We start from the raw sequence: 57,286 nt of genomic DNA on the forward strand, positions 1-57,286 counted from the left end.
GCGCTACGGTGTAGCTGACCGACGATTGCGAACGGTGCAAGGCCTCGGCTGCCTGGGCAAACCCGCCGTGGTCGACCACTGCCTGCAGGGTTCGCCACTGATCAAGGGTTACGCGCGGCGCTTTCATCTTCGGCTCCTGTTGTCCTAAGCTGCGCTCTTTCAAGGAGAGCGCCCTGTGAAGAAATATTGTCTGGCTGTCTTGCTGTGCCTGCCATTGAGCGCAATGGCTTACCCGATCGATGTGAGCAAGGAGATCAGCGGGGTGAAGATCGACTACACCGCCTATGACACTGATCAGGACATCGGCAGCATTACCGTGAACAACTACGGCGAAGTGGCCGCGGCGTGCAAGGTCAGCTTTCGCAACGGCCCGGAAGCGCCTCGCGTGCGGCGCGTAGTGGTGCCGGCAAACAAAAGCGTGGACGTGACCGCCAAGTTCAACCGGCAGATCATCAAGCTGCGCATTGCGCTGAGCTGTCAGCCGCAATAAAACGGATAAATCGATAGGTTGACTCCACTTTTTACGCTTTTTTATCGATAGGTCAACCTCTAATCTCGCCTCCATTGAATCGCACCCCGTTTATGCCAATGGAGGCACCATGTCCCGCGTACTGATCATCGAAAGCAGCGCCCGCCAGCAAGATTCCGTGTCGCGCCAGCTGACCCGCGACTTCATCCAGCAGTGGCAAGCGGCGCACCCAGGCGACCAGATCAATGTGCGCGACGTTGCCGCCAACCCGCTGCCGCATTTGGACGCCGACTTGCTCGGCGGCTGGATGAAGCCTGCGGAGCAACGCTCCATGCCTGAGCAGGAAGCTTTCGAGCGCTCCAACCAGCTGACTGACGAGCTGCTCGCCGCCGACGTGCTGGTGCTGGCGGCGCCGATGTACAACTTCACCATCCCGAGCACCCTCAAGGCCTGGCTGGACCATGTGCTGCGCGCAGGTATCACCTTCAAGTACACCCCGACCGGACCGCAGGGCTTGCTGCAAGGCAAGCGCGCCATCGTCCTGACTGCCCGTGGCGGCATTCATGCCGGTGCCGGCAGCGATCATCAGGAACCGTACCTGCGCCAGGTCATGGCCTTCATCGGCATTCACGACGTGGCGTTCATCCACGCCGAAGGGCTGAACATGAGCGGTGATTTTCACGAAAAGGGGGTCAACCAGGCCAAGGCCAGGCTGGCCGCCCTGGCGTAAGCCACTCAGGCACGTTGATGCTCGCTGCAGATTGGTTGCCCAGGGTGGCGCAACCGGCTAAGGTCGCCGCCTTGATTTGCGAGAGAGCACCATGGGCTACCTGATTATCGTCGCGCTGATCCAGGCGTTTTCCTTCAGCCTGATCGGCGAGTACCTGGCTGGCAACGTCGACAGCTACTTCGCTGTGCTGGCGCGGGTGCTGTTGGCTGGGCTGGTGTTTCTGCCGCTGACGCGCTGGCGCCAGGTCGAACCGCGTTTCTTGCGCTCGATGCTGCTGATCGGTGCCCTGCAGTACGGCGTCACCTACGTCTGCCTCTACCTGAGTTTCCGCGTGCTGAGCGTGCCCGAGGTGCTGCTGTTCACCATCCTCACGCCGTTGCACGTGACCTTGATCGAAGACGCCCTGAACCGGCGCTTCAACCCCTGGGCGCTGGTGGCTGCACTGGTGGCAGTGGCCGGTGCGGCAGTGATCCGCATGGACAGCATCAGTGGCGAGTTCTTCATCGGCTTCCTGTTGCTGCAACTGGCCAACTTCACCTATGCCGCAGGCCAGGTGCTGTATCGCCATCTGATCGCCCGTAATCCCAGCGACTTGCCCCACTACAAACGCTTCGGCTACTTCTACCTCGGTGCGCTGCTGGTGGTGCTGCCGGCGTTTCTGCTGTTCGGCAATGCTCAGCGCCTGCCGAGTACCGATGTGCAATGGCTGGTGCTGTTGTTCCTGGGGTTGGTGCCGACGGCGCTGGGGCTGTACTGGTGGAACAAGGGCGCCTGCCTGGTTTCTGGGGCAACGCTCGCGGTGATGAACAACCTGCATGTGCCGGTGGGCTTGCTGCTCAACCTGCTGATCTGGAACCAGCACGAGCCGCTTGGGCGGCTGCTGATAGGTGGTTTGATCATTCTGGGTTCGGTCTGGCTCAGCCGGCTGGGCAGCAATCACGCTGCGCCAGCCGTAGGCGGGGTCAGGCGATAGTCTGAGCTTGATAGCGCTCGGCGACGACGGACTGGCGAATCTCAGCCAGCAAGCCTTGCCGAGCAAGCTGCAGCGCATCCCAGCGTGCAGCGTCCTGCAATGGCGGGATGGTCACCGGCTCGCGGCGGTCGAAGCCGACCAGGGCAGCGTCGACCAGGTCGCCCACGGCCATCACTTCAGTCAGGGTATTGATGTCGATACCGGCACGATCCCAGATTTCCGTGCGTGTTGCCGCAGGCAGAACGGCCTGGACATACACGCCCTTGGGCGCCAGCTCAAGGCTCAAGCCCTGCGACAGGAACAGCACGAACGCCTTGGTCGCGCCGTACACGCTCATGCCGAATTCCGGCGCTAGGCCCACCACAGAACCAATATTGATGATCGCGCCGCTGCCGGCCTGCGCCAGCCGTGGCGCGATGGCGCTGGCCAGTCGAACCAGGGCGGTGGTGTTCAACGCGACCAGGTTGGCCACGCTGTCTGTTGACTGCTCGATAAAGCTGCCGGAATGCGCGGCGCCGGCGTTGTTGACGAGCAGGGTGATGCTGCTGTCATCGCGCAAGCGGGCTTCGACGGTCGTCAGGTCGCTGCTTTGCGTCAGATCAGCCTGAATCACATCGATGGCCACCGCATATTGCTCGCGCAGCTGTGCGGCGAGTGCATCCAGGCGGGCCTTGTCACGGGCTACCAACACCAGATCATGGCCGCGCTGGGCGAAGCGCTCGGCGTAGGTTGCGCCGATGCCAGAAGAAGCGCCGGTGATCAGTACGGTTTCAGCATTGTTCATGGACGGGTACTCAAGGGTGAGTGGCTGTTGGGCAGTCTGTTGGGGAAGCGGTTTTATGATGTCGACCATAATCAAAACTGTCAACGGTTTTGATTATGGTCGACATCAGAGTATGCTGAGCCATCGTTACGAAGTCCCCGAGGTGCCCCATGAAAATCACCAAGACGCAATCACTGGCCAATCGCGCGCATATCGTCGAGACGGCTTCGCAGCTGTTTCGTGAGCGCGGCTATGACGGTGTGGGTGTGGCCGAGTTGATGGCCACTGCCGGGTTCACTCAAGGGGGGTTCTACAAGCACTTTGGCTCAAAGGCCGACCTGATGGCCGCAGCGGCTGCGCTCAGTTTGGAGAGGTCTGCTGCCGGTGTCTGCACTATTGGCCTGGAGGAGTTCGTCAATCGCTACGTCTCCCGCGCCCACCGAGATGGCAGAGACACAGGCTGCACAGTGGCAGCCTTGGGTGGCGATGCTGCTCGCCAGTCCGATGAGGTCAAGGCGACCTTCGCCAGCGGCATCGAAAAGACCCTGGCAGCCTTTGAAGAGAAATACCGGGCGGGGACGGGGGCGACGCCCGAGCAGGCGCGCGCGAAGGTCGTGAACCTGTTTACCCATGCCGTGGGCGCCGTCATGTTGTCGCGGGCGTGCCCGGATGACTCACCGCTGGCAGACGAAATACTGCAAGCGTGCCGGGCCGAGTTGCTGGCTGCGCTGGCTGGCGACTGAGCAAGGCTTGCGCTGCTGCGCAAACCTTGCGGTCACTTTCTCGGCGATCAGCTGGCGTGGTGCGGCAGCGGTGCCAAGCCACTGCTCTTGATCGCCGCATCTGCCTGAGGCGAAGCCAGGTATTCAAGCAGTGCCTTGGCCGCTGCCTGATGCTGGCTCTTGCTGACCATGGCGCCGGAGTACATGGTCATCTTCTGTGCCTCGGCCGGGATCAAGCCAACGATGTCGATGCCCGCTACCGGCTTGAGTTCGCTGAGCTGCTGAAAGCCGATCTGCGCCTGCCCGCGAGCCACCACCGCACCGACCGGTTCGGCCGGGATCATGTGGGCTTTGGCATCGAACGCCGACCCCAGCTGCATGCGTGGGAACAACGTCTTGGACAGATAAACACCGCTGGCGCTGTCCGAATAGGCGACCGATTTGCTCTCCACCAGCACTTTGCGCAGGTTTTGCATCGTGCTGATGTCCGGCTTCGGCTCGCCTTGGCGCACCGCCATGGCGATGAAGGACTTGCCCAGGTCGACGCGGCTGGCCTTGTCTGCCTGGCCGTCAGCGACCAGCGTGTCCAGCGCCGAGCCGACCATCAGGACCACGTCGGCATCCTCACCCTTTGCCAGCCTGTTGGGGATCGCCTGCGGGGTATCACCCATCGACGGCGCCGCCAGCACATTCAGTTTGACTCCGAATTTTTTCTGGTAAGCCGGCGCCACTTCGCGGATGGCGCCCATGATGCCGCCGGAGCTGAGCACGGTCAGGGTGTTAGCGTCGCCAGGTACGGCCTCAGCGGCCGAGCAAGCGAAGGTGGCCAGCAACAGTGCCGCGCAGGACATCGTTCGAAGCATGGGAGTGTTCTCCGGATCAAAAGAATCCAGATTACTCAGCCGCAGCCCCCGGTTCAGTTAACGGGCCGTGAAGGATGTTTCATGTTCTGAGCAAGCCGCGTGAACGACTATTGCCTATGTCGGTGCGGCAGGGCAGGCGCTGCCGGATGGCAGGGACTCGCGGAGGTGGTAAATCGCGGGCAAAAGAAAGCCCGCTGCTAGGCGGGCAAGTTCAATCACACGTAGGGATAGCTAGAGATTGCGCCCCTTGCCGTGAAAATTAAGTGAAAGTGAAGTCAACATGCCGTCAGATTTCACTCACCGAATCCGAGTCCGCCGATAGCGTTGCGATGGACGCAATTTGAGCCCCGCAACCGGGGTATGGTTATAGCGATTGATAACAATGACGCATCAATCCATGAAAATTAAACACTAACTGTTTCAAAATGTGTCCCGCATACTCTAGTTTAGAGCGTAACAAGCATTTTAAGAATATCGCTGGAGATCCGTCATGCATGCTTCATCCCCCGCTGCGGGCACTGCCCGTTCCCGCGCCGCAGCCGTGTTTCGCGTCACCTCGGGTAATTTTCTCGAGCAGTTCGACTTCTTCCTGTTCGGCTTCTACGCCACTCAGATTGCGACCGCATTCTTTCCTGCGGCGAGTGAATTCGCTTCCCTGATGATGACCTTTGCGGTGTTCGGCGCAGGCTTCCTCATGCGCCCGCTGGGCGCCATCGTGCTCGGTGCGTACATCGATGACGTGGGCCGTCGCAAAGGTCTGATCGTGACTCTGTCGATCATGGCCAGCGGTACGCTGTTGATCGTGCTGGTCCCCGGATACGCCAGCATTGGCCTGTGGGCACCGGCCCTGGTCCTGCTGGGGCGTTTGCTGCAGGGCTTCTCGGCGGGCGCCGAATTGGGCGGGGTGTCGGTCTACCTGTCGGAAATGGCCACGCCTGGACGCAAGGGCTTCTACACCAGCTGGCAGTCCGGCAGCCAGCAGGTGGCGATCATCGTTGCCGCAGCACTGGGCTACGGCTTGAACCAGTGGTTGGCGCCTGAGCAGATCAGCGAATGGGGCTGGCGCGTACCGTTTGCCGTAGGTTGCATGATCATCCCGTTCATCTTCCTGTTGCGGCGCAGCCTGCAGGAAACCGAAGAGTTCGCCAACCGCACCCATCGCCCGACCATGAAGCAGGTGGTAGCAACACTGGCCAGCAACTGGGGTGTGGTCATCGGCGGCATGCTGATGGTGGCGATGACCACCAGCGCCTTCTACCTGATCACCGTGTACGCACCGACCTTCGGCAAGACCGTACTCAACCTGACCACCACCGACGCCTTGCTCGTGACGCTGCTGGTCGGCGTATCGAACTTCTTCTGGTTGCCTATCGGCGGCATGCTCAGCGACCGCTTCGGGCGCAAGCCGATGATGATAGCGATGACCGTGCTGACGCTGTTCACCGCTTACCCGGCGCTGTCGTACCTGGCTCAGGCGGCAAGCTTCTCGCACATGCTTGAAGTGCTGCTGTGGTTCTCGTTCCTCTATGCGCTCTACAACGGCGCAATGATCCCGGCGCTGACCGAGATCATGCCGGTCGAGGTGAAAGTGGCCGGGTTCTCGCTGGCTTACAGCTTGGCTACGGCGCTGTTTGGTGGCTTTACCCCAGCCATGTCGACCTGGCTGATCCACCTCACCGGTGACAAGGCTGCACCGGCGTACTGGGTCACCTTCGCTGCCGGCTGCGCCTTGTGTGCCACGTTGGTGTTGTACCGCCGGGTCAAGACCGCTCAGCCACACGCGGCGGTCTGATCGGGTTGTGATGACGCCTGGCGGCCCTGCTGCCAGGCATTAGCCCGATGTTTCTTCCTGAAAGCCCAGTTGCTGGATAAATCGCGAGAACAGCTCTGGCTGCGAAGAGATGTTGAGCTTTGCATAGAGATGGCGACGGTGGGCCTTGATCGTTTCAGGCGATATACCCAGTCGCTGGGCCATCGCTTTGGACGAATAGCCACGCAAGATCAGCCTCGCGATTTCCAGTTCCCGGTCAGACAATAGTCCCTCACCAAACTTAGCCAGCGCGTCGCCCACCGGCGGCTTTAGCGGCACCGATACGCTGACTTGCCCCCAGCTCTGGGCGACCAACGCCAATACCCACTGGCTCACCAAGGTTAGCTTGCCCCGCTCTGTCGCATCGAACGCCCGGCGCATGCCCAGCGACAGCGAGACGACGCCATCAGGCACCTGCAGCAGAAACTGCACCTCATCTTCAAGTACGTGATCATGGAAATAGTTGAGGAAGTAATCCGTCTGCCGAAATTGGTCGGGAGCCACTTCTTCAAGGTGATAAAAGCCGCTGGCCAAGCCTTCGTGAGCCGCCTGGTAGAACGGATCCAGCAGGTACAAGCCGTCCAGGTACAAGGCGCTGGCCACTGGCGCAGGTGACGCGTCGTATTCATCCAGCACATGCGGCGCGCCCAGTGCCGGGAAGTGAATCGCCAGCGCGTTGTCGAACTGCACCCAATGGCGCAGCAACAAGGTCAGCTGGCGCCAGAAGCGCGGGCTGCCGGTTTGCTCGATGACACGGGCCAATGCGCTGTGGCTGGAGACTTCATGAAAGAGGATGTCCACGGCTGCGTTCCTGGGGCGGGTCGCTTATTGGCGCGTTTCTCTTCCCCGCTGTCAACAGGGGTACCCCTTCGGGGGAATTGTTCAGTTGCTCACGCCTGCATAGATTCTGTTCATGCCAAGCGCGCCGTCGAGTGCGCAGCGTCACACCTCAGTTCTGCCTCCCTAACTCATATAACAACGTGGAGATGAACCTATGCCGTCCAGCCATTCTGCAGAGCCCCAGCTCAAGCGCACCTTGAGCGTCCCGGATGTCGTTGCCATCACTGTATCGTCGGTCACCCCCGCCAGCTCGGTATTCGTCATCGCGCCATTTGCCATCGCCCAGGCCGGTACCGGCGTGATCTGGGCATTCCTGCTGGGCGGCGTGCTCGCCCTGATGTTTGCCCTGTGCTACGCCGAACTGGGCCGGGCGCACAGCGCTGCAGGCGGCGAATATGTGTTTGCCAAACGGGTATTTGGCGGCATGGCCGGCTACGCCACCTTCCTCACCGTGCTGGCGATGCTGGTGTTCATCCCGCCGGTCCTGGCCACCGGTGCGGCCACCTACCTGAACGCCGCGCTGGGCAGCCAGCTGGATGGTCAGGTGGTCGCCCTGGTCATCGTCACGCTGGGCTATCTGCTGGCCATCCTCAATATCAAGCTCAACGCCTGGGTCACCGGCGTTTGCCTGCTGCTGGAAGTCGCTGCGCTGATGGTCATAGTAGTGCTGGGCTTCAGCCATGCGCAGCAGCCTGTAAGCACTATCCTCACCCCGCTGGTGCTCGATAACGGCATCCTCCATGCAGCGCCATGGGCGTTGGTCATCGGTGCCATGGGCACGGCGTTGTTCTCTTACAACGGCTTTGGCGGCGCAGTGTTGCTGGCTGAAGACATGAAGTGCGGCGGGCGCGGCATTCACAAGGCGGTGTTGTGGTCGCTGCTGCTGGTGGTCGCCATCGAGGTGATTCCGCTGATCGCGCTGTTGATCGGTGCGCCCTCGCTGGAAGCGATGCTGGCCAGCCCTGACCCGATCGGTTACCTGCTCACGGCCCATGGCAACGAAACCCTGTCGCGGCTGGTCAGTGCCGGGATCTTCCTGTCGGTGTTCAACGCGATCATTGCGCTGGTCATCCAGAGCGGGCGAGTGATCTACAGCAGCGGGCGCGACGCGCTGTGGATGCCAAAGTTGAACAAGGCTTTTACCCGCATCCACGGGAAATGGGAGTCACCATGGCTGGCCACCTTGTTCCTGGCCGTGCCTTCGGCGGCGCTGACATTCAGCTCCAACCTGGCCGAGCTCACCTCGTTCACGGTGCTGCTGATCCTGTGTGTCTACCTGGTGGTCGCGCTGTGCGCACTGTTCAGCCGCGTGTTGCGGCGTGATCGTGAGCATCCCTATCGCATGCCGCTGTGGCCACTGCCAGCTCTGGCTGCCGTGGTCGGCGCCGGTTACCTGTTGCTGACCTCGCTGGGCACGGCGTCCAGCCGCGACCTGTTTATCATTCTTGGCATCCTGCTCAGTTCGGTAGTGTTGTATGGCACCTACGGAAAAATGAGCCCTGCCTTCCAGAAACTCTAAGTGAGCACCACGATGCGAGCACGTGACTTCGGTATCACCCTGGGCCTGGGCAAGCCCGGCCCCAACAATGCAATTACCGATGTGCCCGGGGTACGCGTAGGGCACGCTACTTTGAACCAGACCGCCAACGGCAAACCCGTGCGCACCGGTGTCAGCGTCATCGAACCTCGCGCAGGTGCAGCACGGTATCAGCCGTGTTTCGCAGGCTGCCACGTGTTGAATGGCAATGGCGATGCCACCGGCCTTGAATGGATACGCGAAGCCGGCTTGCTGACTACGCCCATCGCTACCACCAACACCCACAGCGTCGGTGTGGTGCGTGACGCGCTGATTGCCCATGAACGGGCAACTCTGCAGGACGATTCGACCTACTGGTGCATGCCGGTGGTGATGGAAACCTATGACGGTGTGCTGAATGACATTTGGGGGCAGCACGTCAATGCCGACCTGGTGCAGCAGGCGCTGGCAGCGGCGAACAGCGGGCCTGTAGTCGAAGGTTCGGTTGGCGGCGGCACGGGCATGATCTGCCACGAGTTCAAAGGTGGCATCGGCACCGCTTCCCGCCAGCTGCCGGCAGAGCAGGGCGCCTGGACGGTCGGTGCCTTTGTCCAGGCCAACCACGGTCAACGGCTTGACCTGCGGGTCGACGGCTACCCGGTCGGCCGTGTGCTGGGTGATCTGCCGTCGCCCTTTGCCGTGCAGGATACCCCGGGCATGGGCTCGATCGTGGTGGTGCTGGCGACCGACGCCCCGTTGCTGCCTCATCAGTGTCAGCGCCTGGCGCAGCGGGCTTCGCTAGGTATCGCCCGCACCGGGGGAGGTACCGATGACTCCAGCGGCGATATCTTCCTGGCCTTCTCGACTGGGAACACCGGCTTGGCGCCTGCGGACTACAACCGCCGCAACCTGGCCCGGACTGCCCAGGTGGATATGGTCAACAACGACCATATCTCACCGCTGTTCGCTGCGGCAGCCGAGGCGGTAGAGGAGGCGATCATTAACGCCTTGCTGGCAGGGCAGGACATGCAGAGTGCGGATGGGCGCACTGTTCCGGCGTTGACCGGTGATCGCTTGCGCGGGGCGCTGCAGGTTACCGGGTGGCGGCAAAGTGGCTTTGATACGCCGAACTGACGGCGCCTGGCCAGACGAAAATCGCAGGCAAAAGAAAGCCCGCTGCTAGGCGGGCTAAGGTCTATCACGTAGGGATGGGTATAGACTGCCAAGTCGCTCGTGAAAACTAAGTGAAAGGCAGGTCAACGGAGTGTCAGACCTGCGTCCCTTTTGCCTCGGATGCCTCTGGAGAATCGCCATGGCTGATGCAAGCAACGATGATCGTCCCGTGTACCAGGCCGCCTGCCATTGCGGGACCGTGCAGTTTTCAGTGCGCTTGACCGATGGCGTGCGTACCGCGCGCCGGTGCGATTGCTCGCTCTGCCGTATGCGCGGTGCCGTTGCGGTATCAGCAAACCTGGGTGATATCACCGTCACCCAAGGGCAAGAGGCGCTAACGCTCTATCAGTTCCATACGCGTGAAGCCAAGCACTACTTCTGCTCCAGGTGCGGGATCTATACCTTCCACCAGCGCCGTTCTGCGCCTGATCAGTACGGGGTCAATGTGGCCTGTATTGAAGGCATGAGCCCGTTTGATTTCCCTGAGGTGACTGTCAGTGATGGCCGCACTCACCCTAAAGATCGCGTAGATGGGGGCTCGCGAGTGGCAGGCTGGCTGCGTTACGAGAGCAATCCTGAGTGATTGAACAGCGTGGACGGGCTGCGTCCGCAGCTTCAAGCCTGCGCAGCGATACTGGCTTTGCTTTGGAACATGGCGGTGTCAGCCTTGAAAATCAAATCGTCGAGGTTTTCACCATCTTCCGGATACCAGGCCACGCCTAGGCTGGCGCTAACCTTGATTTGGCTGTTTCCCCATGGAATGGGCAAGGCGACGGCTTCGCAGATTTCACCGGTGACACGCTGGATATCGTTTCGGTGATGCGCGCCGTCGAGCAGCACGACGAATTCATCACCGCCCATGCGCGCCGCTATTTCAAACTCGCAAATATTGGATTTGATTGCCGAGGCTGCGTGGATCAGCATGGCATCGCCCGCCTGGTGGCCATAACGATCATTGATCTGCTTGAAGTGGTTCAAGTCGATATAGCACAAGGCCAGATGCTCTCCACGTTTCTTTGCGTCGAGCAGCCTCTGACTCGCGAAGGGAATAAAACTATTGCGATTTGGTAAGCCAGTCAGGCTGTCATAGAAAGCCAGCTTGTGTACTTCCTCTTGGGCGAGTTTGCGCAACTTGATCTCGGTGCGTAAATGGCGCTGGGCATTCAACAGAATCAGAGCGAATATCAGGACAAGCCCAGAGCCGATGCTGACCAGAACAATGGTCTTGCGCAGTCGCTCGACGAGTTGCGGCGGGTTGGGGTCGTAGATGAAGTTTTCCAACCCGGCAATACTGTCGACCATGCCTAGTTCGAGGAAAGTCTCAGCCATACGTTGCCAGCGCCCTGGGTTCATATGACCGATCTCGATCAGGTCCGATACCACCAGCGGGCGCATGGCCTCAGCTTCGAATTGCAGGTGCGCACGACTTTTCTCCACCGAATACTGATTGAGCAGCAGGTCTATGATTTGCTCTGGGTTATCCATCGCGTAGCGCCAGCCGCGCAGGGTGGCGCGGCGCAAGGCCTCGACGCGCTGTGGATGCTCGTCAATCTCAGCCTGGCTGGTGAACAGGATGTCGCTGTAGAAGTCGATCCCGTAAGTGACGGGCGAAATGATGTTGTATTCCACGCCCCGTTCTTGCAGGTAGAAGGGCTCGTTGGTCAGGTACGAGTTGAACGCCGCCACTTTACCGCTGGCCAGATCCCCAATTTGAAAACTGCTGGGTATCAGCTGTAGTTTTTCGAGGGCTATACCTTCGCTACGGAACATCGCCAGAAAATCGGCATCTGTCTCTGCATTCATCAGCATCAACGGTTTGCCGATCAGGTCGTGCACGGTGCGAACACCTTGGTCTGTACGAGCCACGAGCACGGAAGGTGAATGCTGAAAAATCACCGCCAGCGCTACCAAGGGCTTTCCATGCAGGCGTGCGTAGAGCAATTCACTATTGGCTTCGCCGTACTGGGCACGCCCAGAGAGCACTTCTTCGACCGGTGTGACATTGGGGCCACCTTCGTGCAAGCGCACGTCCAGCCCTTCTTCGCGATAATAGCCCTGGGCGATGGCGGCGTAGTAGCCCGCGAACTGGAACTGATGTTTCCAACGTAGCTGAACATCAATTACCTGCGCAGCACTATTATCTTGAGTGACAGGGCTCGCCCACACAGCCTGAGCCCAGAGCAGCACAAAACACAGCATTCGACGCAGCCGAACCAGCAGGATTCTCTCCGGCCGGTCGAGCGCGTTGGAACAGCTACGGAGGCTGGGCATCTTGAGGGTCCGTTAATCGCGCTCGTGGTTGAGCGTGCAAGGCGTGGCAGGGCATGGCCAGGCATTGTGACATCGCTCATGCAGGGCCAGCAATCGCCAGCCACTGCCTGCCGTAATCAGACGCAGGCTCATGAAAAGGAAGTCAGGCAAATGGATGTATCTCGCACCTCTCTGGACGAAGTCCGCCAAGGGATCGATGAAATTGACCGCAACCTTGTTTCGCTTCTCGCCAAACGGGGTCGACTCGTGACGCAAGCAGCGGCCTTCAAGAAAACCACCGATGATGTGCGTGCGCCTGCTCGGGTCGAGCAAGTGATAAGAAAGGTTCGTGAAATGGCTGAAGAAACTGGTGCCTCGGCTGAGGTCGTAGAACAGGTCTATCGTGCGATGATTTCGGCATTCATCACTGAAGAACTGGCCACCCATGCGAAGCTGGCTAACGAAACCTCTGCCAACTGATATATGGCTGGATTGAGGTAAGAGCGGGCAGACGATTTGCGATCAATTGATGCGGACTGCTTAGTCTCACGCAAGCAGCCCGCTCACTAATCAACTCACATCAGTCAGTCTTGTTCGATTGATCCGCCTCCTGTGTTCCCCATCAACTTGCCACATTGCTCGGCCGCAAGACGGCTGATGATGCGCATCGCCTGATGAATGCCTGCCATATTGCGCAAGGTCAGGTGCGGATTTTGCTCGCCTTCCAGCACGTCGTCGTGCTGGACGAGCGCCTCACCGAGAAGCTCGAGGGTCCAGGCGTAGCTTTGGATAGTCGAGAGACGATCTTGAGTAGTCATAGCGACACACTCCCTTTGGCAGAAGCCAAGCGGCTTTCGCGGTGGTTCGGGCCCGACACGACCGGCGTGGTTGACTGTTGGATGCAACGGCGGCGAGCGAATGCGGGGATTCTGCTCAGAATGCGGATAGGCATGCATGAGACTCCAAGTTCAGGGCTGGAGCTGCCACGATCCTTCCTACGGGATTGGGTGGCAGCTGTGTATGGGGTAGGAATACCGGGAACTTGGAACCCGGCCAGGCCGAAGCCTGCCCACACACAGCCGCCATGACACAACACAGCAGACGTAAAAAAAGCGCCAGCTGTGGTGATGGAGGCGCTTGTTGCGTGCGCCAAGTTTACCAGCGGGTTCCTACACCCGGTCACGAGATTTATCGTGACTTGGGGGAAGTTAGACCTGATGGGGATTGGATGCAAGGGGGTGGGGTGAGGGGTATTTCTCTGAATTGAGTAGGATTTATTACCAGCTCGCCATTTTGGGCGATTTAGTAATGTCCAAGATCACTCGCTCGTGTTCAGACCCCAGCCGAGTTGGTGATGCCAGGTCGTAATTGAACTCGTATTCGTCCCAGGGTACTCGGCATCCCTATCGAGCATGGATGGGGTCAAAAGCAGTCAATCGCGAGTGACTGCTATCGACCCAAAGCTGACATCTGATTTCCCTCGTTTATCGCTATGATGAGCCAAAGCTTCGCTACCGGGGTTAATGAGATTTGGGCAACCTACTGCAGGTGACCATGACCTGATAATTCACACGGCATGAGACCGGAACGGCAAGGTTTATGCTTTAGGTTGGCGACCAACAAATCAGCTCAAGGCTTGGTTGATCGTCTCGAAAAGCTTCGAAAATCGCTGAATCACGTCTTTACCGATCCTCTTAGGGGCTACCGCCACATAAGCAGCAGCCACTGCAAAATGGTTGTATCCAGGAGTTGGTCGAACGCTGATCTGATTACTTATCAGCTGCTTCTCAATCCTTTGTACTATCCGATCTGCTTGCGGCAGGTCCTCCAGTTTTAAGACTGTTCCAGCAAGAGCTTTGGAATAGACCTCGTTGAAATGTTCGAGGTACGCTTTGGGGTCTAGGAGATCCTCGAGGTCGGTGGCAACGGCATCCGCTCCATCCGCTCCTAGGTTTTTGAATTGTGAGAAATTAAAGACTTGTTTTTGATTTAACAATTTCTGCTGCACCATGGCGTCGAGCTTCTGATCACTCTTGCCGCTGTAGTCATGCAGAACAGCAAATGCTAGCCCATTACCTCCTAGGAGTGACACGAAGGTCGCTACATTGCTCAAGCCCCCAACGGGGACGATTGTAATTTGGGGATCAAGTCCTACTCCTCCAGTCTCTTCAACGACTCTAGACATCGCTTGGAGTACAGTGAGTTCTGAAATACCCTCGACCAGCAAGTTTCGCTCGGCGATGAATAGGTTTTGAGCAATATTCCAACCTAGGGCGGCCTGTAGTGGGAAAATTGTCTTGGAATCCGACCCGGAAAGGTTAGAAGAGATCACTGTCCCTTGGCGTGGCTTGTCTTCCACTACCCTCACTTGGTGCAGGCGATCTGAATTCACCATGAACGGTGAGTGAGTCGTGTAGATGACCTGGTGGGTCTCAGCAAGATCATCGATGTAACGCAAAAAATCAGACTGAGCGAGGGCGTGCAGAGCCAGTGCTGGCTCGTCCAGCAGCAGCACAAGATTGTTACTGGTTGTACTGCCGACCACGCTGAGTTGCTGCTGGACGCTGTCAAACCATACTAAAAAGCTAAAGAACCAGATGAAGCCCCGGCTGCGCTGATCGAATGGGGTGGTAACACCACGATGTCTTTTATTTTTGATTCGCAGGTAGAGGTTAGGCCCGTCGTTAAATGGGGCGGCATCTGACGCATCAGGCCGAATATCGATCTCGACTTCGAGATCTTCGTTCTGCTTCCAGAACTCCAGAATCTGATCAGTTAGGTTGATCGATACCGATTCGATCTGTGCCTTCAGTTCTTCATAGGAGGTACCATTCGAGAAGTCGTCCAGTTCAACTCCCGCCATGCGTAGTAGGGCGATCACTGCTTGATGCTTTGGCTCGATCTGCTTGTGGGCATTAGCCGGATCTTTGTTTGCGGCAGTTAAGCGATTCGCAAGATCTTTGAGATTGAGTTTTCCAGGCAGAAGGTCGTAGTCGCTGAAATAAAGAAAGCTAGGAATCTGCGGTGATAGCAACTGCCAAGCTTCGTAGGTACATACCGACGACCAGTCTGCACGTGCACCGCTCACACGAGTTTCGAACCCTTGGACGAATTCCGTGTCAGCCTCATTCGTCAGGCTGATGCCTTTCAGGCCTAATAGTGCTTCTCTCAGCGAAGTGGCTTTGCTGAGGACGGCAACTGCACCTTCGCTCAGCCCTACGGTAGTTGCCAGGTTTTTGAGTACTGGGGCTTCGGGAATACTCAACCCAATTGAACTGGAATTTTTGTAGTTACGTGACACTGTGAAACTGAATCCAGCCTTTATGTCACAACCGATTTTGGCGTTGATTTCAAATGCCTCAGCGTCGTCGATCACGTAGGTTAGGGAGACGGCATCTTCAGGCGACTCCTCGTGGCGTCGCTTATATGTCAGAAGGTCTTTGCGTGGATAGTCTTCGGTGATGTCGAATTTCTCTTTGTCCAGCGCATCCTTGGCTTTATGCAAAGCTCTGAGAAAAACCGTCTTTCCGGCTTCATTCATCCCCACCAAGACAGTGACCTGGGGATCGATCTCGGTTGTCTGCTGCTCATTGATTGAGCGGAAAGGGCCAACCTTTACAGATGTCAACAGCATGTCCATTTGTCCTTGTTGATCGAACGCTAATGGACACGAAGGTAAGCGAAAAGCCATCACGTCGTCTACGTAGACGTGGTTACTCTCGACGGCAGTTCGCTTTTGGCCGTTTCCGCCTCGGCGGCCGGCTGATGGGTCGGATAGCTCCGCCCCGTGGCCGGCTACATGCTTGTACTCCCTTACTGAGGAGAACAAGCCATCAAAGCGATAGCAGTCGTTAGCCGCGAGCCTTGGAACAAGGGAAAGCTCGTTGGTCAGAAAGCCCCGCTCCGGATTAGGGGTATCTGGGTTATACGCGTCAGACTCCAGCTTTCGGAGGAAACTAGGGACTTGGCTCTTTTTGACCTGGCAATCGATAGCAAGCTGCGCGCCTGCGACCTCACCAGGCTGCGAGTGCGGGACATAGCCCACGGGGAGCACGTCTCATCGAGAGCTATCGTGATGCAGCTAAAAACTCATCATCCGGTGCAATTTGAGATCACAGAGCAGACACGCTCAGCGGTGGAGGCTTGGATACGCCATGCCAAGCTTCGAAGCGAGAACTTCTTCTTCCCAAGTAGGCTTGCCCAATCCGAGCATATCTCCACCCGACAGTACGCACGGATCGTCAAAGCCTGGGTGACAGCAATTGGTTTGGATCCAGCCTTGTACGGAACCCATACCCTACGGCGAACCAAGGCGTCGCTGATCTACCGCAGGACAAAGAACCTCAGGGCCGCACAGCTCCTACTGGGCCATACGAAGCTGGAAAGCACTGTCAGGTATCTAGGCATCGAGGTAGACGACGCTCTGGAGATGGCCGAGCAGACAGAGGTTTAGCCGCATGACCTGGTGACGGCTGCGGGGCCATCGCTATCCGACCCAAAGCAGCCGTTACCGTAGGGTAGCTAGGGGCCAAAAGCGGTCTGTCAAAAGTGTTCAAAACTCCGATAAGAACTAATTACTGGAAATCGCGGTTAAGCGGTAGCCGGATCGAAACGCAGCTAACGCCTTGTCCTATCAAAACCTAGGTATTCTTAGTTTACTGAGAACTTATCCAGCAGTGCTGTTTCATTTTTTGGGAGAGGTGCTTGGTGGGCCGTAAGGCATACGCACATACGACTGCTTATTGATTATTTTGTCGAGATCATCGGGGGTTATCAAATTTTTATTGCTTGTCTCTCGCAATGCAAAGACAAGATCACGAAAGTGTATGGAAGGTGATTTGTATATATCCTCATGCACGAATGAATCATAGCCAAGAAAATATAGCGATTTATCAGTATAGGTATCACCTTTTGCCGCATAGTAAGATTCTACTATTACTGGAATCTGCGAGGACTGAATTTTGATCACTCCGTTGGCTCGTGGCACTTTCTTTAGAACATAGTCCTGAAGAGTAGAAATTATGACTGGCATACGCCACAGTTCTCCGCTTGAGCTGATAGGAATTGCTTCAGCATAAATCTCAGGCGGGAAGGTAACGACCCCTTTTAAGAGGGTGATTTCGGCGTTGGTTGGCTTTAAGGTAATGCCATCATTATTTTCTGAGAAGTTAGCCGTAAGAATTAGTGTTCGATCTTGAATATACTCATTGCTTGCCAAGGCAAGTGCGTCATCTGATACTTGACAGCTTCTAATTGAAATAAGTACTGCGAGCACGGCTGCCAGTGCTGATACAAACGAAAGAGAGGGATAAGGTCGGCCATTCATTTTTAAATAAAATCCTATTAACGTCGTCGGAGACGATGTAGAGCTTTTAAGCGTCCTTGAGTCAATCATAATCTAATCATAAATAGTGTCTAGTTGACCCAGCTTTGAAGCAAGTGATTTGGCAGTCACGGCGCATATTGGGAGGGCCGTTTTCCGACCGACGCGAAAGGCAGCTATGGGTCGAAAGCGGTCATCCTCGACCGTCTGCTCTAGACCCTTTACAGCCGGTCGTGTAAAGCTGAAATTACTTCTGCTCCATATGCGGAATCCATACCTTCCACCAGCGCCGTTCTGCGCCAGATTAGTACGGGGTCAATGCGGCTTGTCTCGAACGCCCTGACCCAGAATCGCAGGCAAAAGAAAGCCCGCTGCTAGGCGGGCCAAGGTCTATCACGTAGGGATGGCTATAGATTGCCAAGCCGCTCGTGAAAACTAAGTGAAAGGCAGGTCAACAGAGCGTCAGACCTGCCATTTAGCGCAAATCATCGCGCCTCACGCCTCACTCATCTCCTGCAACCGCCGCTGCGCCGGCTCATGCGCCGCACGCCCGGCCAAGCCAATCCGCATGTCATTACCACTCGGCTGCTGATAAACACTCAGGCCAAACTCCGGCAGCACCGCCAGCAGATAGTCGAACACATCGCCCTGAATCCGCTCGTATTCGGCCCACGCGGTGGTACGTGTAAAGCAATAGATTTCCAGCGGCACGCCTTCGGCGGTGGGCTGCATCTGGCGGACCATGCAGGTCATGTTCGGGTGCACGTCGGGGTGATTTTGCAGGTAGGCCAGGGCAAACGCGCGGAAGGTGCCGATGTTGGTCAGCTTGCGGCGGTTGGCCGAGAGGTCGGCGACCAGGCCCTGGGCTTCGTTCCAGTCCTGCAGCTCTTTGCGCTTGCTGGCCAGGTAGTCGCCGAGCAGGCGTACGCCGGTCAGGCGCTGCTCTTCTTCAAGGGTAAGGAAGCGCACGCCGGCGGCATCGATGAACACGCTGCGTTTGATTCGGCGCCCGCCGGATTGCTGCATGCCGCGGTAGTTGCGAAACGACTCGCTCATCAGGCGCCAGGTGGGGATGGAGACGATGGTCTTGTCGAAGTTCTGCACCTTGACCGTGTGCAGGGTGATGTCGACCACGTCGCCGTCGGCGCCAACCTGGGGCATTTCGATCCAGTCACCGACGTGCAGCATGTCGTTGCTGGTCAGCTGCACGCTGGCGACGAACGACAGCAGGGTGTCTTGACAATCCAAAGAGGGGATAGTGTGGACACCCCGGAACTTCCCGATTTCACTGAGCTTGCCCTGAATGTGTGACTGTCCATATGGACAGCAGGTTGATATGGACACCTCTACCTGCCTGCGCGCTCCCACCTTTCCCTTTGCGCCGACCAGCTATCGGACAAGGTAGCCATCGCCCGTGAGATTGCTGATTTACAGGGGAGCCTGGGCACACCCAAGCACCAGCCGATCCTCAGCCCAGCTCCTGGCTAAAAATGAGCGAGCCCGAACACCGCTTTCGAAACTGCCGTCTACCAGCGAGTACATCTGCCATCTCGGTGGATCGCTGGTCATGTGAAGGAAGGAGCGCCGAAGCGTTTCCTGCTCAGGCGCTCATTCCTATGCCCCAGACCAATCCCCAAAACACATGCCCAAGAGTCACTCAGGTTGAGGATGCCGACTCCAATTCCGCGATCCGCATTCTGAGTCGATGATTCTCAAACTGGATGGAAACCAGCTTCTGAAGCGTCTTCTGGTAGAGCTCACTCTTCCGAACCGCTGTGTCATCAGGGCGTCGGGTCTTAGGCTTAACGGCTGGCTTCTTGCTCTTCAGGATAGGCGCCGCTTGGGCGCTGCGTTGCTGAGCCGCCGTGTCATCTATTAACTTAACCAAGGCGGCTTGACTTGAGCGCCCCCTCTTTATCGAGCCTCTCTTTCTCCCGGCACCCAGCGCAACAGAGTCTAGGTTGATCTCTCTGCCTTCAAGCACAAGCCTGTCGAGCGCCTCAATATAGTGACTATTGCTAACCAACTTATGCCTCCAAGAGTTTGCCGTAGCCAGCTTTTGTGACTGCAGCGGTAATGCTCGAAATCTCCGATATGATTTGTTCACGGAAAGGGCTATTTTCTGGAAGGTGGTTTAATGCTTTTCTATGGGTCGTTATCGCTTTATTGATCTTGGGCATAGATTTCGCATTAAGTATTGAATGACTGCAGTCAACGCAAGGGGTCAGGTTTGTAAATTTGATGAGCGCACAGGGATAAGGGTTCGTGCAGCCGCCAGCAGGGCCTTCTTTGTAAACCATTTCGCCACGCTCAAATTTTTGCTTAGTGAAATTCCTGTCTGTGGTGATTATCAGTGGTTTACCTCGATCTTCAGCAACCTGGATTCGGTTTCCCTCCCCGCCCCACAGAGGGGATGACGAATTGATAACATCTGCTTCGTAAAGCTCGTACTGCCTGAGCTTCATTTGAGTGTCTATGTCATCAATGAGCAGCTTCTGCTCGGGGTCTATAACAAAATTGATAGCGAAGGCACTCCCGTGTCGATAGTAAGATGTCATGAATTCAGTTAGGTGTTTGTACTGAAGCGCCATGGAGCCTAATGAAACCATTCCCGATCTAGCTGCATAGACTGCAAGTGATCTCCTGCATTGATGGCTTTTCAGGGGCCAAGGTTTGCCTACCTCCAATCCCGGTATCCCTCGCCAATCCGTAAATCCATCGAACATTTCTAGCTCACGCATGTCGCTCTCCGTCACCAAGAACAGAGGGTTTTTGCTTAGCGGAACTGAGATTTTAAATGAGGCCCTGATTGGAACCTCAAAATGGAATGATTGAGTTACGCTCTTTGCATGAGTTAGCATGGGGAAAAGCGGATATTTACTATTATCCAACTGTTGATAGGAGTTTTTAATACGAGCGATATTGCCGATGGCGATCGCCGCATCGAATGCTTTCTTTACCGCTGGTGAGGTGATCCAGGTAGTCGGGGCGTAGTTTTCCGATGCTCCCTTGTAGGTGTTGCCCATAATGACCGGAATCTCCTGACCATTGATTCGGATGGTTTGGAGGGCATTACATGGAAGCTTGCTGACCTCGTCGTCACGCATACCCGAAAAAACATGGATCCAGAACTTGGCGATTGCAATGACTTCATTGAGGTAAGCGTTCAGCTTGGCAAGATTGGTTATGCCGAGGTTCATGAGGTCATCGCTCAAACCTAAGCAGTTCATCGCCGCTTCCCAGTGATGAATTTTCTTGCCAGTGGGTGGATTACTGAGCGGATAGCCATACTCTGGCTCATCTTGACGACGGCTGTAAAACTCTATGATCTTGGAGCTCATGGAGTTGAAGGTGTCTAGGTCAACGGCGAATTCGTTAATGATCGCTGCGTAAATGCGGGATGGGATTAACCAAGTCTGTTCGCGGCGATCCCTTTCAGGGAAAATCGACTGTAGAATGCCTTCAGCTCGCATGGACAGGCCTTCCAAAATCGAAAGCCCAGAGTGCTGCGATGTTTTGCTTATAATATTTATGTCACGAAGCAGTCTGACAAGAAGATCCGCTGTGGAATGCTTGGGAGTCGCGGCGATGGCTCTTAAGATTTTTGCCTCATGGCGCTGTTGCGTGATGAGTTCTTTTAAAGTCACACCATTGGACAGCGCCATGGCGGCGAGTGACCGCAGGGCATGTACGGTCACGCTCTGTACTTTTCTAGCTTTTGGGAATAAATAAAGTCTTGAAAACTGTATGGTTTTCATTTCGCGTTGAATGGCTTGGTACAGTGGTGACGTATCATCACTATGCCAGCCGATAAAAGAGTAGGTAATGTTATAGGTTGAATATGCCCCCATTCGCCACACGTCATGCTTATACAAGCTCAGCGGCTTTCCATCAGTGTCTCGCGATATGATGAAATCTGGCGGGGTCGTAAGTGCACCCTCTGATGAAACATAATTTTGAGGCGGGTAGTTTCTTTGTGTGGGGCTGAGACGCAAGCGTTCTTCAATATTCATGATACATAGCCCATATAAACGAGTGCGTCTAGATGAGTCGCCCAGAACGGGTCAAGGTCACCGCAACTCACTTCGTCTGAAACTTGAGTAACCAGTTGCTGGTCATTAATCTGTTCAGTCACAAGGCCAATGATCTCATTGATCCGGTATTGGAGAGGGTACATATTTTCCGTCCATCTGTCTGAATCGTAATGGGGTTGGCTGACTTCAATAATAAATTTAATGGAGAGAAGGCGCTTGAGGTCTGTAACGTCAGCATGAACGGCGTAGTGTTTACAGAAGACGCAATATTCCGGCTCACGGCATGACGGTATTGGCGAGAAACTCGTGAAGCCTGATGCCAATGTGGGTTCTCTTGCTACAGATAGGCAGGATCCGCCAGGAATCGTTAACGCGTCTGGCTCTGTTTCAATGATTTTTACCGGAATAACATCTTGATTCCGTCCTCGTGCCAAGGCAGAGCCCTGCATGGCGTCGAAGAACGCGGTGAACTCTTGCGCCAGATCTTCTAGGGAAGGACGACCGTAATGGCTTTCAACGGTGCGTACCGTATTGCCGAGCTTCTGGGCTGTTAGTAAAGTGTCGCCATTACTTAACTTTAAATATTGATAGCTGACATTCTTCCTGTAGTCCATCGGCGTTACCCAGCGCACTTCAGGCATCAGCTTATTGAGCAAAGACTTATAGGCCTGTAGGTGGGCGGCTAGGATGGTGGAGTATCTACCGTCTCGCTTAGGGAATGGAAATAGGAGAGGTGATTCATCAGCGCCCAGAAGCCAACGGCGCAATTCCAGAATTTTGTTATAGGTGCTGCTGTACCTGGCACCGAATTCGGGAGATACCGCCTTTCCGTTCGCTCGGCCTTTTATACCCAGCATACGCATGCCTTTTGAGGTTGGAAGCGGTTTGAAGTCTGTTGGCTCAATTTCTGCTACAACAGACGAGTTGCTGCCAGTTGCTGCAATTAAACTGGTGAAGCCCGCAACCATCGCCATGATCACAAGATTTCTTGATCGATATAAGTTGCGGTTCGCGGAGTTGGATTCGGCCACCTTAATTTCTAGAGCAGAATAGGCAAGCTCTTTGTCTCGGCCACTAAGTTGAGTGAGATCGGCGCTGGCTATGCTCAATACATCCAGCGTCGGAAGCGTCGGATACTTCCTAAGCTCTTTAAACATCAGGTGGATGATGGGAGTTTTGCGATAGCCGATTTCGTCATAAAGATAATATGGTTCCCCCAACGCTGGGGTCAGCATGAGGGGGTAGGGCTCATTATTCACAATGACCCGGTGAACTTCGTTCAAGAAGTTTATGTGTGCGGCGAAACAGATATCCTGCTCATCTGAGGAAGGTTTGTCAGGTTTTACTATGCCCGGCTTGCTTTTGTTTAATTTGGCGGCCCATGACTTTATTATGCGCAGTTCTTCGCCTGTTATAATTGAGATAAGTTTAGCCACAGCTTTCTGTTGGTTCGTCGCCACAGTTGCTGTGATGCGGTTGCCGCTCCTAGGCGTAGCCTGTGTTCTTTGTATTAAGTGACTTGTATAGCCTATGTATGCCCTCTTCAAGTCATTTATATCATCGAGGCTTAAGCTGTCATGGTTGGCATCAATCCAGGTAAAGAAAAGATTGAACCAGTGCCGATGTTTCTTTGCGGTGTCTAGATTTTGGCCTCGAATGAACTCGATGACTATCCGAGCGACTTTGAGTCGGTGGATATCCAGACTATTCGGATCGACCTTGTCGCCGATTTGACCGCTAGAGCCGTGCGCACGCTTTTTGTAGCAGAATGACGATACATCTAAGTTGTGTACAACAAAATTTGTCCTGTGTACATGTTGGAAAACTACCGAGTCAGGGATCAGGATGGTTGTAGTAACGTCCGAGAGATCGATGATCGTGACGTTCCTATGCCGTAAGGTTGAATCATCATTGGTGCTCATTCACTACGGCCCCGCACAACATGCGAAAAAAGCTTAGACTCGAATTGGTCTTGCACATGGTTTTTCCACTCGATCCTTGACCTATAGTTTAAGTATTGGAGTGTGATCTCTTTATTGCGATGTCCCATGCGTTGCTGGACGAGTTCCAGAATCGCGGTTATAGGTTTGCGGTCAGGCCTATCAAGCTCGTCTTCGAGTAAGTTCATGCCAAAAGTCGCTCGCAGGTCGTGGAACTTAAATCTTTCAAAGTCGGGAGATGTTTTTTGAATATCTCGGATCAGAGTTTGTAGAAACTGACGAACCGCCTCCCCCTCAGTGTGTGAATAGGGTTGGCCAAAATTGGTGCTGGTCGTATCTCCCGTGAGGCGTTCTTTCATTTCTTGTTTGCTTGTATAAAAGGGTGTTCCTTTACTGGTAAGGAATATGTAATTTGATTCGCTATCTCCATAGTAGGAAGACTCGCGCCTTCCTTGCGCAACGCTGCATTGAATATAGATCTTCAGTTCATCTACCAACCATCCAGGGATTATGATTGTCATGCGCGCTTTTTTCTTTGTATCGATGCCAGTCCCTGCGCCTACTGGAAGTCTGAGATTGCCTTCGTAGTCCAGTTGCCTGTTAAGATCGCAAATCCTGATAGTGCTTAGTGTCTGCAATCGTGCGCCAGTGAAAATCGCAAGATAGAAAAGTAACTGATAGGCCCGGTCGCATTTCTTGAGCGCCTCTAACAAAACCATCTGGTCTTGCATGGTTAGAGGCTTGGTCTTGCCGTCATCGTAAATGAAGTCAGGATCTGGTAATGCCTTAGATCCCTGTAGAGCCAAGTCTGACGATGAGACGGTGATAAACGTCTTCAAGCCAAAATCTGTGGTGGTTTCTATATATCTAATAACCTCTTCGTAAGGGGCCTCCACTATAAGATCAGGGTCGATTAGCTTGAACTTAAGAATATTTTTGTAGAAGCGGTGGATGCCGCTCATCCTTTTCTTTCCAGTGTCAAGGGTCATTCGGCCTGAGTCGATTTCGCCTTCGATATGCTTCTTGAATCGATAGGTTGATTTAAGTTGTTTTAGTTTCGGAAAATGCAGGTAGTCTATGTCTTCCGAATCTAAAAATCTTCGGTAATCCAAAAGATGGTCGGCGATGGATGCATAAGTTCGGTGGTTATAATTTAGCGTATGGTGATATCTATGAATAAGATAAAGGTTGGCAATGTCCCAAGGTTGTCCTTGGTTGTCTAGCAATATCGGGAAGTTGTAGAGTATTTCATTGCTCGTGGACTCTAGGTTTATGTCGGAACTAATCGAAGTTGCTGTCGATTGATGGGATCCATAATTTGGAGTCAGCACTTGAAATCTTTCGATTTTAGTAACTTGGGCTTCGGGGCTTTTTCCAGGGCGAGCGGATACGTTTCTGTCCAAGACCAGTCGGCTTTGCAGTGGGATTTGTTTGGAGGCTATCCGGATTTTTTAACGACGTCTAGATTTTTTTTGAAACGTCAATATATGTATAAAATGATGTTAGTGTGCCGCGAAAGTTTTGCGCTGTTTAAATGCTGTTTGTTGCTATATTGATTTTCTTAGATTTCTTCCTCGCACGCCGCACTGTACATGGCATGCGCCTGATTTTTCTGAGTCTTGCTCTGTTCGAGATTTCAGGTCGATTTACAATACAAGGCTAAAACGCTCTAATACTGGTTAGCTATGGGATGGCAGGCAAACGGTCAATGAGGGCGGCGAGGACTGCGCGGTGTGCTGTGTCCGTCGCCCGCTTCTGTAGGCCCATCAGAGGGTGCAGGATCGGCGCGCTGTTGCACATCATAGTGGGCATTCATGTACAAGAAATGGTAGTTGGGCGGATTCCTGCTGTTCTGACTAGGCAATACTACTGTTTGAGCGGTGATGGATGCATGCGTTCAGAGAAGGGCCTTAAAGATCAACTGCAGCTTGGCTATGCCCGCATACCGAACCCAGGTCGTCAGTGTAATCAACCATTGGGAATTGATATCAGGCAAAAGCTTAACTTGATGATCATGCCAAGGGTCTGGTTATGCTTAGGGCGAGGCCATGACGCGGTCACTTTAAATTCGCGTGTACAATCGCCCTTAAGGTTGGAGTATCGAACTATTCAAGATCGTTTCTATAGACGCTCTTCGCCAGATTTATGAGACTCATGGCGGGAATAGACTGGCGAAATGTTTACCGGGCAGCATAATAGCCATTGTTACGCTGCCGGCCAATTCTGAACAGCGGAAAATAGGTTTGGCGGAAATTAGCCCAGTATGCTCGGGCATCCCCTGGAAGTTCAGAAAACTCATCTCACTCGCGTCGGCGGTGGTTCGAGCTTGTGGAGGTGCGTCTGCAGGTCTCAGTACGTCAGTCGGTGACGAATGTGAATTGGCGCTACGGGTGAGAGGCTGATCTCAATAGTCCCACACGCTGCTTTCTACTCGTGCCAAGTGCCTTTGACGGATGTCTCGTTCAAGCACAGGCCGACACATCTCAAACAGAGACATGACCACTCACCTGGATCGTCATCCACCGACGTAACGACCCAGCGCTTTACGGCTTAACCGATCCTGTTTGGCCCGCTGTCAGCTTTGAGCAGGAGCTGACCGCTCCCACAAAAATCCCACAGTTGAGCGGCTCATGCCCAGCCGCCGCGCTGTCTCGGCCTTGCTCAACCCAGCGTCTTTGCATTCAAGTACCTTTCGCAGTTTGACGACATCAGCTGGTCGCGCTGGAGGTCGTTTCAGGATTGTCATGCCGGCGAGGTGAGCCTTGATGTCGTCAGCGCTGACCTTGAGCTCAAGAGCCTTCAGTTCTTCGGTCGCATGAGCGAGGACATCGGCAGTGGAGGTGTCGTCGCGTGTTGATACAACGAGCGCCATGAGCGACACAGGGGACAGGCCGAGTGCTTCGGCCAGCTCTGCGAATTTCTCGATCGTCGGGTTGCTGTCGGCGTTTTCAATCCTGCTCAGGTAAGTGCGGGAGGCTGCGTGAGCTAGGTTTTCCTGCGTGAAGCCCAGGCTCTCCCGAAGTGCTCGAACGACTGCGGCTAGCGCTTGCTTCAACAAGGCGATGTCCTCAAAAAGCGAGGATGTAGCCATGTTGTCGTGTACAGTTACACATCACATAATGTATAAAACTGTCAATGGCGCGGCGGCAGTGTCGATTGCGCTGCTTGGAGCACTTGCCGGCGAGGTTCCAAAGCGCTGCAGACGCACCCGGCGCAGCCCTCGTTTGGGGCGAGGGGAGGCGGCATGGTTCTGGCGGGAACTGCGTAAGTCCATTCAATAAATCGCTAAATCGCTAAATCGCTAAATCGCTAAATAGCTGTGTCCTGCGATCTTGATCGTAGAAAACGGCACGGCTGGCTCTCCACCCTCAGTGGTTGTTCAATTGTCGAGAACGAAGTAGATGTCTATTTGTGAGTGGACGCGCAGCGTCCAGGGGGCTAAAGGTCAACAGAGCGTCGGGCAAGGCTTACCCTGTGAGGTCGTCTTGGCCCAGAGCATCGATTGGTCGGTACACATCGACGCGTACCTATTTGGTGCCGCCAGGGTGGGTGAGAGATATGTCGCCCTCGTCTACGGCGACCAATCGGGGGTGTCCTCAAACGGTATGACTGTCGCTACGCCTCCATTGCGATGCGTTGCCGAGAGAGCGGGCTTCAAACTCATGCGCAGTGCCAGCGGAGATCATTACGTGATCACGAGCGAACATGGCTCGTGACAGAGTGTGGCCAGAGCATCACTCGTGGCGAGGCAAGATGGTACAGGGATCTGGCCTCGCCCCTTATCCAGATGTGAGCCGCCTGAGCCATTCCGCCAGGCTGCGTTGAGCTTCATGTGAATAGCTGCGCCTGCCGAAAACTAATGCCTTAAGGACGAAAAATGGCTGACCTCGAAAAGATAACAGTAACTATTAAAAATTATGACGTCCAAGCACTTGGCGATCTTGATGCGCTCTATAATCGCGTAAGACTTGAGGATGCACAAGGCAATACGTTTTACTTTAAAGAAGTGGTTGTTCCGAAGTATCTGAAAAATCACGGGGCTATGGCGACTGAAGTCCCACGAACGTGGTATTTCAAAAGAATTTCGAAAAAGACCATCGTTGTTTTGGCTTTTGAAAACAAGAATGGAAAAGTCGAATACGACCTAGATGATATTCGTCTGATCGCTAGATCAACGGTGTTAAAAGGTGTGGTGTTCTCGCTTGCTTCAGTTCCAGCAGCTATTATTGCCGCTACCGCCACGTTTGGCATAGGGTTAGTGCTACTCCCAATGGGGCTTTGGTACGGATACAGGAACATATTCAAGTTGCCCGCCATGCTGAGTCGTAAGACCCTTTTGAGCGATTTTGCGCAACACGGGATCGTAGTTCGCTGATCGCCACGCGACCTGGTGACTCAGGTGTTTCAGGTGCGGCCTTCAAAAGGGCCGCTGACCTTGGCTCTGGTGTGGATCTGTATCGGCTCGGGAACCTTGAGGGATGAGCAGAGCGAACATCCGATGGCTCACAGCACAGCTAATCAGGAGTGATCTGCGTCTCTTACTTTGGAACCCAAACCTGTCTGTCAATGCCTCTGCTGCCGTGTCTAGACAGCAAGCGGTGGTCATTAGTCGTCGTCAAGCGCCTCGCGGTGCTGCTCAACGTGTGCAAGATCACGCTCCCAGGCGTCGAGAAAGTCAGTCCAATCCTGCAGATAAAACCCATCCTCAACTCTCGTAGCGGGGCCAAGCGCGACAGTGAATCGAGACTTCCAGGGTTCTGGGATATCTTGATCGCGGACGATCCAGCAGCCGACTGGATGAGCCTCCTTGGGCAGCTCAGCCAGCTGCACAATGTCAACAGGGCATTCGCTCAGCGGTTCTTCACGATCAAGTCGCTCAAGCTCATCCAGTCGCTCCAGGATCGGGCGCGCATTGGGTTCGCCAGGAATCAGGTCAGCCAGTTGCAATAGCGCCTTTCTTCGTTCTTTTTCTCGCAGCCAGATTTCGTTCATGAGCATTTCCATGTGGAGTACAAGTGTACTCTGGTGGTAGAGGGATAGTGGTCAACGGCCAACCCTGCTTGAAACTGTGAACCAGGCTGCGTAACCCATAGAGCCAAGACGGCGGTAGGGGAAGATCCCACGACGCGCTTGGGAGTCCTCAGGAGTTTCAAAGCGATTGGTAAGCCACGTGAGGAAAGGGACTGCCTCCCTCACAGCGTCCCATCTGGGCCAGCAGATGCTCGTCAATTTCGCCTGTGGCCTCCATGCTTGTCGAGCAGGCTCATAGTATGTCCTTCTGGAGCCTGGGTATCCTTGAGCGTCTTAGCATTATGACTTGTTTCGGTGTCGTTGAAACGACCTGACGAATGGCTCACCCCTACTCAGCGCTCTGTTAGGTTGTTCAGTAGTCCTTAATGATATAGGCCATATGTAATTGAATGTGCTTGTCAGCGCACTCTAAATACAAGCTCGCTGGTGATCTGGTTCGCACGGAATCGGCCCCAAACGCGTCTATTACCTGGTTAGTTTTTCGCGAGCGATCTTTAATCCAGTTGTTGAACATGGCTTTATGCGCTTCGGAATATGTCAGCTCGTTTTGGGCGTTCTGAGTGAAGCAGGCGTTGATGATTGAATACTCGCCAGATGTAAACTTCTCAAAAAGACCTTCAGGCACATGAATGAACTCTGCGGAGTTTGTTATGAGGTCGAGATGGAATTTGTTTAGTGCTGAATTGAATTGGAGTGGGTTGTGCGTACGCTTTAAAAATATTGCAAAGTCGGAGGGTGAAAGGCCGAGGTCGATGTGCGCCCAGTAAGTCATCAATAGAGCGATTTTTTCGATTATGAGATGAAGCTCTTGGTAGGATGTGTCCTGCAAGTCAGGAGTAACGCCATGTGCAACTTTGTCTCTGATTCGTTTGATGAGGCGGAAGTCGTCGTCGGTCAAATTAATAACTTTAAGAATATCATCGTTTGTGTTGCTTCTTGCGAGTTCGTATTTCTCCAGGAATGTAAGGTCTCGCGATGTCACGAAAATCGAATCAATCAATGATCGCACTTCTTCAGCCTGATCGTCGTCTAACGGCTTTGATAGTCGCTGTATTTTTTCTTTTAGTTTTGTTACTTTAGCGGTCTCGGCCTTCGTTGATTTGAAATTAGCGATAGTTGCAGAAGTGCTTACGTACTCGTCCAATAGGCTCACATAGCCAAGGATTTTGAACTCCCAAAACCCCTCATAGCGTTGCATGCCTGCAAGGCGAACCCACGTCGTTTTGCGATAAGGGGAGGCGTAGAACCGCTCGAATATCGACTGCCAATGATCATCCAGAAGGGCTCGTAGCGCCAGGCAGCTTACCCAGTAAGCTCCGCTTGAAGAGCTGCTATCAATTTTTTTAAAGGATGGGAAGTAGATAGGCACGCAATACTTCGAGTCAAAACTGCCCCACACACTTTCGATGGATACGGGAGTCGCGGTCAGTATGGATAATAAAGTCGATAGCTCGAATGCTTTATCTCTTACTTCCTCGATTGCAAATGTGCCGCTAGGTCGCTCAAATATAAAGCGGATGTGCTCATGGATTATATGATTTTCACCGCGCCTTGTTAAGCTGCTGAATGTCTCGGTTTTAAGCGAGAAATCTTCTTCATCTGTTTCAATGCTTATTGATAGCTGGGGTGTTGGATTTTTCCAGGTTAGACTTTCACCGAGTTCGCCCTCTAGATATTGGTCATGCATGAACCAGTCGGAAATTTCTGCATATTTGACCTGGATGCTGCCTGCGTCAGAATCGATATCTCCGCATGCGATGTATTTTGCATATATTTGGTTGTGTGCTGTTTCACAATTAAATAAGGTGAAGTGCTGCCCATCTTTTGATTTCGCTTTCAAGATTGGAGGCACTGTATGTGCGGTCTTGTAATTATGGGCTCGCTCCAGTTGTATGCAGATTAGGCCGCCTCCTCCAAAAGTTAGGCGACCCTCACCGAAAATGCTGTGGTCAGTATGATAAACTTCGACATTGAATTCAAATTCGTCAGAGAAGTCTAGGTCTTTTATCATTGGCTAGTCCTTGTTCAAAAAAGCTCGATCAGTCAGCACGTCAGGGTAGTTTTTGTATTTGATTAGGGGAAGTGAAGATTTAAATGCCTCCTTTGATGCTGGAGAGTCAGAGGTAGAGAGTGGGAGACTTCGGCTCGTGGCAGATGATCAGTTCCAGTCCACTCCAGCGCCGAGAATGACAGCGTCCAGTGTCCATAGGCGAGTTGCAAGCGCCTGTGGCGGGGCGCCAATTTAGGTCGGAGTACATTTGTACTCTGTGCAAAGGCGCTGTGAGAGAGTCGGACGCAGCACTACCTGGGACTAGCTTTCTTAGGTTGTAGACGCCAGGAGTCGCCGCCTAATGAGTCCATCTCGCCGAACAAAAATAAGCTATGGTTTCGATTTTCTACCGATGCGCGACAATTTTTCAAAGAACTAAAGCATAATGTAGTTTTTAGGGGCATTGTCATGAGGGATCTGGTTCAGCTCCGCACCGCCGCAGAATTGGGCGCCGTAGTTCGGAAAGTACGAAAACAGCAGTCGATTATTCAAACAGACCTTGCGAGCATGCTAGGCAAGAGTCATGTGCTGCTGAGAGACATCGAGACCGGTAAAGGCACCGTAGCGCTCGCAAGCGTGCTGCAGGTGTTGAACGAGCTTGGCATCAGGATCTACGCAGATCTGCCAGAGTGACCAAGAATATTCGAACAGGCTGGTGCAACAGCGTCATCGGGCACTGATTTGGCTTGCGCGATTCGAATGCCCCGTGCCGATGAACGCCTAATCATGTCTAGCGGGATCGCACAGGCATTCTGCAAAATCGACCTCGTATCAACTGGGTAGAGTCAATAATGGATAAGCACATAATCGCTCTGGAGCGCCGGAACCTGGCTGAGCTTGAGGTCATTGAACGCCTGGTTGTGGAAACTGGTGCCGAAGCATTTGAGGCCGAGGTGCGACGTCTATCCAGTTTGCACACCGTGGATCCTGGCTCAGCCATCCAAGCTATCAGGCGCCTCATCCACCCCTCCATAATTGGGATGAGCGACCTACCCTTTCAAATCTTCCAGCGGTTAAGTGACGACGTGGTCATGCGAGCGCCTGCATTGCTGCAGCGCCCCAGTTACCGGTACCGGAATGGCGATAACACAGCCATCCCGCATGAGCTTTGGCTGGCCATCGTGCGGCATGCCCGTGAGTATTATGACCCAGCGGGATTGGATGCAGACTTCTTGGCCGCGAGACAGCGGGAGGGGCTTTCGAACAAAGAAGCCTTCGATGCCCTAATTGCCTCGAAACGCCGTAAATGATCGCTGTAAGCGATAGATACCGGTGGCTACCGCCTGGAGTCGTCCCGCTGCCCCTCACGACTGAGCAGGTTGGCCAGGAGAGGGTTGCCTGGGGCGCGCTGATAGAACCTCGTCATCCAGCTTGTCACTTCCCTTGCCAGCTAACCTCCGCTTGGAAGATCGCCCCGATGACGAACATACTATGGGCCAGTAGTCGGCCTGAGCTGCCATCCTGAGGCCATGCAGGAGGAAGGGAGAATATGGATTATCAGCCTTCAATCTTAACCGAGGCGGAAAGGGTGTTTGGAGACAAACAAAAAGCTGCCGTGTGGATGTCTCAATCACGCGCAGCCTTCGGAAATATGTCTGCGCTGGAGCTTGCATCTGATCGTGCAGGCTCTCAGAAGGTGAGGGAAGAATTGATGCGTCTAAAGCACGGATTTGCGAGCTAAGACCGTGACCACTTCAGTCGGACAGGCGCCCAGATTTTGCACTGAGTTGAGTGTGACTGCCTACAGCTGCCAGTTTTTCATAAGGTAGCCCACAGCTCCTTCGCGGCTCTACCTGTCCGTCCATCCTCCCACTCAAGCTTCACCAAGTGCTTTGACTTTGTACCCAAATGAACAGCGGCGATTAGCTCAACCGACTGATGCACGTCGAGCAGTTGGAGCGGAAATTTGCTTTCAATGTCGCTCTCAAGGATGACTTCATTTCCCTCAGGGAAGTCAATCGTTACGTGGTGCGCAGGGGCTTTTCCTTTGTTGAAAACTTTGAGTCGGTATTTGCTGTTGCCCAGCTTCAGGAATGTCGCGCCTAGGTCGGCCTGCTTGTCCAGCTCTACACCCGAGACCTCTTTGTTCAGGAGCATCTCATTCAGCTTCGCTTGGCTCTTGATGACCTCTTGCTGCCGGTTGTTGAACTGAACGGTTTTGAAGGTGGCGTACACGGAAAAAAGGAGAGCCAGGGTGGCGATAATGTCTCCGGATTCGAAGGTGACGTTGATCATTTCAGCTTGAAACCTTTGCTGCCTCTGAACGCTTTCTGAAGACGCTTACGCATATCGTCGGCCACTGCCTTCGAGATCTCCTTCTTGATCTCTCCCAGATGCTCCTGGACGTTTTCCTCGTTCTCTCGGCACAACTCGTCTTTGCTGATCACGCGCTCACAACCAGTGCAGATCACGCTGAGACTCTCGGGTGACTCGCTTTTGAACGTTGTGCCAGCACAGGTCGGGCAGTGGAGAGGGATCGTCCGGGAGTGCTTGTCCAAATTCATACCAAAGCCTCGGTGAAGTGGTTTCGCTCAGATTAGCCCATCATGAGAGAGCTTTCAGTGACTGAGGTTGTTCGGGATGCAGGGTTGCTGCCCGAATTTTAATGGCAGGCAGACGGGGCAGGTGGCCGAAGCACTATGGCCGGTGGGCGCTTGTCCATCCTGACAAACCTCTCCATCATCATGAACTCTTGACCAAGGAGCTCATCACATGGAAATGACTTCGCTGAAGCTGCTCCACCGCAGCATGATTTCGATTGGCAGCGACATGCAGCAATTTTTGGTGAGAACTGGAGCGGCCAGCTTCGACTGCCTTTTTTCTACACGGGACACGCCCTTTGTGCTTACGCTCACTGCGCGAGGGAAAGCGCGAGGGTTTTTCCGGTTCGATGTCCTGGCAGGCTATCGGATTCGTGATTACCTGGGCGATATGTACGGTGACCTGGTGGAGGTTCTTAAGGAAGACGGTGCTAGCGGGCAACGCCTGATTCCCAAGGAGTTCCTGGCTCAACTCAACGATGCCATTCCCACCAAAGCCACGGAGAAGGCGCATCCAGCCCCTCCGGACATCGTGCGCTTGCGACCGGACATCATCGAGGACAGGGAAAAGCCTTTCTTCAATTGCTGGTCATACTGGACACAAGGCCAAAAACCTAGCGCTGAGAATCAGCACAAGACGCTGCTTCTGTTGGGCCCTGAGGCCTTGCGCCACAGTCAGGAGCGCAGCGCTTCCTCACGCTGGAGCTCGACCAACACTGGCGGATCATGGACTAAGGATCTTTCTAAGTAACTAGCCAAACTGCCGGGCGCTGAGCTGGTACCTGTTCGGCAATTTGAAAGTGCAGGAAGAATGGATGCGTCTCAGCTCGGATTTGTCAGCTGCGAGCATGCCCACTTCAGTCAAAGAAGCGCCCAGATCTGAGCCCACCTCGATGCAGTGAAGTCGTAGGCTCAAGGGTAAAAAAACCGGCCAAGTTCGGACAATCATGTCAAATTGCGACGCTTTTTGATTAGTTGCGCCATTTTTTACCACCCCCCCTCTTGAAATTTTTTTGAGGCGACGGAGTTCTATATTTGAGGACAAAAAATTTTCTACGGTGTTGCTAGCGCCGCTTAACTAAGATCTCACCCTGGTAGTGATGGCTCTGCTTTTGGGTATTTATTTTGGCGGTTTCAGCCGTTGATTGCCGTGCCGCCAGGCATGGCGAAGGGGGGAGGGGGATCGGTGTTTTGGGCCGAAGGCCCTACTTTTCTCTTTGGTAACAAACAACCCAGCAGCGCAGATTTTTTTTGAGTGGGGTGACTCCGCTTGAAAGAGTACCCATGTCATCCAACGCGTATGGACACAGGGCAAGATGAACTTGCAGCCTCACCGCGCGCGGTGTGGGGTACTGGCACAGGTTGTCGATATGATGAGCTGCGCAGAGCGGCCTTGAAGTCATCGCGGTGCATTGGCGGTCATTTGAGCCTCCTGCAAAGCCTCTAAGGCGTCCTCCAGGCGTTGATCCTCGCGAGCGTCACCGCTTGCGGGCTTATACGACTGGCAGTGCCTTAGTAGCGCCTCCAGATCGTTCTGGTTTAGGTCAAATTCAATGTGCATGGTCGGGCTGCCTCAGGGACTCAATGATCGCGGTGCGCCTAGATCACAACACAATGCGATAGCGCAGTAGAAGCGAGAATGAATATTGGATGGTGATGTAGAGAAGCTGATATGGGATAAGGCTTGGCAGGTCTACGGCGACTCTTTGAGCACAGTACTGGGTCAGGCGTTGGCAGGCTACAGGCGCACTGCCGGCCTTGACGATATGACTCGTCTGTTTCCCAGCACTGTCGGACGGCAGGCACTGGTCACCCTCCGGCGGGAGTTGATGGTGCGTTGGCCTAATGGCCATTTTGGGCAATCGGATATGTGTGTCGAATTGCGGTGCCGACTTCGCTCACACCTTACTCAGTATCTGCTGCGCCGGCTCGTCAATGAGCAGGTCGATACACCTGCGCTTCGGGATGCCCTGTTTGGATTAGATCTCGGAGCGTGATGTGACGATCCTATGATCAGGTAGACGTAAGCCCCCTTCACCTTTTGGGTCAATCAGAGCTGATTTGATGGAGGCCGGGACTGCTTGAACGCCTTCACGCCGGCTCAACATGCTACGTGTTATTCCTCGGGATTGCCGCCGCTTCGAGTAGCGCCTGCCGCGCCCCTCAGTGCCCGATGTCGCGCAGAACCACCGACATTCCACATCTCATCTGAGGGTTGGGGTTCGACTGATGCAGGCACTGCCATCTGCTCAGATAGTGCTCTTCAGCCTCGAAGATATAGCGCTGCAAATGCTGGGCAGCACCCAGCAGCAGGTGATCCTCGCCTGGGATTTAACCGCAGATCTCACTGCGCATAACTGCACCCCGCGCTCAAGGCGAGTTGTGGCGGTCGTAGGTCGTTGGATTGCAAGGCGCTACAGGTTGGCTTTGGCCAGTCTGCAAGGGCCCACCCCGGTGAGTCCCCGTTTGATCGTAAAGGGCCCGCGCGGGGTATTTTTTGCACATCAAGATGGGATCATCCTATGTATGTGTTTGTCTCACGCTTGACTAGACTGGACTGTACAGTCTAATTTAGTTGCGACATTCACTTGAGGATTCGTCCTATGTCTAACCCGACTACCCGTGATCGCCTGTTTCAAGAAGGTTCGTCAGTTTTCGAAAGCTCACTGGGCTTGCCGGCTGAGCAGTTCGTGAAAAACGTGGATGCCATGGCGCCAGGCTTTGGCAGGCTCATCGTCGAGATGGAGTTTGGTGACATCTATCAACGTCCTGGCTTGGATCTGAAGACGCGTGAGCTGGTGATCATCTCGTCCTGTGCTGCTCTCGGTGCAGCTGGTTACGGCGCAGTGCGCATGCACATCCCAGCAGCGCTGAGACACGGTGCGAGTCGAGTGGAAATTGTGGAGGCACTGGTACAGGTATCGATGGCGGCAGGTCTGCCAACTGCCTTGGGCGCACTGCAAGTGGCCTCGGATACCTTCGCCGAAATCGACGGCGCGCAGGCCGAGGCGTGACGGCTACCGCTGCACTGGAACTGCGTAAAGGGGCGCTATCGATCTTTGCCATTACCTGTGGGGTGATGGTGGCGAACATTTACCTCAGTCAGCCTCTGCTGGCCCAGATGGCCAGTGCGCTGGGCGTCACAGCAGACAAGGCTTCACTGGTTTCCGTGGCCAGTCAGATCGGCTACGCGCTAGGCATCTTGTTTGTGGTTCCGCTGGCTGACAGCGCAAATCCAGTGAAGCTGATTCGCTGGCTCATGCTGCTCACCATTGCAGGGTTGCTGGGCATGGCTGTTTCGCCTGGTCTTGCAGCCATGTTGGTGGCCAGCGCATCCATTGCGCTGACCTGCGTTGTGGCCCAGGTGCTAATTCCCCTGGTGACAACCTTCGTTGGGCCAGAAAAGCGTGGTTTGGTGGTCAGCAAGCTCACGGGCGGATTAATCCTGGGAATTCTGCTCTCGCGCACCGTTTCGGGTGTAGCTGCCGATTATTTTGGCTCCTGGCGGTCTCCTTTCATCCTGGAGATCGTGCTGATTGCCGTGTTGATGGTTGTGCTGCCTCGTTACTTGCCTGAGCGGAAGAGCAGGGCTGGGCTTGGTTACTGGCAGCTCTTGAGCTCCCTGCCTGGCTTGCTGCGTCATGGTGAGCTCCGGTTGTCTATGGCACTGAGCTTCTGCACCTTTGCGGGCTTCTCGGCTATCTGGGCAACACTAGCATTCCACCTTGCATCACCAGCATTCAGCTTGGGTACCGCTGCTGCAGGTCTCTTTGGCCTGTGGGGAGCTCCCGGCGCGCTGTTGGCTCCCTACGTAGGTCGCCTCGCTGATCGATGGGGCAGTGGCTGGGTGAACCTGATTTCCCTTGGCTCTTTGCTGTTATGCGCGTTGATGGCCTTCTTCATCGGTGACCACTCGCTGGTGGCGCTAGTGATCGCTGTCAACCTCTTGGACTTCGGGCAGCAGTCCGGGCAGGTAGCAAACCAAGCGCGCATTTTTGGCCTTGAGCCGGACATTCGCGCACGGCTCAACACCCTCTATATGGCCGTGACCTTTGCCGGTGGCGCGATGGGCGCCTGGCTTGGCGCGATGCTCTGGTCGCAGGGCGGCTGGTCACATGTATGCGAATTTGTCGCAGCCACAACCCTCATTGCATTGGCCGTGCTCGCGACCAGTGCGCTTATCCAAAAGGCGCGATCACCAGTTCGTGCCTGACTTTTCAGCAGGTGAGCATGATGACTGATTTAGAAAACAAGGTTGCCCTCGTTACTGGCGGTTCGCGCGGTATTGGTCGCGACATCGCCATTGCACTCGCCTATGCAGGCTGTGATGTCGCCATCAGCTACAACAAGGCTGATGACGATGCAAACGAGACTGTCCGCGCGATCGAGGCTGCTGGTCGAAAGGCCGTTGCGGTCAAAGGTGATCTGACCGATCCCGTCGTCATCCAGGAGATGGTCGAACAGGTCGAGCAAGGACTTGGCGCCGTCGATATCCTGATCAACAACGCCGGGATGACATTGATTCAAAAGCTTGATGACATCACGGTCGACGACTGGGAACTGGTGCTCAAAACCAACCTGATGTCGGCCTTCGTCCTGAGTCAGGCGGTAATCCCCAAGATGCGGGAGAAGCAATGGGGACGAATCATCATGATGTCTTCGGTGGCTGCGCAGCTGGGTGGAGTGATTGGCCCGCACTATGCTGCAAGCAAGGCAGGGATGATTGGATTGGCACACAGCTATGCCCACCTGCTAGCCAAAGAAGGCATCACTTCCAACGCGGTCGCTCCGGCGCTCGTCGAGACGGACATGATCAAAGGTAACCCCAACATCACTCCAGGGCTGATTCCAGTGGGACGATTCGGGCAGGTGTCCGAGGTTTCGAGCGCCGTCCTGATGCTGGCCCAAAACGGTTACATCACCGGCCAGACGTTGAACGTCAACGGTGGCTGGTACATGAGCTAAATGAGAGGTTTTTATGCAAACTCGCACTCTAGGTAAGGGCGTCATTGAGGTTCCCCCTCTGATTTTGGGTACGGCCACCTTTGGCGGCGGCAACGAGTTCTTCAAAAAGTGGGGTGAAACAGGTGTTGCAGAGGCCACTCGCTTGGTCGATGTTGCGCTTGAGCATGGCTGTAATGCCTTCGACACCGCTGACGCCTATTCAGATGGTCTCTCAGAGAAAATCCTGGGCGAAGCGATCAAAGGACGCCGGGACAAGGTGATATTGGCGACTAAAACGGGCTTTCGACTGCGGGCTGGAGATGATGATGTAGGAGCCTCCTATGAGCGCATCATTCGATCCTGCGAGAACAGCCTGCGTCGACTGAATACCGACTACATCGACCTCTATCAGCTTCACGGCTTCGATGCCATGACCCCGATCGAGGAGATGCTGCGTGCGATGGGGAAATTAGTATCCGAAGGCAAAATTCGCGCATTTGGTGTCTCCAACTTCTCGGGCTGGCATTTGATGAAAATGCTCGCCATGGCCGATCAACTCGGCCTGCCCCGTCCTGTGAGCCACCAAGCCTACTATTCGCTGCTGGATCGAGAGTTTGAGTGGGAGCTCATGCCTCTTGGGCTCGACCAGGACGTGAGCACGCTTGTATGGAGTCCGCTGGCCAGCGCGCAACTAACAGGCCGCATCACCCGCAGTAACCCTGTCCCGCCCGCCGATAGCCGGGCTTCGAAGGATCCTCGTGCTTCTGCAGATATGGAGCCTTTGTATCGGATTACCGATGCGCTGGAGGACGTTGCTGGACAGGTTGGTCGTAGCATTCCGCAGGTGGCCCTCGCCTGGCTGCTGGCTCAACCCACTGTCTCGGGTGTCCTAATCGGTGCGCGTCGAGAAGATCAGCTACGGGACAACCTGGCTGCCGCGACGCTTCAACTGACACCTAAGCAGATTGAATGCCTGTCGCGTGCAAGTGCCCGTAAGCCGATTTATCCATATTGGCATCAGCAAGCGGTCTACAGCGAACGCAATCCAAGTCCTGTGCCTGTGTATCCAGTTTAACTAGATTCATTTTGCTCCCTCGTTTGCCTCAACTCGGTTGAGGCTTTTTTTTGTCTGTGGTCAGAGCAAAAAAAGACGCAGGGTATAAGCCTGCGCCAAAATGGGTTTAACAGATCCAAAGAAGCAACTGGAGTTTACGCGATAATACCTCCTTAATCAGATTTCTGATGATTAGTTGTTGGGCGGTGTAATGAGTGATTGAATCTTCTGTATTGCAGGATCCAACGTTTTTGCAATCTTGTGTGCGTGCTCGGTAGGGCGCATGCCTCGTGCCTTACGGACGAACAGCTCATCACCGAATATGGCCCTTAAGCGAGCCAGTGCGCCACTCACAGCCGGTTGCTTGACTTGAAGCATTGAAGCGGCGCGTGTCAGATTCTGCTCGCGGTAAATTATCATAAATGTCACCATCAAGTTCAGATCAATAGTTGAAAAATATTTTTCGTCTATCATCCTGCGTACCTTTTAAATAGTGCAGTCATGTTGCGCGAGCATTATCGGTCTTGGTCGTCTTTACTGCGTATCAGTGGCAAGGCCGCCGCCAAGTGACTTGTACAGCTGGACTTGGCTGTTCAATTGAGCGAGTCGTACGAGCTGGAACTGCTGCTGTGATTCGAACAACTGTCTTTGCGCGTCGAGGAAGGTAAGGTAGTTGTCCACACCTTCTTCGTAGCGTTGTTTGGCCATATCCACATACTCCTGGTTTGACGTTACCAGCTCACCCTGTGCCTTGACTTGGCCGCGATAGGTGCCGGTCGACGCTAAGCCATCTGCAACTTCCTTGAAGGCGGTTTGGATAGCTTTCTCGTAACTGGCAACGTTAATGTCCTTCTGGATCTTGGCATAGTCCAGGTTGGCCTTCAGTTGGCCGCCAGTGAAGATCGGCACATTGATGGTCGGGATGAAGCTCCAGGCGCCTGATCTTCCTTTGAATAGACCATCCAGTTCGCTGCTGGCAGTGCCGGCACCCGCCGTAATGCTGATGCTTGGGAAGAACGCTGCTCGTGCTGCGCCGATGTTGGCGTTCGCCGCCTTCAGCTGATGTTCCGCTGCCAGAATGTCTGGCCGTTGCTGAAGCACCTGGCTCGGCAGGCTCGCCGGAAGCTCCGGCATCTGCCCGAATGTTTCGGCGATGCTCTGGCTATCTCCCGAAAGCGCATCACCCACCAGTAGCTGCAAGGCGTTCACATCCTGGGCAACCTGACGGGTATAGGCGAACAGCTGCGCGCGGGCACCGTCGACCAAGGTGCGTGCCTGACGCACCGCAAGCGCAGACGCGGTACCGGCTTCATTGGAAGCTTCGACCATGCCCAGGCTTGCCACATAACTCTGCAGGGTCGCGTCGGTCAGTTGCTGCAGACGAAGATCGGTCTGCAGCGTGTAGTAGGCGATCGCGACGTTGCTGACCAGACTGATCTGGATGCTGCGAGAAGTGTCTGCCACCGAGAGGTAGCGTTCCAGGGCTTGCTCGTTGAGGCTGCGCACCCTGCCAAAGACATCCAGCTCGTAGGAAGTGATTCCTACCTGCATACCGTACTGGCTGTCGATCCCTGCATTGCCTGAGCTGCGCAGGTCACCCGGCAACCGTTGGCGGGTCGTCGAGCTTTGGACGCCGACTGTCGGTAGCAGATCAGCACGCTGGATGCGGTATTGAGCCCGGAACGCCTCGACGTTGAGTGCCGCGACCTTGAGGTCGCGGTTGTGCTCAAGTGCGCTTTCGATCAGGCGCTGGAGCCCTTGATCCTTATAAAACTCATCCCACCGCCGCAGCGTGGGCTGCGGGGTCACGGTGCCATTCTCGTAGGCCAAGCCAGTGGGCCAGGTCGAGGGCGTTGGTGCTGCGGGGCGCGCATAGTCAGGGATCAGCGAGCAGGCCTGGATAGCCGTTGCCAACGCGGTGACGACGAAGATGCGTGTCAGGCTCATGCTTGAACTCCTTCCGCGACGGCTACCTTCTCCTTGCGGGTGAAGAGCTTGACCACGATCACGTAGAACAGGGGTACGAAGAAAATGGCCAGGAAGGTAGCGGCCAAGGTGCCACCCACGACGCCAGTACCGATCGAGTGCTGACTGCCGCTTCCTGGGCCCATGGCACGTGCCAGTGGCAATACACCCATGACGAACGCAATGGACGTCATGATGATCGGTCGCAAGCGAAGCTTCGATGCCTCTGCGGCAGCCTGGAACAAGGTGCGGCCCTGGTGTTCATACAAGTCCTTGGCGAACTCGATGATTAGGATGGCGTTCTTCGCAGCGAGACCCATGGTAGTCAGCATGCCAACCTGGAAGAACACGTCGTTCGACAGGCCACGCATCAACGTCGCCGCCACCGCGCCGAGCACGCCAAGCGGTACAACCAGCATGACAGCGACGGGCACAGTCCAACTTTCATAAAGGGCTGCAAGACAGAGAAAGACGATGATCAGTGACAGGGCATAGAGGGCGGGGCCCTGCGAGCCAGCCTGGCGCTCCTCATAGGACAGGCCGGTGTAGGCCAGACCAATACCGTTTGGCATCTGCTGCATGATCCGCTCAATTGAGCGCATGGCATCGCCAGTACTGAAGCCTGGTGCCGGTTGACCCAGGATTTCTACCGAAGGAATGCCGTTGTAACGCTCAAGCTTGGGTGAGCCGAAAATCCATTTCCCGGTCGCAAAGGCCGAGAACGGAACCATCTTGCCTTCGGAGTTGCGGACGTACCATTTGGCAAAGTCTTCCGGTGAAATGCGCGAACTCTCGTTGCCCTGGACGTATACCTTCTTCACCCGGTCACGATCGATGAAGTCGTTCACATAGGCTGAGCCCCAGGCGACCGACATCGTGGTGTTGATGTCAGCTACGGACACTTGGAGTGCACGCGCCTTTTCCTTGTCGATCACAACTTTGTACTGGGCTTCGTCGTTCATGCCGTTGGGGCGAGTCATAGCAAGCACAGGGTCTTGGGAGGCGAGTTCCAGGAACTTGTTACGTGCAGACATCAGGGCATCGTGCCCCACACCGCTATTGTCCTGCAGGAAGAAGTCAAAGCCTGTCGCGTTACCCATTTCCAGAATGGCTGGTGGTACAAACGGCAGTACGTTGGCTTCCTTGATCTGTGCGAACTTGGCCTGGGCACGCTTGGCCACCTCAAACACCGACTGCGAGGATTGTGTGCGCTCGGCGAAAGGCTTCATGTTCACAAAGACGAGGCCTGTGCTCTGGCTACGGCCTGCGAAGCTGAAACCGTTGATACCGAACACCGAGTCTACGCTGTCCTTCTCCTCGTTGATGAGGTAGTCCTTGACCTTGTTCAGTACCTCTTCGGTGCGCTCAGAGCTGGCATTCTGCGGCAGCGCCAGTTGCACCATGAACATGCCCTGGTCTTCCTCGGGCAAGAAGGATGTGGGGAGCTTAGAGAACAGCATGACAACACCGCCCAGCAGCACCAGGTAGACCAGCATGAACCGGCCACGGCCCACGAGGATCCGTTTCACCGTGCTTTCATACCGGTTGGTATTGCGGTCGAACATGCGGTTGAACCAGCCGAAGAAGCCTTTCTTCTCGTGAGCGCCTGGAACGTGTGGTTTCAGGATCGTCGCGCACAGTGCCGGCGTGAACACCAGCGCAACCAGAACAGAGAAGCCCATGGCGGCGATGATGGTGACAGCGAACTGGCGATAGATGATGCCCGCAGAGCCGCCGAAGAAAGCCATGGGCAGGAATACCGCCGAAATCACCAACCCGATGCCAACAAGGGCTCCGGAGATTTGCTCCATCGATTTCTGGGTGGCTTCCTTCGGAGACAGGTGCTCCTCAGTCATCAATCGCTCGACGTTCTCCACCACCACAATCGCATCGTCGACCAGCAGGCCGATTGCCAATACCATTGCAAACATGGTCATTACGTTGATGGTAAATCCGAGCGCAAAGAGCAGAGCAAAGGTGGCCGAAAGAACGACTGGTACTGCCAGCGAAGGGATCAGCGTGGCCCGGAAGTTCTGCAGGAACAGGTACATCACCAGGAACACTAGCGCGATCGCTTCGAAAAGCGTGTGCACTACCGAGTGGATCGAAGCCTCGACGACAGGGGAGGTGTCGTACGGGTAGATGACTTCTACGCCTTTGGGCAGGAACGGCTTGATCTGATCAACAGTATCATGCACGCGTTTGACGGTATCCAGCACGTTCGCACCGGTCGCCAGACGCAGGGCGATACCCGCCGAAGGCTTGCCGTTGTATTTGTTGAAGATCGAGTAGTTTTCACTGCCCAAGTTGATTTTTGCCACATCCTTAAGGCGCACCTGCGAGCCGTCTGGATTGACCTTGATCAGGATCTCGTTGAACTCAGGCACCGTGCGCATGCGGGTTTCGCCGATCACCGTAGCGCTCAGCTGCACCCCCATCTTGGCCGGCAGTCCGCCGAGCTGACCGGACGATACTTGGACGTTCTCACTCTCAATAGCGCTGATCACATCCTGCGGCATCAGCTGATAGCTGTTGAGCTTGGCGGGATCCAGCCAGATACGCATCGAGTTTTGGGTGCCCAGCAGCAGGAAGTCACCCACACCCTGAGTACGAGAGATGGGATCCTGCAGGTTCGACTGGATGATGTTGCCCAGGTCGAAGCCATCGAGGCGTCCGTCGGTGGATATCAGGCCCACGATCAGCATGAAGTTGACCTGGTACTTCACCACGCGGATACCTTGACGCTGAACTTCCTGCGGAAGGGATGGCGTCGCCAGTTGCAGTTTGTTCTGTACCTGAACCTGAGCGATGTCCGGGTTCGTCCCCTGATCGAAGGTGACGATGATCATCATGCTGCCATCGGCGTTGCTTTGCGATGTGATGTAGCGCAGACCTTCCATGCCATTAAGCTGTTGCTCGATGACCTGTACCACGGTGTCCTGGACAGTTTGCGCTGAGGCGCCAGGATAGCTGACGAGAATCGCGACCGATGGCGGGGCGATGTTGGGGTACTGGTTGACTGGCAACGACCGGATTGCCAAAACGCCTGCGAGCATGATCACGAGCGCGATAACCCACGCAAAGATGGGGCGGTCAATGAAGAAGCGGGACATTGGAGACGACCTCAGTTGGCAGCGGTAAGAGAGGTGCTCAAGATGTCGCTGGACACCTCGCTCGCATTTACCTTGCTGGTGCTGCGCAGCTGTTGAATGCCTTCGGTGACGACGCGCTCACCTGGCTCGATGCCATCACCTACCAGGAAGGCATTGCCGACCGTACGCAGGGTCTGGATCTCTCGCAGCTCCACCGAATTATCCGGTTTGACGATCCAGGTATTGGCATGACCTCGGGTGTCGAAAATGATTGCGGATTGTGGAACGAGCTTGGCGGCGTCGCGCACGCCTTCTTTCAGCTGTGCGTGAACGAACATGCCTGGGAGCAACTTGCGGTCAGGGTTCGGGAATTCCGCACGCAGCGTGACGGAGCCGGTACCTTCATCGACGCTGACTTCCGAGAATTTGAGTTTCCCAGGCTGGGCATAGCTGCTGCCATCGTCGAGGGTCAGGGTGACCTGGGCCTGATCTTTACCCGCCTGCATCAGGTTGCCCGACTCCAGCGCGCGCTGCAGTTGCAGGATTCGAGTAATCGGCTGCGTGACGTCGACGTAGATTGGATCGAGCTGATTCACAGTAGCCAGCTGTTGTGCCTGGCCGTTGGTGACCAATGCACCTTCTGTCACCAGGGAGCGACCAATGCGCCCACTGATGGGAGAGAGGACTCGGGTGTACTCCAGATTGATACGCGCGACCTCTACCGACGCCTGCGCCTGTTTGAAAGCAGCGTTGGCATCATCGTATTCCTGCCGGCTGACCGCGTTGGTCTTGAGCAGGCGCTCATAGCGATCGGCTAGGTTCCGCGCACTGGACAGATTTGCCTCGGCCCGATTGAGCTCAGCACGATAGGTCGACGGGTCAATGAGGTAGAGCTGTTGGCCCTTCTTGACCTCACTGCCTTCTACAAACATGCGTTGCTGAATGATGCCGCTGACCTGCGGGCGCACTTCGGCGACGCGGAATGCAGTAGTACGTCCGGGTAGGTCGTTGGTCAAGGTCAACGGTTTGGCTTGGATGGTGTAGACCCCGACTTCAACCGGCGCAGCGGCGCTCACGGTCGGTTCTGATTCTTGGCATCCAGCCAAAAGAAGGGCGGTGAGGGGAAGGGCGACGAATGCACGTGAAGGCGTGAAGCTTTTCACTTCTAGGCTCCGATAAAAAACATGGAAATCAGAGACTTGGAACCCTTCAGGTGGCCAGCAAGAGGATTCAGGTCAACGAGCAAGGGCCTGAGCAGAAGCTCAAACACTGTGTTTTTTCAAATTTCGCAGATCCTATCATCCCATGTTTGACGTGTCGATGAGAAATATTCTTAAATATGCCACTCGCATGGGTGGAATGGCTTTCTTCCACGCTGATCCGAGGGTGCTGGGAGGTTGTTAAATGGCGCGTAAGACAGCGCACGAAACCGCGTTAACCAGGCAAAAGCTATTGCTGGCCGGGCTCGATGTGTTTTCTGAGAAAGGGTATTCCAGTGCCACATTGGAGATGGTCGGCGTGGCTGCTGGTTGCTCGCGGGGAGCGGTTTATTGGCACTTTGGTAGCAAGGAAAAACTGTTGCAGGTGCTGCTGGATGAGCACCGCTTGCCCATTGAGGAAATAGCAAGTGAGGCGGGAGACTGGAACGATAAGGTTGCACGGATTCGGGACGCATTCGAGCAGATGGTCAAAGAGCCACACGCCCGCCAGCTCTGCGACATTTTGCTGCACAAAAGCGAACGGTGTGACGAAAGCCATGCTATCTCCATGCGACTGGATCGCCTGCGCAATCAGATGTACGCCTCGTATAGCTCTGCGCTCCAGTCCTGCGCATCGCAGGGCCGATTCAACGGTTCTGTAAACGTCCCGCGTCTCGCCTCCTTCCTGGCAGTCTGCTCGATCGGCCTGATCTTCGAGAGTGTTCGTCAGCCCATTGAGCGCGCGAACGACTACTTGGCCTCAAGCTTCGATCTGCTGATCGCTTCGCTGCCGATCCAATAGTAAATGCGGCGAAAAGGTTGAACTAGGGGCATCAATGCTATATATGCAGCTCCGATGAGGGCACTTGGGTCACCCCGGCTGACGCTAGGTCATGTCGTGTTTCCTCCCCACCGATTACAGAAATGGGAAGCACGTGATGTTCAACTTTGGAAGCCTTTCAGACTGGGACAATGTTGCTGGAATTACGAGCGGCGTGCTCGCGGTAGGCGGAGCGGTGCTGGGAGTGATGAAATTCTTCAGGAAGGCGGGGGCGAAAGCTGGTGCCGAGACGACGGCAGCACCTCAAGCGGTGGCGTCTCACTCGTCTACTGGCAATCAAAGCCCAGTGGTGGCGAATAACACGGGCAACGTCAACGTCAGCTACAACACCACCTACCATAACCACTCGTCAGTGGAGCCGACGCCGCCTGAGTCCGAGCCAGAATGTGATATTCCAGGGCGTTGGAATCGCCACCGGGCGATTGATCTGTGCTTGCAGCATCTGAAAGCGGCGGATTGGAATGCCCTCGATCCCGAGCTGGAGTTTCCGCTGGAGCACAACTTCATGGATCAGTATTCCCTGCTCTACAGCAATCGCGGGGAAGGCATGGTCGTCTTGTTCTACACGAAGACCGAAGGCCACGAATACCACGCATGCGCTCCGTACGTGAGCATTTTCGAATTCGAGAAGGTGCCGAAAGGGTGGAGCCTGATAACAGAGGACATTGCGGTCTTCCAGGGAGGCACCTGGGGCAACCCGCCTCATGCGAGCGTTCAGCTGATTTCCGGGGAGCGGTACGCCGTTATTTTCCGAGATGGGGACATGCATCAAGGTTGGTGCGTTGAAGCATCAACCATTCTGGCGAAGTTGGGAGATACCTTCACTCGCCTGCTCTTCATGATAACGGCCCAGAGCGATGCAGACGGGAACGGCTGGTCGAGCGAGCTCGCCTTCAAAGACAATGGTGAGGCGCTGCGCGATCTTGAAGTCCGGCGCAAGCCCATTGCGGGTTCGACGAACTTCGTATTCCTCGATGGGCGGGAAGAGCTGAAGCACATGGTGGCCGACTACAACGACCATATCCGCCCGTACGACCTCTTCAAGTTTAACGGCATCTCTTACACGTACGACCCGGCCATCAACTAACGCCCACGCTCTCCGCTGGAAGGCGAGCGAGGGTACCTGGCTTGTCGGCGACATCCTGGACAAAGCGGGCTGTCGCCGACCGGGCCGCATCGAAGCTCTCCAGCGCACAGTAGCGCACTCCAAAGCCACGCGATCGCTTCTCCATGTCTACGGCAAAGGCCTGGCGTTGGTCTTCCGACGGCACGATAGCAACCATGGCGGCGCAATGCCCGGCCAGCCTGGCCCTGTTCTTCTTGAACCAGATACCGCGTGTTCTGAAGTCTTCCGCTGTTTCGTTCAGCGTGTCCTGGTGGTAGGCCACAACGAACATCTTGCCGCTGTCGAGCAGCGCGTCCATTTCCATACCCCATTGTTCCGCATAGCCAGGGACGCATCGATCCGAGACAAGGGCCACGAACGGGAAGGCAGAAAGGTCATGCATGCGGTAGTTCATGAGAGTCTCCCCGGCCTACTCTGGGCCGAACGACAAAGGATGTAAAAATCCTAACATCCCATGAATAACATTGTCGATGAGAAATATTCCCATTGGCATGCGTTATTCGTTGCGGTAATGGCTCAGGAAGATTGTCACGGCCTGGTCTACCACTTGGTTGATGCGGGCCTGCGGCAGGGCAGCGTTGTCTCCCATGATGCGCACCCAGAGTACGGTTTCATCAATCATGCCCAAAAATTGCTGTGAGGCGAGCTCTGCATCATTGATGCGTAGGGTTCCTCGGTTGCCGAGCTCAGCGATGTAATTGCGGACAGCGCTAACAGCTGGCGTTTTTCCGACCTCGAAAAAACGCTGGATCAGTTGGGGGAAGCGACGCCCTTCCGAGATCACCATGCGCAGGAAGTCGACCGCGAGCGGAGGAGACCAGAAGTGCGCCACCCCCAGGCCAATCAGGCGTAGGCCGGCCTCGGGGTCTGACAAAGCTGCCTCATCGCTGGCGATGTCCATCACTGGAAATGCTTGCCACATCCGCTCCGCCACCGCGCCAAAGAGTGACTCCTTACCTTCCGGAAAGCGGTTATAGAGCGTTTGCCTGGCAACACCTGCGGCTTTGGCAATGACATCCATGCTGACCCCCTCAAACCCATGCTGGATGAACATCCTGCCGGCAGCAGCAAGGATCCTGTCCTGACGGGATTCCTGACTGGAGGGGCTCAGTACGTCCTCAAAGAGAGAGGTTTTGGGTGAAGTCATGGGTCAGCGGCAACTTAAAAAATGAATCCCCAAGTTTCGCTGAATTCAGCGGCGTTGACCAATCCGATGGCAACGTGAGGCCAAAGCTCGGGTGTTTATAGGAATTAATCTCATTGCCGTGCTAAAGATGGGATGTTAGGATCATCCGCAATCCAAAGCTTGGCCCCTCAGCAGTGTGGACAAGCGTCCTGCTCATCTTGTTTTAGCGTATCGCTACGTCTGCGAGGGTCTCGTCATGAGTCGTGTGATGTTGTCAGCCAATCAGTGTTCCCCAATCGAAGAAAAGCTGCTTAGAGCATTACGTGCTTTTAACTGGGACGATAGCTGGCCGACCCAGGCCGGCTTCATGCTGGAAGAAATCGGGCTGTCGACTGAGCACACCTTCGTCTTCGCCCGGCTCATCCATGGCGTACTTTCAGCTGTCCCGACGTTCGACCTCTTTGGGCCGACATCCCAGTTCATCTCCAGGGATGAACTGAATTTGCTCGCCGCATTGGGCAATGCTTCCCGGAATCGCCGAGTCTCCAAGCAGCCGCTTCCCCATGCGGTGCCCGCTGCTTTGGAGAAGCTGATCGAGGCGTGCGGGTTGGCCCTGAGAATTGGTGGGGTGACGCTGAAGTCGCGCACGATCGTTTCTGCAGGCCATTCCTTGCCCGAAGTAAACGCACAGGTGCTGCCGATGATGGGCGATACCACCATGCGCCCCGTGAAGGTCAAGTCGGTCAGTGCGCCCACACCCTTGATGCGCAGGGTAGTGGTGGGCGGGGAAGGGCTCTTCGGCTTCACACCTCTCCTGCCGGCGCAATGGGTCAAAGTGTTTCTGCCGTCCAAAACACATCATCAGGTTGGGCGTGCCTTTACCATCCGAGCCTTCGATGCTGACAGGCACGAGCTGACCTTCGATATCGCATTGCATGAGGGTGGGCCGATGTCGCAATGGGCACTTCGTGCGGTAGTGGGTGATCGTCTCGAATTGGCCGGCCCTCGCGGTGGATTCAAAGGTGCAGATCCGCGCGGCTGGTTGTTACTGGCAGGTGACGAAACCGCATTGCCTGGCATCGCTGCAATTCTCGAAACCCTCCCTGAAGAGCTCGTGACACACGTGTTCATCGAGATCCCAAACGCAGGTGAAAAGCAGCCGTTGGCCATTGGTGAGAACACCTATGTGCGTTGGATCTCTCGTCAAAACGAAAATGGTGAGGCAAGCGAGACGCTTGCAGAGGCGCTGCGTTATAGCCCGCTACCCACTCGCTCAGGTGATGCCTGGATCGCAGGAGAGGCCTCGATTATTCGTGTCCTCCGTACCCGGTTACTGCGAGAGCGCTCGTTTGAGCTGGGACGCGTCCATGCGGCGGGTTACTGGAAGCAAGGTGAGCAAGACCACTGTGATTTGGCAGCAGGCTGAGGGTTAGATCATGAAAGCAACCATGAACGGCTCGATGCTGCCAGCGGCTGCACCCTTGTCGCTGATGTTGATGCTCGGCCCCCTGTCCGCCTCTGCGCAGACCGAGCACGTTGTCGAGCTGCAGAGCACCAAAATCGAATCCTCGCCTGTCCAGGTTGATCATGATGGCTGGGTGACCTATAGGTCGAGCGCAGGCTCCAAAACCAGCACCGACCTCAGCAAAGTGCCGCAAAGCGTCTCTGTGGTGGGCCGACAGCAGATGGACAAGCAAAAAGCGCAGACGGTGATGGAGGCGCTCAAGTACACGCCTGGCGTGTTCGCTGACTCTCGCGCTGATGGGCTGTTCGATGGCTTATTCATTCGAGGCTTTGGTGGTTTCGGTGGCCTGGCAAACTTCGATAAGAAGCTGGATGGCCTCCCGCTGCGTGCCGGTCAGTATCTGGCAACACCAACCCTCGACGCCTATTTGCTCGAACGCGTCGAAGTGCTCAAAGGCCCAGCGTCGGTGCTGTATGGCCAAGCCAGTCCAGGCGGGGTGGTAAACCTCGTGAGCAAGCAACCTGTCCTGGATCCTTTGCACTCCGTTGAGCTGCAAATGGGCAGCAATGGTGAGCGTCAGGTCGGTATCGATTTGGGTGGCGCACTTGATGATCAAGGCGTTTGGTCATACCGGTTGGCTGGGATGAGCCGGCGCGCAGATACCCAAATTGACCACACGGAAGAACAGCGGATCGCGATTGCGCCGAGTTTGCGCTGGCAACCCAATGACGATACGTCGCTGACGTTCCTGGCGAGCTACCAGAAGGATCCTTCGAGCTACTACACCGGGTGGGTTCCCGCGGAAGGCTCGGTTCTCAAGAATGCCAATGGCAAGATCTCGCGCCATTTCAACCCCGGTGAGCCTTCTGTCGACGCCTATGACCGTGAGCAGTCGATGGTGGGTTACAAGTTTGAACATCGCTTTGACGACGTCTGGACGTTCCGGCAGAACGCCCGCTACATGTACCTGGAATCCGAGTACAAAGGGTACATGGTCAACTACGTCAACCCGTGGGCCTCTGCCACGGAATTGAACCGTCTGCTCGATCACAGTGTGGAAGATCAGCAAACCCTGAGCCTCGATAATCAGCTGGAGGCTGAATTTGAAACCGGCCCGCTGAAACACACAACGCTGATGGGGCTGGAGGTGAGTCAAGGTCGGTCATCCATGAAGCTTGGTCGCAGCTACGCCGTCAGCGGCATCGACTACCTCAATCCGCGCTATGGCTCTACTTCCGCACTGCCAGATGTGGCCAGCAACATCGTCCAAAAGACCACCCAGGGCGGGGCGTACTGGCAGGATCAGATCGAATGGGACAAGTGGAATTTCCTGATCGGTCTGCGCCAGGACTGGGTTACTACCGAAACCGATGATCACCTGGGTGATACCCGTAGCAGCCAGTCGGATGATCACCTGACTGGACGTGTAGGGGTGATCTACAACTTCGACAACGGCGTCTCGCCTTATGCGAGCTACTCCACTTCGTTCGAAGCGGTGACAGGTGTGGATGCTCAATCCCAAGCGTTCGCGCCGATGAAGGGTGAGCAGTATGAGGTGGGTGTGAAGTATCAGCCTCCAGGCTGGAACAGCTTCATTACCGTCTCGGCGTTCGACATCACGCAGGAGAACGTCCGCACATCTGATCCCAACAACGCCCTCTACTACGTGCAGAGCGGCGAAGTCCAAGTGCGCGGCGCTGAGCTCGAAGCGCATGCCAGTGTCACTGACAACCTCAACTTCATCCTGGGCTACACCGTGCTGGATCCAGAAGTCACCAAAGACACCAACGCCCAGATCGAGGGCAATCGCCCGGTATCGGTACCTCTCAACCAGGCAACAGCCTGGGCGGACTATGACTTCTCGGGTGCACTGCACGGCGTCAGCGCGGGTATGGGTATTCGTCACGTTGGCAAGTCGTACGGCGACACGAGCAATGACCTTTCAGTAGACGCCTACAACCTGGTAGATGCGGCGCTGCGGGTTGATCTCTCGAAGTTTGCCATTGAGCTGCGAGGGCTATCTGTCGCGTTAAACGTGAAGAACCTAAACAACAAGCACTACGTCGCCTCGTGCTTCTCGGCAGGTGGTTGCTTCTACGGCCAGGAGCGCACATCGCTGCTGAGCCTGAAATACGACTGGTGATGGGGCATGAACATCGACCATTCAATCGTTCAGCTACAGCCTACCGATAAGACTCGAACTCGGGCAGGTAAGCCGGGGTGGATCCTGTTCAGTGTGGGCCTGCTCTATATCTCGTTCGGAGTGTGCTTCGCGCTTCTGGAGTTCGGGGTGCCGTCGATTCTGATCCACAAGGGGATCGATCTCGCATCCATGGGCTGGGTAATCGCCCTGTACGTGCCCTTTGGTCTCACCTTTCTGTGGGCGCCTTTGGTGGATCGATTCAAGTTTCCGTTCCTCGGCCACCGTGTCGGGTGGATTGCAGTCGCCCAGTTGGTCAGTTCGGTACTGCTGTCGGTGGTGGCGTACAGCGAGTCCGCGCCGGCCTTCCTGCTGTTCTGGCTCGGGCTGGGAGTATGTTTCGCCGTGGCGACCATGGATCTGGCCCTTGATGCCCTCGCAGTGGATGCCATTGGCCCGCGCTACCGGAGTGTTTCAGCTGGATTGAAGGTGTCGGCCCTGGCGATTGGTGGGTTTGTTGGCGGCGGCGTGCTGGTTGGCCAATATCAGGCGTTGGGCTGGACGGCCACATTCCTGCTCACAGCGGCACTGCCATTGTTGACCTTGGTGCCTGTGTTATTCCTGGTCGGAGCGGAGCGCGCCCAGCCGGCTGCAGCTGTCAGGGCGAGCATCCTGCAGACCTTGAGGCGTCCACAGGCATTACTCAAGCTTGCGTTGTTGACCGTGACTACGACCCTGGCCATCTCCCTGGTCTACTTCCAGCGCCCGATTTTGCTGGAGATGGGGCTCGATCTGGGAGACCTCGGTTGGAAGCTCGGCACCCTCGCACCGATCGTGAATGCCACAGCGGGTGCCTTGGCTGCACCGCTGATGCTGTGGATGTCGCCCAGCAAGGTGTTCTTCGGTGCGATCGCCCTGGCTGCCGTCGGCACGGTGGGCTTCATGTCCTACCTGGGCGTTGAGCCCTCCACCGATGTTTTCCTTTGGGTGCTCATCCAGGGGGCTGCGAGCACAGCTATTTCGGTCGTCATCTACACACTGATTCTGAAATGGGCGAGTCGGGATCAGGCCGCCACGGACTATGCCGTACTTTGTGGCAGCAGCCGCCTGTTGGCCACCTTAGTTCTCATGGGCGTCCCTACGGTGATGGCTCAAATCGGCTGGAAAACATTTTACCTGGTCTGCATTGCTGGCCTGGTTGCGATCGCTTGGCCGCTGCGCCGGGAAGTGCGAAGCCTAGCTGACCCCCATAATGATTAAGCGAGTTCCGTGATGAGAATCAGGCAAGAAGTCTTAGCGTTTGATGATGTTTTGTTGGTGCCGGCGTACTCCGATGTGCTGCCCAAAGATGTGTCCCTCAAGGCGCAACTGACGCGTGAGATCGTATTGAACGTACCCCTGGCGTCGGCAGCAATGGATACGGTGACCGAAGCGGGGTTGGCAATCGCGCTTGCCCAAGAGGGTGGCATTGGGATCATCCACAAAAACATGCCGGTAGAACAGCAGGCCGCTGAGGTTCTGCGGGTCAAGCGCTACGAAGCCGGGATTGTTCGTGATCCGCGTACTGTGCGTGATGATCAAAGCATTCAGGATGTGCTGAGCCTCAGCAAGGAACTGAAAATTTCGGGCTTCCCTGTACTTGATGCTCAGGGCAAGGCGGTTGGCATTGTGACCAATCGAGACCTTCGATATGCGCCGCACCCAGAGTTTCCGGTATCAATGGTCATGACCCCTTGGAAAAAAATTGTCTGTGTGTTGCCGCAGCAGCCGCTTTATCACGCGCAAGGGTTAATGCACTCACGCCGGTTGGAGCGAGTGCTGGTAGTGGATGAAAATGACGTTATCACAGGTCTGATCACAGCCAAGGACATGAGCAAGTCAACTTCCCATCCTATGGCATGCAAAGATGAAGATGGTCGCCTGAGAGTCGGGGCTGCGGTCGGTGTGGCTGGTGATACCGAGCAGCGAATTGCAGCGCTTATGAAGGCGGGCGTGGACGTAGTTGTAGTGGATACGGCCCATGGGCACAGTCGAGGTGTGATCGAGCGGGTGCGCTGGGTCAAGCAGCACTATCCGAAGCTGCAGGTAATCGCTGGCAACATAGCGACTCCAGAAGCAGCTATTGCGTTGGTCGAAGCGGGCGCTGACGCAGTCAAGGTAGGTATCGGGCCAGGCTCTATTTGCACAACGCGAGTCGTAACGGGCGTGGGTGTACTGCAGATATCAGCCGTCGCTGCCATCGCTGAGGTTTTAGAAGGCAGCGGTGTCCCTTTGATTGCCGACGGTGGTATCCGGTACTCGGGAGACATCGCCAAGGCATTGGCTGCCGGTGCTCATACCGTGATGTTGGGTGGGTTGTTCGCTGGTACGGATGAAGCGCCAGGCGAAACAGAGCTCTATCAAGGACGCAGTTACAAGAGCTATCGGGGCATGGGCTCGCTCGGCGCGATGCAGCAAGGTTCTAAGGATCGCTACTTCCAGGACACGCAGAGCAGCGACAAGTTGGTGCCGGAAGGGATTGAAGGCCGAGTCCCGTACAAAGGGCCGCTGACAGCAATCGTGCACCAATTGCTTGGTGGTTTGCGGTCAGCGATGGGTTACTGTGGCTGCGCTACGGTTGAAGACCTGCGTCAGCGTGCGGAGTTCGTACGTATCACGGGCGCGGGCCTGAGTGAATCACATGTCCATGACGTGCAAATCACCAAGCAGGCGCCGAATTATCGGGAGTGATTACTCGCGGCCAAACAGGTTGCGCTGGACTTGGAGCAGGTGTCCTTCCAGCGTCTGCCTGGCCAGCATCTCGTCGCGGTCACGAAGCGCCGCGACGATTGCCCGATGCTGAACCTCGTACTGGGATCGGCGCTCGGGCGTCAGCGAGTTCTTTTTCAAGCGGCCCCATTCGCCTTCTTCGCGAATGAGGGTGGTGAGCTCCAGGATTTTCAGGAAGAAACTGTTATGCGTCGCTTCAGCAAAGGCCTGATGCAGCGCTCCGTCCCAGTGCTCGAACTCTTCAATGGTCTGAGCCGCTTCAGAGCGGACGATACATTCATCCATGCGGTCAAAATCAGTAGCGGTCGCATACCTGACGATCAGCGATGGCATCTGGGGTTCGATCAGCAGCCGGGCCTCCATCAGTTCAGCCGGGCTGGTCTGAATGCTTTGAATGGGGCTGTCACTGTGCGCAGGAGCAACTGTTTGCACATCGTCAGAAACGAAGGTGCCGCTGCCCACGGTCTGCGTGATCAGTCCCATTTCCTTGAGATTCGCCAACACACGTCGCACCGAGCCGCGAGAGGCATTGAAGGTTTCGCTCAGCTCGCGCTCCGCAGGCAGCTTGTGCCCCGCTGGCAGCCTGCCGCTCTCGATTTCCTCGACCAGATACTTGGCAAGGGCACGCGCACCGTCTGCACGTACTGATTTATGGGCGGCCAGATCAGTCACAGCTATCAATTCCTCGAATAGTACGTACAGCAAAGGTATACCAATTGGTCTGTTTTTGCAAAAAAGGGATTGCATTGGTTCTTTGGTGGTTCTATATTCGGTTCCAGTTGAACCGCAGATGAACCTTTTGGAGACCAATAAAAATGAAACTCGCAACCATTCAGAACCCTGCCGGCCAGACCTTTGTCGCGGTCGTAAACGCTGAAACCGAGAGCTACTGGCCTGTTTCTGAGCTGATCTCTGGCTTCGAAGGTGACATGAACCAATTGGTCTCTCAGTGGGATAAGGTCAAAGGTGACCTCGTACCGCAAGGCGAAGGCTACCCATTGGAAGCTGTCGCCGTGAAGGCCCCTCTGGTGCCCAAGCGCAACCTGTTCTGCGTCGGCAAGAACTACCACGAGCACGCAGCTGAGTTCAGCAAGTCCGGTTTTGACCACAGCGCCAAGGATGGGGAGATCGCTCCCGAGTTTCCGGTAGTCTTCACCAAAGCGCCTGAAACCATCATCGCTACTCACGAGCCGATTCCTCGCCACGCCAAAGTCACCGACCAGCTCGACTACGAAGCTGAGTTCGCTGTGGTGATCGGCAAGGGCGGTCGTGGGATCTCGAAGGCTGATGCATACAACCACGTCTTCGGCTACACCATCGTCAACGACATGACTGCGCGTGATCTGCAGAAGAACCACCGTCAATGGTTCCTCGGCAAATCCCTCGACGGCTTCTGCCCAATCGGCCCATGGATCGCTACCGCTGACGACTTCGATGTTGAGAACGCCACCCTGCAATGCTGGGTCAACGGCGAGCTGCGTCAGAGCGCTGTGGTCAACCAGCTGATCTTCGACATCCCAACCCTGATCGAAACCATCTCCGCAGGTATCGAGCTGAAAGCTGGCGACATCATCGTCACTGGTACCCCGGTCGGCGTCGGCATCGGCTTCACCCCGCCCAAGTTCCTGCAAAGCGGCGACGTGGTTCGCATCGAGGTGTCGGGTATCGGCGCACTCGAAAACGAGGTGGCAGAGTGAGTACCCAAGTCATAAACGGCCTCTCTGTCGAGATCACCGGTCAGGGGAGTGCGGTGCTGTGCATCCACGGCCTGGGCGGTTCGTCCAACGTGTGGTCGCCGCTGCTTCCAGCGCTGGAAGGCCGTCAGGTCATCCGCTTCGACCTGCCAGGCAGTGGCCGGTCGGCACTGGGCAAAAGCCCCTTGTCGATCGATGTCTTCGTTGAGGCAGTTGAGGTAGTTCTGAACAACCTTGATGTCGAGAAAGTCGATATCTTGGCTCACTCCATGGGCACAATCGTGGCAGCACATTTTGCTGCCAAACACCCTGAGAAGGTGGCCAGCCTGGCGCTGTTTGGCCCGCTGCTGGCACCGCCTGATGCTGGGCGTGATGGGATCCGGGCGCGTGCCAAGCACGCTGCTGAAGGCGTGCATGCCATTCAGGAAATTGCGGATGCAATCGTTCAAGGTGCAACCAGTCGTGAGACTAAACTTGAACAACCTGCCGTCACCGCATTTGTCCGCGAATTCATCATGCGCCAAACGCCGGAAGGGTACTCCCAAAGCTGCGCCGCGCTGGCCGAGGCTCAGCCAGCGGACGTCACCAAGCTGAACATGCCTGTGCTGCTGGTGACCGGAGACCAAGATGGTGTTGCTCCACCTGCCAATGTGAAGGCCTACGGCGAGCGGCTTGAAAACGCACACGTAGTGGTGTTCGAAGGCTGCGGCCACTGGACACCGTTGGAGAAGCCCCAGGACTGCATCAAAGAACTGAACAATTTCTACGCAGTGATGTGATACCACGGGCCGGTCAGGCCACGCCCCTGACCGGCTCCTCTCGAATACATCCTGACGATGGACAG

General features: G+C 55.4%; 51 protein-coding genes and 1 pseudogene (1 of these 52 only partly in view). 28 read left to right on the plus strand and 24 right to left on the minus strand.

Annotated elements, in window-relative coordinates:
• Positions 1-127: the start of a LysR family transcriptional regulator gene (locus tag ACQZ2L_RS05305; RefSeq protein ID WP_101317581.1), read on the minus strand. The gene continues 797 nt to the left of window position 1, outside the view; only the first 127 of its 924 coding nucleotides appear in the window; its start codon is at positions 125-127; its stop codon lies off the left edge, out of view.
• 48 nt (positions 128-175) lie between these two features.
• Here ACQZ2L_RS05305 and ACQZ2L_RS05310 point away from each other — a divergent pair, with 48 nt between their 5' ends.
• The 3 genes from ACQZ2L_RS05310 to ACQZ2L_RS05320 all read left to right on the plus strand — a co-directional run bounded on the left by ACQZ2L_RS05310 (position 176) and on the right by ACQZ2L_RS05320 (position 2,172).
• Complete coding sequence (locus ACQZ2L_RS05310; protein ID WP_430325009.1) at positions 176-490, plus strand: 3-phosphoglycerate kinase; 315 nt, start codon at positions 176-178, stop codon at positions 488-490.
• Positions 491-599: 109 nt separating this feature from the next.
• Positions 600-1,199, plus strand: coding sequence for an FMN-dependent NADH-azoreductase (locus tag ACQZ2L_RS05315; RefSeq protein ID WP_430325011.1), 600 nt, complete (start codon positions 600-602; stop codon positions 1,197-1,199).
• Between the two features lie 91 nt (positions 1,200-1,290).
• On the plus strand, positions 1,291-2,172 hold the full coding sequence (locus ACQZ2L_RS05320) for a carboxylate/amino acid/amine transporter (RefSeq protein WP_430325013.1): 882 nt from the start codon (positions 1,291-1,293) through the stop codon (positions 2,170-2,172).
• Here the strand turns inward: ACQZ2L_RS05320 and ACQZ2L_RS05325 are convergent.
• Positions 2,162-2,956 carry an SDR family NAD(P)-dependent oxidoreductase gene (locus tag ACQZ2L_RS05325; RefSeq protein WP_430325015.1) on the minus strand — a complete coding sequence of 265 codons (795 nt, stop codon included), beginning with the start codon at positions 2,954-2,956 and terminating at the stop codon, positions 2,162-2,164. The genes ACQZ2L_RS05320 and ACQZ2L_RS05325 overlap by 11 nt on opposite strands.
• A gap of 149 nt (positions 2,957-3,105) precedes the next feature.
• Here ACQZ2L_RS05325 and ACQZ2L_RS05330 point away from each other — a divergent pair, with 149 nt between their 5' ends.
• Positions 3,106-3,678: a TetR/AcrR family transcriptional regulator gene (locus ACQZ2L_RS05330; RefSeq protein WP_430325017.1), complete on the plus strand. Its 573-nt coding sequence runs from the start codon at positions 3,106-3,108 to the stop codon at positions 3,676-3,678.
• Positions 3,679-3,725: 47 nt separating this feature from the next.
• Here ACQZ2L_RS05330 and ACQZ2L_RS05335 read toward each other — a convergent pair whose 3' ends face one another.
• On the minus strand, positions 3,726-4,520 hold the full coding sequence (locus ACQZ2L_RS05335) for a substrate-binding domain-containing protein (RefSeq protein WP_430325019.1): 795 nt from the start codon (positions 4,518-4,520) through the stop codon (positions 3,726-3,728).
• 490 nt (positions 4,521-5,010) lie between these two features.
• Between ACQZ2L_RS05335 and ACQZ2L_RS05340 the strand changes: the two genes are divergently transcribed.
• A complete protein-coding gene (locus ACQZ2L_RS05340; RefSeq protein ID WP_101317597.1) occupies positions 5,011-6,312 on the plus strand; it encodes an MFS transporter in 1,302 nt (433 codons plus the stop codon).
• Positions 6,313-6,351: 39 nt separating this feature from the next.
• On the opposite strand, the gene ACQZ2L_RS05345 is transcribed toward ACQZ2L_RS05340, so the two are convergent.
• Positions 6,352-7,131, minus strand: coding sequence for a response regulator transcription factor (locus ACQZ2L_RS05345; protein ID WP_430325021.1), 780 nt, complete (start codon positions 7,129-7,131; stop codon positions 6,352-6,354).
• Positions 7,132-7,324: 193 nt separating this feature from the next.
• Between ACQZ2L_RS05345 and ACQZ2L_RS05350 the strand changes: the two genes are divergently transcribed.
• From ACQZ2L_RS05350 to ACQZ2L_RS05360, 3 genes are all read left to right on the plus strand, one after another.
• On the plus strand, positions 7,325-8,689 hold the full coding sequence (locus tag ACQZ2L_RS05350) for an APC family permease (protein WP_430325023.1): 1,365 nt from the start codon (positions 7,325-7,327) through the stop codon (positions 8,687-8,689).
• Between the two features lie 12 nt (positions 8,690-8,701).
• Positions 8,702-9,820 carry a P1 family peptidase gene (locus ACQZ2L_RS05355; RefSeq protein WP_430325164.1) on the plus strand — a complete coding sequence of 373 codons (1,119 nt, stop codon included), beginning with the start codon at positions 8,702-8,704 and terminating at the stop codon, positions 9,818-9,820.
• A gap of 178 nt (positions 9,821-9,998) precedes the next feature.
• Entirely contained in the window at positions 9,999-10,442 is a 444-nt protein-coding gene (locus ACQZ2L_RS05360; protein ID WP_430325025.1) for a GFA family protein, read from the plus strand.
• 32 nt (positions 10,443-10,474) lie between these two features.
• Here the strand turns inward: ACQZ2L_RS05360 and ACQZ2L_RS05365 are convergent, their stop codons facing one another.
• A complete protein-coding gene (locus ACQZ2L_RS05365; RefSeq protein ID WP_430325027.1) occupies positions 10,475-12,130 on the minus strand; it encodes an ABC transporter substrate-binding protein in 1,656 nt (551 codons plus the stop codon).
• Positions 12,131-12,280: 150 nt separating this feature from the next.
• Between ACQZ2L_RS05365 and ACQZ2L_RS05370 the strand changes: the two genes are divergently transcribed.
• Complete coding sequence (locus ACQZ2L_RS05370; protein WP_430325029.1) at positions 12,281-12,589, plus strand: chorismate mutase; 309 nt, start codon at positions 12,281-12,283, stop codon at positions 12,587-12,589.
• A 104-nt stretch (positions 12,590-12,693) separates the two neighbouring features.
• Here the strand turns inward: ACQZ2L_RS05370 and ACQZ2L_RS05375 are convergent, their stop codons facing one another.
• Both ACQZ2L_RS05375 and ACQZ2L_RS05380 read right to left on the minus strand, forming a co-directional pair.
• Positions 12,694-12,927: a hypothetical protein gene (locus tag ACQZ2L_RS05375; protein WP_430325031.1), complete on the minus strand. Its 234-nt coding sequence runs from the start codon at positions 12,925-12,927 to the stop codon at positions 12,694-12,696.
• Between the two features lie 806 nt (positions 12,928-13,733).
• Complete coding sequence (locus ACQZ2L_RS05380) at positions 13,734-15,743, minus strand: AAA family ATPase (protein ID WP_430325033.1); 2,010 nt, start codon at positions 15,741-15,743, stop codon at positions 13,734-13,736.
• A gap of 198 nt (positions 15,744-15,941) precedes the next feature.
• Between ACQZ2L_RS05380 and ACQZ2L_RS05385 the strand changes: the two genes are divergently transcribed.
• A complete protein-coding gene (locus ACQZ2L_RS05385) occupies positions 15,942-16,562 on the plus strand; it encodes a tyrosine-type recombinase/integrase (protein ID WP_430325165.1) in 621 nt (206 codons plus the stop codon).
• 231 nt (positions 16,563-16,793) lie between these two features.
• Here ACQZ2L_RS05385 and ACQZ2L_RS05390 read toward each other — a convergent pair whose 3' ends face one another.
• The 6 genes and pseudogenes from ACQZ2L_RS05390 to ACQZ2L_RS05415 all read right to left on the minus strand — a co-directional run bounded on the left by ACQZ2L_RS05390 (position 16,794) and on the right by ACQZ2L_RS05415 (position 26,497).
• Complete coding sequence (locus ACQZ2L_RS05390) at positions 16,794-17,435, minus strand: hypothetical protein (RefSeq protein ID WP_430325035.1); 642 nt, start codon at positions 17,433-17,435, stop codon at positions 16,794-16,796.
• 492 nt (positions 17,436-17,927) lie between these two features.
• Positions 17,928-18,671 (minus strand): annotated as a pseudogene (locus tag ACQZ2L_RS05395) (mechanosensitive ion channel family protein); the annotation flags it as partial.
• Between the two features lie 788 nt (positions 18,672-19,459).
• Positions 19,460-21,445: a hypothetical protein gene (locus ACQZ2L_RS05400; protein WP_430325037.1), complete on the minus strand. Its 1,986-nt coding sequence runs from the start codon at positions 21,443-21,445 to the stop codon at positions 19,460-19,462.
• Positions 21,442-23,388 (minus strand): hypothetical protein, encoded by a 1,947-nt coding sequence (locus ACQZ2L_RS05405; protein WP_430325039.1) that lies wholly within the window; start codon positions 23,386-23,388, stop codon positions 21,442-21,444. The genes ACQZ2L_RS05400 and ACQZ2L_RS05405 overlap by 4 nt, the downstream gene beginning before the upstream one ends.
• A complete protein-coding gene (locus ACQZ2L_RS05410; RefSeq protein WP_430325041.1) occupies positions 23,385-24,809 on the minus strand; it encodes a tyrosine-type recombinase/integrase in 1,425 nt (474 codons plus the stop codon). The genes ACQZ2L_RS05405 and ACQZ2L_RS05410 overlap by 4 nt, the downstream gene beginning before the upstream one ends.
• A 1,172-nt stretch (positions 24,810-25,981) precedes the next feature.
• A complete protein-coding gene (locus ACQZ2L_RS05415) occupies positions 25,982-26,497 on the minus strand; it encodes a helix-turn-helix domain-containing protein (protein WP_430325043.1) in 516 nt (171 codons plus the stop codon).
• A gap of 310 nt (positions 26,498-26,807) precedes the next feature.
• Between ACQZ2L_RS05415 and ACQZ2L_RS05420 the strand changes: the two genes are divergently transcribed.
• On the plus strand, positions 26,808-27,122 hold the full coding sequence (locus ACQZ2L_RS05420) for a hypothetical protein (RefSeq protein ID WP_430325045.1): 315 nt from the start codon (positions 26,808-26,810) through the stop codon (positions 27,120-27,122).
• Positions 27,123-27,283: 161 nt separating this feature from the next.
• The gene (locus tag ACQZ2L_RS05425; protein ID WP_430325047.1) at positions 27,284-27,781 is read left to right on the plus strand and encodes a hypothetical protein; all 498 of its coding nucleotides are present in this window, start codon (positions 27,284-27,286) and stop codon (positions 27,779-27,781) included.
• 230 nt (positions 27,782-28,011) lie between these two features.
• On the opposite strand, the gene ACQZ2L_RS05430 is transcribed toward ACQZ2L_RS05425, so the two are convergent.
• Positions 28,012-28,398, minus strand: a complete 387-nt coding sequence (locus ACQZ2L_RS05430; RefSeq protein WP_430325049.1) for a hypothetical protein — start codon at positions 28,396-28,398, stop codon at positions 28,012-28,014.
• A gap of 391 nt (positions 28,399-28,789) precedes the next feature.
• On the minus strand, positions 28,790-30,448 hold the full coding sequence (locus tag ACQZ2L_RS05435) for a hypothetical protein (protein ID WP_430325051.1): 1,659 nt from the start codon (positions 30,446-30,448) through the stop codon (positions 28,790-28,792).
• A gap of 447 nt (positions 30,449-30,895) precedes the next feature.
• Between ACQZ2L_RS05435 and ACQZ2L_RS05440 the strand changes: the two genes are divergently transcribed.
• From ACQZ2L_RS05440 to ACQZ2L_RS05450, 3 genes are all read left to right on the plus strand, one after another.
• Positions 30,896-31,120 carry a helix-turn-helix domain-containing protein gene (locus ACQZ2L_RS05440; protein WP_430325053.1) on the plus strand — a complete coding sequence of 75 codons (225 nt, stop codon included), beginning with the start codon at positions 30,896-30,898 and terminating at the stop codon, positions 31,118-31,120.
• Between the two features lie 158 nt (positions 31,121-31,278).
• Entirely contained in the window at positions 31,279-31,737 is a 459-nt protein-coding gene (locus ACQZ2L_RS05445) for a hypothetical protein (protein ID WP_430325055.1), read from the plus strand.
• Positions 31,738-31,976: 239 nt separating this feature from the next.
• Entirely contained in the window at positions 31,977-32,168 is a 192-nt protein-coding gene (locus tag ACQZ2L_RS05450; RefSeq protein ID WP_430325057.1) for an antitoxin Xre/MbcA/ParS toxin-binding domain-containing protein, read from the plus strand.
• 77 nt (positions 32,169-32,245) lie between these two features.
• On the opposite strand, the gene ACQZ2L_RS05455 is transcribed toward ACQZ2L_RS05450, so the two are convergent.
• Positions 32,246-32,722 carry a hypothetical protein gene (locus ACQZ2L_RS05455; protein WP_430325059.1) on the minus strand — a complete coding sequence of 159 codons (477 nt, stop codon included), beginning with the start codon at positions 32,720-32,722 and terminating at the stop codon, positions 32,246-32,248.
• Entirely contained in the window at positions 32,719-32,991 is a 273-nt protein-coding gene (locus tag ACQZ2L_RS05460) for an ECs_2282 family putative zinc-binding protein (RefSeq protein WP_430325061.1), read from the minus strand. The genes ACQZ2L_RS05455 and ACQZ2L_RS05460 overlap by 4 nt, the downstream gene beginning before the upstream one ends.
• Before the next feature lie 208 nt (positions 32,992-33,199).
• Between ACQZ2L_RS05460 and ACQZ2L_RS05465 the strand changes: the two genes are divergently transcribed.
• The 5 genes from ACQZ2L_RS05465 (at position 33,200) to ACQZ2L_RS05485 (ending at position 39,046) form a co-directional block, all read left to right on the plus strand.
• Positions 33,200-33,778, plus strand: a complete 579-nt coding sequence (locus ACQZ2L_RS05465; RefSeq protein ID WP_430325063.1) for a DUF6037 family protein — start codon at positions 33,200-33,202, stop codon at positions 33,776-33,778.
• A gap of 1,852 nt (positions 33,779-35,630) precedes the next feature.
• Positions 35,631-36,041, plus strand: a complete 411-nt coding sequence (locus tag ACQZ2L_RS05470; protein WP_430325065.1) for a carboxymuconolactone decarboxylase family protein — start codon at positions 35,631-35,633, stop codon at positions 36,039-36,041.
• Positions 36,038-37,240: an MFS transporter gene (locus ACQZ2L_RS05475; protein WP_430325067.1), complete on the plus strand. Its 1,203-nt coding sequence runs from the start codon at positions 36,038-36,040 to the stop codon at positions 37,238-37,240. Before ACQZ2L_RS05470 ends, ACQZ2L_RS05475 begins: the two co-directional genes overlap by 4 nt.
• 20 nt (positions 37,241-37,260) lie before the next feature.
• Complete coding sequence (locus ACQZ2L_RS05480; protein ID WP_430325070.1) at positions 37,261-37,992, plus strand: SDR family NAD(P)-dependent oxidoreductase; 732 nt, start codon at positions 37,261-37,263, stop codon at positions 37,990-37,992.
• A gap of 13 nt (positions 37,993-38,005) precedes the next feature.
• A complete protein-coding gene (locus ACQZ2L_RS05485; RefSeq protein ID WP_430325072.1) occupies positions 38,006-39,046 on the plus strand; it encodes an aldo/keto reductase in 1,041 nt (346 codons plus the stop codon).
• 171 nt (positions 39,047-39,217) lie between these two features.
• On the opposite strand, the gene ACQZ2L_RS05490 is transcribed toward ACQZ2L_RS05485, so the two are convergent.
• Genes ACQZ2L_RS05490 through ACQZ2L_RS05505 form a run of 4 tightly spaced genes read right to left on the minus strand, consistent with a single transcriptional unit; the run spans position 39,218 to position 45,245 of the window.
• Complete coding sequence (locus tag ACQZ2L_RS05490; RefSeq protein ID WP_430325074.1) at positions 39,218-39,499, minus strand: LysR family transcriptional regulator; 282 nt, start codon at positions 39,497-39,499, stop codon at positions 39,218-39,220.
• 60 nt (positions 39,500-39,559) lie between these two features.
• The gene (locus ACQZ2L_RS05495; protein ID WP_430325166.1) at positions 39,560-40,966 is read right to left on the minus strand and encodes an efflux transporter outer membrane subunit; all 1,407 of its coding nucleotides are present in this window, start codon (positions 40,964-40,966) and stop codon (positions 39,560-39,562) included.
• Between the two features lie 2 nt (positions 40,967-40,968).
• Positions 40,969-44,103 (minus strand): efflux RND transporter permease subunit, encoded by a 3,135-nt coding sequence (locus tag ACQZ2L_RS05500; RefSeq protein ID WP_430325076.1) that lies wholly within the window; start codon positions 44,101-44,103, stop codon positions 40,969-40,971.
• A gap of 11 nt (positions 44,104-44,114) precedes the next feature.
• The gene (locus ACQZ2L_RS05505) at positions 44,115-45,245 is read right to left on the minus strand and encodes an efflux RND transporter periplasmic adaptor subunit (RefSeq protein WP_430325078.1); all 1,131 of its coding nucleotides are present in this window, start codon (positions 45,243-45,245) and stop codon (positions 44,115-44,117) included.
• A gap of 241 nt (positions 45,246-45,486) precedes the next feature.
• Here ACQZ2L_RS05505 and ACQZ2L_RS05510 point away from each other — a divergent pair, with 241 nt between their 5' ends.
• Entirely contained in the window at positions 45,487-46,083 is a 597-nt protein-coding gene (locus ACQZ2L_RS05510; protein ID WP_430325080.1) for a TetR family transcriptional regulator, read from the plus strand.
• Positions 46,084-46,219: 136 nt separating this feature from the next.
• The gene (locus ACQZ2L_RS05515; RefSeq protein ID WP_430325082.1) at positions 46,220-47,209 is read left to right on the plus strand and encodes a hypothetical protein; all 990 of its coding nucleotides are present in this window, start codon (positions 46,220-46,222) and stop codon (positions 47,207-47,209) included.
• Here ACQZ2L_RS05515 and ACQZ2L_RS05520 read toward each other — a convergent pair.
• Complete coding sequence (locus tag ACQZ2L_RS05520; protein ID WP_430325084.1) at positions 47,202-47,642, minus strand: hypothetical protein; 441 nt, start codon at positions 47,640-47,642, stop codon at positions 47,202-47,204. The genes ACQZ2L_RS05515 and ACQZ2L_RS05520 overlap by 8 nt on opposite strands.
• A 102-nt stretch (positions 47,643-47,744) precedes the next feature.
• On the minus strand, positions 47,745-48,395 hold the full coding sequence (locus tag ACQZ2L_RS05525) for a TetR/AcrR family transcriptional regulator (protein ID WP_430325086.1): 651 nt from the start codon (positions 48,393-48,395) through the stop codon (positions 47,745-47,747).
• Positions 48,396-48,630: 235 nt separating this feature from the next.
• Between ACQZ2L_RS05525 and ACQZ2L_RS05530 the strand changes: the two genes are divergently transcribed.
• Genes ACQZ2L_RS05530 through guaB form a run of 4 tightly spaced genes read left to right on the plus strand, consistent with a single transcriptional unit; the run spans position 48,631 to position 54,709 of the window.
• Positions 48,631-49,800 carry an SIP domain-containing protein gene (locus tag ACQZ2L_RS05530; protein WP_430325088.1) on the plus strand — a complete coding sequence of 390 codons (1,170 nt, stop codon included), beginning with the start codon at positions 48,631-48,633 and terminating at the stop codon, positions 49,798-49,800.
• A 10-nt stretch (positions 49,801-49,810) separates the two neighbouring features.
• Positions 49,811-51,982 (plus strand): TonB-dependent siderophore receptor, encoded by a 2,172-nt coding sequence (locus tag ACQZ2L_RS05535; protein WP_430325090.1) that lies wholly within the window; start codon positions 49,811-49,813, stop codon positions 51,980-51,982.
• 6 nt (positions 51,983-51,988) lie between these two features.
• On the plus strand, positions 51,989-53,239 hold the full coding sequence (locus ACQZ2L_RS05540) for an MFS transporter (RefSeq protein ID WP_430325092.1): 1,251 nt from the start codon (positions 51,989-51,991) through the stop codon (positions 53,237-53,239).
• Between the two features lie 9 nt (positions 53,240-53,248).
• Entirely contained in the window at positions 53,249-54,709 is a 1,461-nt protein-coding gene (gene guaB, locus ACQZ2L_RS05545) for an IMP dehydrogenase (RefSeq protein ID WP_430325094.1), read from the plus strand.
• On the opposite strand, the gene ACQZ2L_RS05550 is transcribed toward guaB, so the two are convergent.
• A complete protein-coding gene (locus ACQZ2L_RS05550; RefSeq protein ID WP_430325095.1) occupies positions 54,710-55,420 on the minus strand; it encodes a FadR/GntR family transcriptional regulator in 711 nt (236 codons plus the stop codon). It abuts the gene before it with no gap.
• Positions 55,421-55,563: 143 nt separating this feature from the next.
• Between ACQZ2L_RS05550 and ACQZ2L_RS05555 the strand changes: the two genes are divergently transcribed.
• Together ACQZ2L_RS05555 and ACQZ2L_RS05560 are read left to right on the plus strand one after the other, a co-directional pair.
• Positions 55,564-56,445, plus strand: a complete 882-nt coding sequence (locus ACQZ2L_RS05555) for a fumarylacetoacetate hydrolase family protein (RefSeq protein WP_430325096.1) — start codon at positions 55,564-55,566, stop codon at positions 56,443-56,445.
• Positions 56,442-57,221 carry an alpha/beta fold hydrolase gene (locus tag ACQZ2L_RS05560; RefSeq protein WP_430325098.1) on the plus strand — a complete coding sequence of 260 codons (780 nt, stop codon included), beginning with the start codon at positions 56,442-56,444 and terminating at the stop codon, positions 57,219-57,221. Before ACQZ2L_RS05555 ends, ACQZ2L_RS05560 begins: the two co-directional genes overlap by 4 nt.
• Positions 57,222-57,286 lie beyond the last annotated feature (65 nt).

The sequence above is a fragment of the Pseudomonas shirazensis genome (assembly GCF_050496565.1).
Lineage (GTDB): Bacteria > Pseudomonadota > Gammaproteobacteria > Pseudomonadales > Pseudomonadaceae > Aquipseudomonas > Aquipseudomonas shirazensis_A.

Coding starts and splice junctions, on each gene's coding strand:
- ACQZ2L_RS05315 (WP_430325011.1), top strand. CDS start 600: ATGTCCCGCGTACTGATCATCGAAAGCAGCGCCCGCCAGCAAGATTCC.
- ACQZ2L_RS05320 (WP_430325013.1), top strand. CDS start 1,291: ATGGGCTACCTGATTATCGTCGCGCTGATCCAGGCGTTTTCCTTCAGC.
- ACQZ2L_RS05325 (WP_430325015.1), bottom strand. CDS start 2,956: ATGAACAATGCTGAAACCGTACTGATCACCGGCGCTTCTTCTGGCATC.
- ACQZ2L_RS05330 (WP_430325017.1), top strand. CDS start 3,106: ATGAAAATCACCAAGACGCAATCACTGGCCAATCGCGCGCATATCGTC.
- ACQZ2L_RS05335 (WP_430325019.1), bottom strand. CDS start 4,520: ATGCTTCGAACGATGTCCTGCGCGGCACTGTTGCTGGCCACCTTCGCT.
- ACQZ2L_RS05340 (WP_101317597.1), top strand. CDS start 5,011: ATGCATGCTTCATCCCCCGCTGCGGGCACTGCCCGTTCCCGCGCCGCA.
- ACQZ2L_RS05350 (WP_430325023.1), top strand. CDS start 7,325: ATGCCGTCCAGCCATTCTGCAGAGCCCCAGCTCAAGCGCACCTTGAGC.
- ACQZ2L_RS05355 (WP_430325164.1), top strand. CDS start 8,702: ATGCGAGCACGTGACTTCGGTATCACCCTGGGCCTGGGCAAGCCCGGC.
- ACQZ2L_RS05360 (WP_430325025.1), top strand. CDS start 9,999: ATGGCTGATGCAAGCAACGATGATCGTCCCGTGTACCAGGCCGCCTGC.
- ACQZ2L_RS05365 (WP_430325027.1), bottom strand. CDS start 12,130: ATGCCCAGCCTCCGTAGCTGTTCCAACGCGCTCGACCGGCCGGAGAGA.
- ACQZ2L_RS05370 (WP_430325029.1), top strand. CDS start 12,281: ATGGATGTATCTCGCACCTCTCTGGACGAAGTCCGCCAAGGGATCGAT.
- ACQZ2L_RS05375 (WP_430325031.1), bottom strand. CDS start 12,927: ATGACTACTCAAGATCGTCTCTCGACTATCCAAAGCTACGCCTGGACC.
- ACQZ2L_RS05380 (WP_430325033.1), bottom strand. CDS start 15,743: ATGCTGTTGACATCTGTAAAGGTTGGCCCTTTCCGCTCAATCAATGAG.
- ACQZ2L_RS05390 (WP_430325035.1), bottom strand. CDS start 17,435: ATGAATGGCCGACCTTATCCCTCTCTTTCGTTTGTATCAGCACTGGCA.
- ACQZ2L_RS05400 (WP_430325037.1), bottom strand. CDS start 21,445: ATGAATATTGAAGAACGCTTGCGTCTCAGCCCCACACAAAGAAACTAC.
- ACQZ2L_RS05405 (WP_430325039.1), bottom strand. CDS start 23,388: ATGAGCACCAATGATGATTCAACCTTACGGCATAGGAACGTCACGATC.
- ACQZ2L_RS05415 (WP_430325043.1), bottom strand. CDS start 26,497: ATGGCTACATCCTCGCTTTTTGAGGACATCGCCTTGTTGAAGCAAGCG.
- ACQZ2L_RS05420 (WP_430325045.1), top strand. CDS start 26,808: ATGTCTATTTGTGAGTGGACGCGCAGCGTCCAGGGGGCTAAAGGTCAA.
- ACQZ2L_RS05425 (WP_430325047.1), top strand. CDS start 27,284: ATGGCTGACCTCGAAAAGATAACAGTAACTATTAAAAATTATGACGTC.
- ACQZ2L_RS05430 (WP_430325049.1), bottom strand. CDS start 28,398: ATGAACGAAATCTGGCTGCGAGAAAAAGAACGAAGAAAGGCGCTATTG.
- ACQZ2L_RS05435 (WP_430325051.1), bottom strand. CDS start 30,448: ATGATAAAAGACCTAGACTTCTCTGACGAATTTGAATTCAATGTCGAA.
- ACQZ2L_RS05440 (WP_430325053.1), top strand. CDS start 30,896: ATGAGGGATCTGGTTCAGCTCCGCACCGCCGCAGAATTGGGCGCCGTA.
- ACQZ2L_RS05445 (WP_430325055.1), top strand. CDS start 31,279: ATGGATAAGCACATAATCGCTCTGGAGCGCCGGAACCTGGCTGAGCTT.
- ACQZ2L_RS05450 (WP_430325057.1), top strand. CDS start 31,977: ATGGATTATCAGCCTTCAATCTTAACCGAGGCGGAAAGGGTGTTTGGA.
- ACQZ2L_RS05455 (WP_430325059.1), bottom strand. CDS start 32,722: ATGATCAACGTCACCTTCGAATCCGGAGACATTATCGCCACCCTGGCT.
- ACQZ2L_RS05460 (WP_430325061.1), bottom strand. CDS start 32,991: ATGAATTTGGACAAGCACTCCCGGACGATCCCTCTCCACTGCCCGACC.
- ACQZ2L_RS05465 (WP_430325063.1), top strand. CDS start 33,200: ATGGAAATGACTTCGCTGAAGCTGCTCCACCGCAGCATGATTTCGATT.
- ACQZ2L_RS05470 (WP_430325065.1), top strand. CDS start 35,631: ATGTCTAACCCGACTACCCGTGATCGCCTGTTTCAAGAAGGTTCGTCA.
- ACQZ2L_RS05480 (WP_430325070.1), top strand. CDS start 37,261: ATGACTGATTTAGAAAACAAGGTTGCCCTCGTTACTGGCGGTTCGCGC.
- ACQZ2L_RS05485 (WP_430325072.1), top strand. CDS start 38,006: ATGCAAACTCGCACTCTAGGTAAGGGCGTCATTGAGGTTCCCCCTCTG.
- ACQZ2L_RS05490 (WP_430325074.1), bottom strand. CDS start 39,499: ATGATAGACGAAAAATATTTTTCAACTATTGATCTGAACTTGATGGTG.
- ACQZ2L_RS05500 (WP_430325076.1), bottom strand. CDS start 44,103: ATGTCCCGCTTCTTCATTGACCGCCCCATCTTTGCGTGGGTTATCGCG.
- ACQZ2L_RS05510 (WP_430325080.1), top strand. CDS start 45,487: ATGGCGCGTAAGACAGCGCACGAAACCGCGTTAACCAGGCAAAAGCTA.
- ACQZ2L_RS05515 (WP_430325082.1), top strand. CDS start 46,220: ATGTTCAACTTTGGAAGCCTTTCAGACTGGGACAATGTTGCTGGAATT.
- ACQZ2L_RS05520 (WP_430325084.1), bottom strand. CDS start 47,642: ATGAACTACCGCATGCATGACCTTTCTGCCTTCCCGTTCGTGGCCCTT.
- ACQZ2L_RS05525 (WP_430325086.1), bottom strand. CDS start 48,395: ATGACTTCACCCAAAACCTCTCTCTTTGAGGACGTACTGAGCCCCTCC.
- ACQZ2L_RS05530 (WP_430325088.1), top strand. CDS start 48,631: ATGAGTCGTGTGATGTTGTCAGCCAATCAGTGTTCCCCAATCGAAGAA.
- ACQZ2L_RS05535 (WP_430325090.1), top strand. CDS start 49,811: ATGAAAGCAACCATGAACGGCTCGATGCTGCCAGCGGCTGCACCCTTG.
- ACQZ2L_RS05540 (WP_430325092.1), top strand. CDS start 51,989: ATGAACATCGACCATTCAATCGTTCAGCTACAGCCTACCGATAAGACT.
- ACQZ2L_RS05555 (WP_430325096.1), top strand. CDS start 55,564: ATGAAACTCGCAACCATTCAGAACCCTGCCGGCCAGACCTTTGTCGCG.